At 53.3% G+C, this 56,695-nt stretch carries 56 protein-coding genes and 4 tRNA genes (2 of these 60 only partly in view); 24 read left to right on the forward strand and 36 right to left on the reverse strand.

Annotated elements, in window-relative coordinates:
• Both JTP09_RS07685 and JTP09_RS07690 read left to right on the forward strand, forming a co-directional pair.
• Positions 1 to 201: the 3' portion of a thymidylate synthase gene (locus JTP09_RS07685; RefSeq protein ID WP_204877877.1), read on the forward strand. It extends 621 nt beyond the left edge of the window; the window shows 201 of its 822 coding nt (coding positions 622–822); its start codon lies beyond the left edge, outside the window; the stop codon is at positions 199 to 201.
• Positions 201 to 776, forward strand: coding sequence for a dihydrofolate reductase (locus JTP09_RS07690; protein WP_204877878.1), 576 nt, complete (start codon positions 201 to 203; stop codon positions 774 to 776). Before JTP09_RS07685 ends, JTP09_RS07690 begins: the two co-directional genes overlap by 1 nt.
• 245 nt (positions 777 to 1,021) lie before the next feature.
• Here the strand turns inward: JTP09_RS07690 and JTP09_RS07695 are convergent, their stop codons facing one another.
• Positions 1,022 to 1,480 (reverse strand): HipA N-terminal domain-containing protein, encoded by a 459-nt coding sequence (locus tag JTP09_RS07695; protein WP_204877879.1) that lies wholly within the window; start codon positions 1,478 to 1,480, stop codon positions 1,022 to 1,024.
• The gene (locus tag JTP09_RS10090) at positions 1,477 to 1,731 is read right to left on the reverse strand and encodes a helix-turn-helix domain-containing protein (protein WP_204877880.1); all 255 of its coding nucleotides are present in this window, start codon (positions 1,729 to 1,731) and stop codon (positions 1,477 to 1,479) included. Before JTP09_RS10090 ends, JTP09_RS07695 begins: the two co-directional genes overlap by 4 nt.
• Before the next feature lie 154 nt (positions 1,732 to 1,885).
• Between JTP09_RS10090 and asd the strand changes: the two genes are divergently transcribed.
• The gene (asd, locus tag JTP09_RS07705; protein ID WP_204877881.1) at positions 1,886 to 3,025 is read left to right on the forward strand and encodes an aspartate-semialdehyde dehydrogenase; all 1,140 of its coding nucleotides are present in this window, start codon (positions 1,886 to 1,888) and stop codon (positions 3,023 to 3,025) included.
• Between the two features lie 70 nt (positions 3,026 to 3,095).
• On the opposite strand, the gene JTP09_RS07710 is transcribed toward asd, so the two are convergent.
• The 10 genes from JTP09_RS07710 to JTP09_RS07755 all read right to left on the reverse strand — a co-directional run bounded on the left by JTP09_RS07710 (position 3,096) and on the right by JTP09_RS07755 (position 11,693).
• Positions 3,096 to 3,503 carry a PGPGW domain-containing protein gene (locus tag JTP09_RS07710; RefSeq protein WP_204877882.1) on the reverse strand — a complete coding sequence of 136 codons (408 nt, stop codon included), beginning with the start codon at positions 3,501 to 3,503 and terminating at the stop codon, positions 3,096 to 3,098.
• A gap of 110 nt (positions 3,504 to 3,613) precedes the next feature.
• Complete coding sequence (locus tag JTP09_RS07715) at positions 3,614 to 4,705, reverse strand: UDP-N-acetylmuramate dehydrogenase (RefSeq protein WP_204877883.1); 1,092 nt, start codon at positions 4,703 to 4,705, stop codon at positions 3,614 to 3,616.
• A 40-nt stretch (positions 4,706 to 4,745) separates the two neighbouring features.
• On the reverse strand, positions 4,746 to 5,957 hold the full coding sequence (locus tag JTP09_RS07720; RefSeq protein ID WP_204877884.1) for an MFS transporter: 1,212 nt from the start codon (positions 5,955 to 5,957) through the stop codon (positions 4,746 to 4,748).
• Positions 5,958 to 6,266: 309 nt separating this feature from the next.
• Positions 6,267 to 6,725 (reverse strand): MaoC family dehydratase, encoded by a 459-nt coding sequence (locus tag JTP09_RS07725; RefSeq protein ID WP_204877885.1) that lies wholly within the window; start codon positions 6,723 to 6,725, stop codon positions 6,267 to 6,269.
• 5 nt (positions 6,726 to 6,730) lie between these two features.
• Positions 6,731 to 7,195, reverse strand: a complete 465-nt coding sequence (locus tag JTP09_RS07730) for a MaoC family dehydratase N-terminal domain-containing protein (RefSeq protein WP_204877886.1) — start codon at positions 7,193 to 7,195, stop codon at positions 6,731 to 6,733.
• A gap of 128 nt (positions 7,196 to 7,323) precedes the next feature.
• Positions 7,324 to 7,395, reverse strand: a tRNA-Thr gene (locus JTP09_RS07735).
• A gap of 1 nt (position 7,396) precedes the next feature.
• Positions 7,397 to 7,470 (reverse strand) — tRNA-Met (locus tag JTP09_RS07740).
• A 32-nt stretch (positions 7,471 to 7,502) separates the two neighbouring features.
• Positions 7,503 to 7,574, reverse strand: a tRNA-Thr gene (locus JTP09_RS07745).
• A gap of 256 nt (positions 7,575 to 7,830) precedes the next feature.
• Entirely contained in the window at positions 7,831 to 9,702 is a 1,872-nt protein-coding gene (locus JTP09_RS07750) for a DEAD/DEAH box helicase (RefSeq protein ID WP_204877887.1), read from the reverse strand.
• A 380-nt stretch (positions 9,703 to 10,082) separates the two neighbouring features.
• Positions 10,083 to 11,693: a DUF2079 domain-containing protein gene (locus tag JTP09_RS07755; RefSeq protein WP_204877888.1), complete on the reverse strand. Its 1,611-nt coding sequence runs from the start codon at positions 11,691 to 11,693 to the stop codon at positions 10,083 to 10,085.
• Between the two features lie 48 nt (positions 11,694 to 11,741).
• Here JTP09_RS07755 and JTP09_RS07760 point away from each other — a divergent pair, with 48 nt between their 5' ends.
• Entirely contained in the window at positions 11,742 to 12,737 is a 996-nt protein-coding gene (locus tag JTP09_RS07760; RefSeq protein ID WP_204877889.1) for a DNA-3-methyladenine glycosylase, read from the forward strand.
• 183 nt (positions 12,738 to 12,920) lie between these two features.
• On the opposite strand, the gene trxA is transcribed toward JTP09_RS07760, so the two are convergent.
• Together trxA and JTP09_RS07770 are read right to left on the reverse strand one after the other, a co-directional pair.
• Positions 12,921 to 13,316 (reverse strand): thioredoxin, encoded by a 396-nt coding sequence (trxA, locus tag JTP09_RS07765; RefSeq protein ID WP_204877890.1) that lies wholly within the window; start codon positions 13,314 to 13,316, stop codon positions 12,921 to 12,923.
• 275 nt (positions 13,317 to 13,591) lie between these two features.
• A tRNA-Tyr gene (locus JTP09_RS07770) sits at positions 13,592 to 13,673 on the reverse strand.
• Positions 13,674 to 13,920: 247 nt separating this feature from the next.
• On the opposite strand from JTP09_RS07770, the gene JTP09_RS07775 reads away from it, so the two are divergent.
• A complete protein-coding gene (locus JTP09_RS07775) occupies positions 13,921 to 14,412 on the forward strand; it encodes a YajQ family cyclic di-GMP-binding protein (protein WP_204877891.1) in 492 nt (163 codons plus the stop codon).
• Positions 14,413 to 14,518: 106 nt separating this feature from the next.
• On the opposite strand, the gene JTP09_RS07780 is transcribed toward JTP09_RS07775, so the two are convergent.
• Together JTP09_RS07780 and JTP09_RS07785 are read right to left on the reverse strand one after the other, a co-directional pair.
• On the reverse strand, positions 14,519 to 15,397 hold the full coding sequence (locus JTP09_RS07780) for a M48 family metalloprotease (protein ID WP_204877892.1): 879 nt from the start codon (positions 15,395 to 15,397) through the stop codon (positions 14,519 to 14,521).
• Positions 15,398 to 15,419: 22 nt separating this feature from the next.
• The gene (locus tag JTP09_RS07785) at positions 15,420 to 17,942 is read right to left on the reverse strand and encodes a sigma-70 family RNA polymerase sigma factor (protein WP_204877893.1); all 2,523 of its coding nucleotides are present in this window, start codon (positions 17,940 to 17,942) and stop codon (positions 15,420 to 15,422) included.
• 311 nt (positions 17,943 to 18,253) lie between these two features.
• On the opposite strand from JTP09_RS07785, the gene JTP09_RS07790 reads away from it, so the two are divergent.
• Positions 18,254 to 18,742 (forward strand): Fur family transcriptional regulator, encoded by a 489-nt coding sequence (locus JTP09_RS07790; RefSeq protein ID WP_204877894.1) that lies wholly within the window; start codon positions 18,254 to 18,256, stop codon positions 18,740 to 18,742.
• A 101-nt stretch (positions 18,743 to 18,843) separates the two neighbouring features.
• Complete coding sequence (locus JTP09_RS07795) at positions 18,844 to 20,322, forward strand: catalase (RefSeq protein WP_304621686.1); 1,479 nt, start codon at positions 18,844 to 18,846, stop codon at positions 20,320 to 20,322.
• Between the two features lie 224 nt (positions 20,323 to 20,546).
• On the opposite strand, the gene JTP09_RS07800 is transcribed toward JTP09_RS07795, so the two are convergent.
• Both JTP09_RS07800 and JTP09_RS07805 read right to left on the reverse strand, forming a co-directional pair.
• Positions 20,547 to 22,946: an MMPL family transporter gene (locus JTP09_RS07800; protein WP_204877895.1), complete on the reverse strand. Its 2,400-nt coding sequence runs from the start codon at positions 22,944 to 22,946 to the stop codon at positions 20,547 to 20,549.
• Between the two features lie 13 nt (positions 22,947 to 22,959).
• Positions 22,960 to 24,264 carry an SseB family protein gene (locus tag JTP09_RS07805; protein ID WP_204877896.1) on the reverse strand — a complete coding sequence of 435 codons (1,305 nt, stop codon included), beginning with the start codon at positions 24,262 to 24,264 and terminating at the stop codon, positions 22,960 to 22,962.
• A gap of 202 nt (positions 24,265 to 24,466) precedes the next feature.
• Between JTP09_RS07805 and JTP09_RS07810 the strand changes: the two genes are divergently transcribed.
• Together JTP09_RS07810 and rarD are read left to right on the forward strand one after the other, a co-directional pair.
• A complete protein-coding gene (locus tag JTP09_RS07810; RefSeq protein WP_204877897.1) occupies positions 24,467 to 25,819 on the forward strand; it encodes a DUF6882 domain-containing protein in 1,353 nt (450 codons plus the stop codon).
• Between the two features lie 174 nt (positions 25,820 to 25,993).
• Complete coding sequence (rarD, locus tag JTP09_RS07815) at positions 25,994 to 26,923, forward strand: EamA family transporter RarD (protein WP_204877898.1); 930 nt, start codon at positions 25,994 to 25,996, stop codon at positions 26,921 to 26,923.
• A 143-nt stretch (positions 26,924 to 27,066) separates the two neighbouring features.
• Here rarD and JTP09_RS07820 read toward each other — a convergent pair whose 3' ends face one another.
• The 4 genes from JTP09_RS07820 to JTP09_RS07835 form a co-directional block, all read right to left on the reverse strand.
• Positions 27,067 to 27,207 (reverse strand): methionine/alanine import family NSS transporter small subunit, encoded by a 141-nt coding sequence (locus tag JTP09_RS07820; RefSeq protein ID WP_204877899.1) that lies wholly within the window; start codon positions 27,205 to 27,207, stop codon positions 27,067 to 27,069.
• A 2-nt stretch (positions 27,208 to 27,209) separates the two neighbouring features.
• Positions 27,210 to 28,790: a sodium-dependent transporter gene (locus JTP09_RS07825; RefSeq protein ID WP_204877900.1), complete on the reverse strand. Its 1,581-nt coding sequence runs from the start codon at positions 28,788 to 28,790 to the stop codon at positions 27,210 to 27,212.
• Between the two features lie 328 nt (positions 28,791 to 29,118).
• On the reverse strand, positions 29,119 to 30,171 hold the full coding sequence (locus JTP09_RS07830; protein WP_240333991.1) for a polyprenyl synthetase family protein: 1,053 nt from the start codon (positions 30,169 to 30,171) through the stop codon (positions 29,119 to 29,121).
• A 42-nt stretch (positions 30,172 to 30,213) separates the two neighbouring features.
• Entirely contained in the window at positions 30,214 to 30,912 is a 699-nt protein-coding gene (locus JTP09_RS07835; protein ID WP_204877901.1) for a demethylmenaquinone methyltransferase, read from the reverse strand.
• 261 nt (positions 30,913 to 31,173) lie between these two features.
• Here JTP09_RS07835 and JTP09_RS07840 point away from each other — a divergent pair, with 261 nt between their 5' ends.
• The 3 genes from JTP09_RS07840 to JTP09_RS07850 all read left to right on the forward strand — a co-directional run bounded on the left by JTP09_RS07840 (position 31,174) and on the right by JTP09_RS07850 (position 33,647).
• Positions 31,174 to 31,953, forward strand: coding sequence for an ABC transporter substrate-binding protein (locus JTP09_RS07840; protein ID WP_204877902.1), 780 nt, complete (start codon positions 31,174 to 31,176; stop codon positions 31,951 to 31,953).
• A gap of 71 nt (positions 31,954 to 32,024) precedes the next feature.
• Positions 32,025 to 32,822 carry an amino acid ABC transporter permease gene (locus tag JTP09_RS07845; RefSeq protein ID WP_204877903.1) on the forward strand — a complete coding sequence of 266 codons (798 nt, stop codon included), beginning with the start codon at positions 32,025 to 32,027 and terminating at the stop codon, positions 32,820 to 32,822.
• Positions 32,823 to 32,873: 51 nt separating this feature from the next.
• On the forward strand, positions 32,874 to 33,647 hold the full coding sequence (locus JTP09_RS07850; RefSeq protein WP_204877904.1) for an amino acid ABC transporter ATP-binding protein: 774 nt from the start codon (positions 32,874 to 32,876) through the stop codon (positions 33,645 to 33,647).
• Between the two features lie 83 nt (positions 33,648 to 33,730).
• Here the strand turns inward: JTP09_RS07850 and JTP09_RS07855 are convergent, their stop codons facing one another.
• The 5 genes from JTP09_RS07855 to JTP09_RS07870 form a co-directional block, all read right to left on the reverse strand.
• Positions 33,731 to 34,111, reverse strand: coding sequence for a cupin domain-containing protein (locus tag JTP09_RS07855; RefSeq protein WP_204877905.1), 381 nt, complete (start codon positions 34,109 to 34,111; stop codon positions 33,731 to 33,733).
• Positions 34,112 to 34,221: 110 nt separating this feature from the next.
• Positions 34,222 to 35,898, reverse strand: coding sequence for a 2-succinyl-5-enolpyruvyl-6-hydroxy-3-cyclohexene-1-carboxylic-acid synthase (gene menD / locus JTP09_RS07860; RefSeq protein ID WP_204877906.1), 1,677 nt, complete (start codon positions 35,896 to 35,898; stop codon positions 34,222 to 34,224).
• A gap of 52 nt (positions 35,899 to 35,950) precedes the next feature.
• Positions 35,951 to 36,475, reverse strand: coding sequence for a DUF805 domain-containing protein (locus JTP09_RS07865; RefSeq protein ID WP_204877907.1), 525 nt, complete (start codon positions 36,473 to 36,475; stop codon positions 35,951 to 35,953).
• A gap of 239 nt (positions 36,476 to 36,714) precedes the next feature.
• On the reverse strand, positions 36,715 to 36,849 hold the full coding sequence (locus JTP09_RS10200; protein WP_255521058.1) for a hypothetical protein: 135 nt from the start codon (positions 36,847 to 36,849) through the stop codon (positions 36,715 to 36,717).
• A gap of 288 nt (positions 36,850 to 37,137) precedes the next feature.
• The gene (locus JTP09_RS07870; RefSeq protein ID WP_204877908.1) at positions 37,138 to 38,160 is read right to left on the reverse strand and encodes an o-succinylbenzoate synthase; all 1,023 of its coding nucleotides are present in this window, start codon (positions 38,158 to 38,160) and stop codon (positions 37,138 to 37,140) included.
• A gap of 188 nt (positions 38,161 to 38,348) precedes the next feature.
• Between JTP09_RS07870 and JTP09_RS07875 the strand changes: the two genes are divergently transcribed.
• Positions 38,349 to 39,431, forward strand: coding sequence for a phosphatase PAP2 family protein (locus JTP09_RS07875; protein ID WP_204877909.1), 1,083 nt, complete (start codon positions 38,349 to 38,351; stop codon positions 39,429 to 39,431).
• A 113-nt stretch (positions 39,432 to 39,544) separates the two neighbouring features.
• On the opposite strand, the gene JTP09_RS07880 is transcribed toward JTP09_RS07875, so the two are convergent.
• The gene (locus JTP09_RS07880) at positions 39,545 to 40,459 is read right to left on the reverse strand and encodes an MBL fold metallo-hydrolase (RefSeq protein WP_204877910.1); all 915 of its coding nucleotides are present in this window, start codon (positions 40,457 to 40,459) and stop codon (positions 39,545 to 39,547) included.
• Positions 40,460 to 40,695: 236 nt separating this feature from the next.
• On the opposite strand from JTP09_RS07880, the gene gluQRS reads away from it, so the two are divergent.
• The 7 genes from gluQRS (at position 40,696) to JTP09_RS10205 (ending at position 46,778) form a co-directional block, all read left to right on the forward strand.
• A complete protein-coding gene (gene gluQRS, locus JTP09_RS07885) occupies positions 40,696 to 41,646 on the forward strand; it encodes a tRNA glutamyl-Q(34) synthetase GluQRS (RefSeq protein ID WP_204878062.1) in 951 nt (316 codons plus the stop codon).
• Entirely contained in the window at positions 41,639 to 42,637 is a 999-nt protein-coding gene (locus JTP09_RS10365; protein ID WP_204877911.1) for an EamA family transporter, read from the forward strand. Before gluQRS ends, JTP09_RS10365 begins: the two co-directional genes overlap by 8 nt.
• Before the next feature lie 179 nt (positions 42,638 to 42,816).
• Complete coding sequence (putP, locus tag JTP09_RS07895; protein ID WP_204877912.1) at positions 42,817 to 44,313, forward strand: sodium/proline symporter PutP; 1,497 nt, start codon at positions 42,817 to 42,819, stop codon at positions 44,311 to 44,313.
• An 89-nt stretch (positions 44,314 to 44,402) separates the two neighbouring features.
• The gene (locus JTP09_RS07900) at positions 44,403 to 45,356 is read left to right on the forward strand and encodes a 1,4-dihydroxy-2-naphthoyl-CoA synthase (protein ID WP_204877913.1); all 954 of its coding nucleotides are present in this window, start codon (positions 44,403 to 44,405) and stop codon (positions 45,354 to 45,356) included.
• A 330-nt stretch (positions 45,357 to 45,686) separates the two neighbouring features.
• A complete protein-coding gene (locus tag JTP09_RS07905; RefSeq protein ID WP_204877914.1) occupies positions 45,687 to 46,385 on the forward strand; it encodes an exonuclease domain-containing protein in 699 nt (232 codons plus the stop codon).
• Entirely contained in the window at positions 46,289 to 46,633 is a 345-nt protein-coding gene (locus JTP09_RS10370; RefSeq protein WP_370592536.1) for a BRCT domain-containing protein, read from the forward strand. Before JTP09_RS07905 ends, JTP09_RS10370 begins: the two co-directional genes overlap by 97 nt.
• 16 nt (positions 46,634 to 46,649) lie before the next feature.
• A complete protein-coding gene (locus JTP09_RS10205; protein ID WP_255521059.1) occupies positions 46,650 to 46,778 on the forward strand; it encodes a hypothetical protein in 129 nt (42 codons plus the stop codon).
• A gap of 318 nt (positions 46,779 to 47,096) precedes the next feature.
• Here JTP09_RS10205 and JTP09_RS07915 read toward each other — a convergent pair whose 3' ends face one another.
• Genes JTP09_RS07915 through JTP09_RS07935 form a run of 5 tightly spaced genes read right to left on the reverse strand, consistent with a single transcriptional unit; the run spans position 47,097 to position 52,200 of the window.
• Positions 47,097 to 48,074 carry an AAA family ATPase gene (locus JTP09_RS07915; RefSeq protein ID WP_204878063.1) on the reverse strand — a complete coding sequence of 326 codons (978 nt, stop codon included), beginning with the start codon at positions 48,072 to 48,074 and terminating at the stop codon, positions 47,097 to 47,099.
• Positions 48,008 to 48,736, reverse strand: a complete 729-nt coding sequence (locus tag JTP09_RS10210; RefSeq protein ID WP_204878064.1) for an AAA family ATPase — start codon at positions 48,734 to 48,736, stop codon at positions 48,008 to 48,010. The genes JTP09_RS07915 and JTP09_RS10210 overlap by 67 nt, the downstream gene beginning before the upstream one ends.
• Before the next feature lie 4 nt (positions 48,737 to 48,740).
• Positions 48,741 to 49,322: an AAA family ATPase gene (locus tag JTP09_RS10215; protein WP_204877916.1), complete on the reverse strand. Its 582-nt coding sequence runs from the start codon at positions 49,320 to 49,322 to the stop codon at positions 48,741 to 48,743.
• Positions 49,316 to 50,425: a type IIL restriction-modification enzyme MmeI gene (locus JTP09_RS07930; RefSeq protein ID WP_370592537.1), complete on the reverse strand. Its 1,110-nt coding sequence runs from the start codon at positions 50,423 to 50,425 to the stop codon at positions 49,316 to 49,318. The genes JTP09_RS10215 and JTP09_RS07930 overlap by 7 nt, the downstream gene beginning before the upstream one ends.
• Positions 50,314 to 52,200, reverse strand: coding sequence for a class I SAM-dependent DNA methyltransferase (locus JTP09_RS07935; RefSeq protein WP_204877918.1), 1,887 nt, complete (start codon positions 52,198 to 52,200; stop codon positions 50,314 to 50,316). Before JTP09_RS07935 ends, JTP09_RS07930 begins: the two co-directional genes overlap by 112 nt.
• Before the next feature lie 214 nt (positions 52,201 to 52,414).
• On the opposite strand from JTP09_RS07935, the gene JTP09_RS07940 reads away from it, so the two are divergent.
• From JTP09_RS07940 to JTP09_RS07950, 3 genes are all read left to right on the forward strand, one after another.
• Positions 52,415 to 52,816 carry an iron chaperone gene (locus JTP09_RS07940; RefSeq protein ID WP_239479079.1) on the forward strand — a complete coding sequence of 134 codons (402 nt, stop codon included), beginning with the start codon at positions 52,415 to 52,417 and terminating at the stop codon, positions 52,814 to 52,816.
• Between the two features lie 81 nt (positions 52,817 to 52,897).
• Entirely contained in the window at positions 52,898 to 54,085 is a 1,188-nt protein-coding gene (locus JTP09_RS07945) for an AMP-binding protein (RefSeq protein ID WP_204877919.1), read from the forward strand.
• A 44-nt stretch (positions 54,086 to 54,129) separates the two neighbouring features.
• Positions 54,130 to 55,053, forward strand: a complete 924-nt coding sequence (locus JTP09_RS07950; RefSeq protein ID WP_204877920.1) for a 1,4-dihydroxy-2-naphthoate polyprenyltransferase — start codon at positions 54,130 to 54,132, stop codon at positions 55,051 to 55,053.
• A 110-nt stretch (positions 55,054 to 55,163) separates the two neighbouring features.
• On the opposite strand, the gene JTP09_RS07955 is transcribed toward JTP09_RS07950, so the two are convergent.
• On the reverse strand, positions 55,164 to 55,445 hold the full coding sequence (locus tag JTP09_RS07955; protein ID WP_204877921.1) for a DUF4229 domain-containing protein: 282 nt from the start codon (positions 55,443 to 55,445) through the stop codon (positions 55,164 to 55,166).
• 70 nt (positions 55,446 to 55,515) lie between these two features.
• On the opposite strand from JTP09_RS07955, the gene JTP09_RS07960 reads away from it, so the two are divergent.
• The gene (locus tag JTP09_RS07960; protein ID WP_204877922.1) at positions 55,516 to 55,917 is read left to right on the forward strand and encodes a PLD nuclease N-terminal domain-containing protein; all 402 of its coding nucleotides are present in this window, start codon (positions 55,516 to 55,518) and stop codon (positions 55,915 to 55,917) included.
• Between the two features lie 99 nt (positions 55,918 to 56,016).
• Here JTP09_RS07960 and JTP09_RS07965 read toward each other — a convergent pair whose 3' ends face one another.
• Together JTP09_RS07965 and JTP09_RS07970 are read right to left on the reverse strand one after the other, a co-directional pair.
• Entirely contained in the window at positions 56,017 to 56,349 is a 333-nt protein-coding gene (locus JTP09_RS07965) for a hypothetical protein (RefSeq protein ID WP_204877923.1), read from the reverse strand.
• Between the two features lie 225 nt (positions 56,350 to 56,574).
• A protein-coding gene (locus JTP09_RS07970) for a hypothetical protein (protein ID WP_204877924.1) crosses the window boundary here: on the reverse strand, positions 56,575 to 56,695 show its 3' portion. 941 nt of this gene lie beyond the right edge of the window; 121 of the gene's 1,062 nt are visible here — the last part of the coding sequence; the start codon falls outside the window, past its right edge; it ends in the stop codon at positions 56,575 to 56,577.

The raw sequence follows: 56,695 nt of genomic DNA on the forward strand, positions 1-56,695 counted from the left end.
TTCGTGTGGACGGGCGGGGACTGCCATATCTACTCCAACCACTTCGAGCAGGTACGTGAGCAGCTCTCGCGTGAGCCCTACCCCTACCCTCAGCTACGCGTAAAAAACAAGAAAGCGTCCATCTTCGACTACGAATTTGAAGATTTCGAGCTGGTTGATTACCGCCACCATCCGACTATCAAAGCCCCGATCGCCATCTAATGAATCTTCCTGAACTAGCGGCTATTTGGGCGCAGACAGAAAACGGTGTCATCGGACGCGACGGAGATATGCCCTGGTACGCGCCCGAAGACCTCGCGCACTTTAAGAAAATCACCGGGGCATCCCCTGTTCTCATGGGCAGGGTGACGTGGGAGTCTATCCCCCCGCGGTTTCGCCCCCTGCCCGGCAGGTTAAACATCCTTGTCTCGCGCTCTGTAGCTAGCGTCCAGCAGAAGGACGGGGCGCTGTGGGTGCCTAATCTGCCTACCGCCATTGCTGAGGGAGTCTCCCGTGGCGGGCACGCGAGCACCCTCTGGGTGATGGGTGGAGCCAGCATCTACGAACAGGCATTAGCCCTCACTGAAGTCCCCGGTATTCTTGGTGGCAGGCTCAGCCGCGTTGAACGCACCGTCTTTGAGGGAAAAGTCAGTGGGGACGCCTACGCCCCACTCTTGGGCAATGAATGGGAGCGCGCGTCAGCCACCGACAGCAGAACCTCAGAGAAGGGCTACCTACTGGGCAAAGACGGCGAACGCACCGAACTCACCTACCGGTTTGAGAGCTGGAGACGGTAGGGCAAGCATTCTGCACAGGTGAAAACTATCTGGCAGTTACCATCGCAGTTTTATAGGCATTGCCTTATTATTTCCAGTAGGTTGAAACAAATCGCGCGGCCGAAAGTGACTCTAAGCCATCCAAAATTTTTTGCGCAGAATCTTCGAACCCAAACTTTGTTCCAACTTTTTCAAAGACTGAGGGAAGCGATGACAGGACTTCTTCTACAATTCCTTCAGCTCTAGTAGCTTCAATGCCGAGTCTCTTACCCTCTACCAGCAGATCCTTCATCGGAGAGGACGCGTGTGTTCTGCCGGTAAAAGTTTCGACTTTCGTGCAGCAGATTTTCAAAGCTAGCCTCGTCCAGAAGATGCTGAGAACTTATTTTCTGACGGTTTGCGTCGCTACTGGGTGTACCAGGTGGGAGTAGTTGAAGAGCTCCCGCGACATCCTGCCCATAGTGGCCTAAGAGGCTAAAGACTGATCCTGCAGATATTCCAGCTTCTCGCGCCATATTAGAGATAGCTTGGGTATTATCGGGCAAGAGTCCTTTGAGGAAAGGAAGAGCCACTTTGTTTTTGTGAACCTTATTCCGTTCAAGCATTGAGAGGAAGAGATGGACCTGTCCCTCATACTCTTCGCTATAGGAAAAAGTAATTTGACCGTTTTTCTCGGTGAAAGTTCCGCACAGTTCACCATCAAGATAGGCGTTCAGTTCGCTCATTCTTTGCCCTTTGTCTCTTTAGCTCTTGCCTCAAGTTCAAGTTCTAGCGCCCAGAAAACATCGAGCACTTTATAAAGCTTAACAGTGGGTTTACCCTGTTCCATCTCAACATACCACTTACGTGATACGCCTATCTTTGCCGCCACTTCTTTTTGGGTCAGCCCCAGCCCTTCACGGCGTAGCCTAAAAAAATCTCCCACTTGGGAGGTTGTCTCAAGCGTTCGGACTTTATTACTTTTTCTTTGATACACCCTCTTAGCGTAACCGAACGGGAACTTCCCTAAAAGTAACCGAGCGGTGACTTTTTATAAAGTCACCGCTCGGTTACAGGTTTTCAAACGGAGTGTCATTTCACCTTCTGAACGCTTAGCGCGCGTAACTTGCACCCCCGGTTAGACTAAAACTATGACTTTTATATCCGGTGATTCAGTAGGTTTTGTAGGCTACCGCGGTATGGTGGGTTCTGTGCTCATGAAGCGCATGCTCGAAGAGGGCGACTTCGCGGGCATTACTCCCGTCTTCTTCTCCACTTCAAGTGCGGGCAAACCCGCCCCCACCTTTGACGGTGCACTCGAAGAAAGCACCTTGAAGGACGCATACGATATCGACGAGCTGGCAAAGCTACCTATTATCGTGACCACTCAGGGTGGCGACTACACCACCGCCGTCCGCAATAAGCTAAACGATCGCGACTGGGACGGCCTGTGGATTGACGCAGCCTCCACCCTGCGCATGAACGACGACTCAGTGATTGTTCTTGACCCCGTTAACCGCGACGTCATTGACCGCGGTCTCGAATCAGGCATCAAAGACTTCGTGGGTGGCAACTGCACCGTCTCCTGCTTGCTCATGGGCTTAGGCGGTTTGTGGAAGCAGGGTCTAGTGGAGTGGGGAACCTCCATGACCTACCAGGCAGCTTCCGGCGGCGGTGCCCGCCACATGCGTGAAGTTCTCACCCAGTTTGGTGAACTCAACGGCACCGTTGCAAGTGAACTTACCGACCCCGCGTCCGCTATTCTCGAGATTGACCGCAAGGTACTTGCCAAGCAGCGCTCCGGTGAACTCGACACTAGCCAGTTCGGCGTGCCGCTAGCAGGCTCACTAATTCCCTGGATCGACTCCGACCTCGGCAACGGTCAGTCCAAAGAAGAATGGAAAGCAGAAGCAGAATCCAACAAGATCCTTGGTCTTGAAGGCGATGACCGCGTAGTCCTTGACGGGTTGTGCGTCCGTATTGCCACCATGCGCTCACACTCCCAGGCACTGACCCTCAAACTCACCGAAGATCTCAGCGTTGAAGAAATCGAAAAAATTATCGATGAAGACAACCAGTGGTCAAAGGTAATCCCCAATGAGAAAGAAGCGACTGTGGAAGGTCTGACCCCCGTCGCTGCCTCGGGTACTCTGGATATTCCCGTCGGTCGTATTCGCAAATTGAATATGGGTCCCCAGTACATTTCAGCTTTCACCGTAGGTGACCAGCTGCTTTGGGGAGCGGCTGAGCCCATTCGCCGTATGCTCAAAATTGCCACCGGCACCCTCTAAAAACCCTAAGCAGTGTAGAGAGCAAAAAATCGGCTACCTGAACTTTTCAGGTAGCCGGTTTTTCTATGTTTTATTCGGGACGCACAGGCTGAGATATATGACAGCCGCTGGGGCAATAGTGCTGTTGGTTATCGCGGTCAGCCCAGATACGCGCCTGCTTGCGGCGATGCGCGTCATAACGCTTTTCCTGCGCTCGATGCCAGATGCCCAAGACCTTCGCTTTGCTCCACAGGTTCAAGCGGTGGGCCCAGTGGAACTCTGTGCCCCACAAGCCCAGCCCCATGAAAATGAAGAGCCAGCCGGGCCCCGGAGTAATGAGCATCACCAGACCCATCAAAATGAGCACAGCACCCACCACACTCACAATAATGCGATAACACCACAGCAACACCGGATGATGGTGCAAAAATCCACGCAGACGGTGCATCGCCCGATGCACGCGTCCTTCACTCTGAGCAATCTCTCGATCGAGCCCCATAGCCCCCCCTCTAACCTTGACCGATCACCGATACCTTACCGGGTAGGACGCTACGCGCGGGTTAATAGACCAGCGCACGTAACGCACCCAGTAATTTTCTGCGTAACAGATTAGATGTGTGTACCCACAATAACGGGCTCGGGCACCAGCTCAATGCCGAAGGAGCTGAAAACCCCGTCGCGCACAGCGCGAGCGATACTCATCAAATCCTCGGCAGTTGCCCCGCCACGGTTGGTAATTGCCAGAGTATGCTTGGTGGAAAGGGACGCGCGTGCTCCGGTGAGCTCGGCAGCTTCGCCCTCAAGCCCAAAGCCCTTTTCAAAGCCTGCGTGCTGAATAAGCCAAGCAGCTGACAGTTTAATTTTCCCGTCAAGCACCTGCCCACGAGCGTCAGTCGCGGGATAAGCGGGGGCGTCTTCGGGCAGATTTTTACGCGCTGATTCATCCACAATGGGGTTAGTGAAGAAAGAACCGGTGGAGTAGGTATCACGGTCACTGGCATCTAGAACCATGCCCTTACCCGCACGAAGTTTCAGCACTGTCTCACGCACGGTAGGCGCGTCCGCCCGTTCGCCCACTTCAACGCCCAGGGTGTAGGCAAGCTCAGCATAGCGAATAGGGGCAGAACGGCTACCGAAAGCCAACTGGAAATCAACAGTCAGCACCACATAGCGGGGACTGCCATTCACCGTAGTCTCTTTGAGCAGAGAATGACGGTAGGCGAATTTCAAATCAGCGGGTGCAAAGGTCTTGAGGTTGCCCGTTTTGCGGTCCCAGGTACGCACACGGAAAATAGTGTGTGCAACCTCTGAACCGTAAGCTCCGACGTTCTGCACCGGTGTTGCGCCCACAGTGCCGGGGATGCCTGAGAGGGCTTCTAGACCTGAGTACTCTTTATCGACGGTGTATGCCACCAGATCATCCCAGCTATGACCAGCTTGGACGCGCACAATAGCCCCACCGCAGCTGGGAGTATCATCGCGCTCGATGCCTTTGGAGGCAATGTGTACGACGGTGCCGTCAAAACCTTCATCACCGACGATGAGGTTAGATCCGCCACCGACAACCAGCAAGTTCTCCCCCGCTGCGTCAGCGGCTTTCACAGCCTCGATAATCTCAGCTTCAGATGTTGCTCGAACATACTTTTTGGCAGAACCACCAACGTTGACAGTGGTTAGCTCACTCAATAACATTTCACTCACTCCCCCAGTGTACCGTCTTGTTGGGTGCAGCAGGCAGTGACTACCGGTCAAGAATCTCAACATGGATTGGTTCTTGTTTCTTATAAATTTCAAGATAGCGGGTCATAGCGAAAGAGACCGCGACGAAGATGAGCACGCCCAACAAACCGTGGCGGATGCCGAAGATCTCGCCCAACAAACCCAGGATCGGAGGGCCGCCAAGGAAGGCCGCGTAGCCGATGGTTGATACCACCGATACACGTACCGCTGATTTGATGGGGTCATCAGAGGCTGCGCTCATGCCCGTGGGAAACCCTAAGGACGCGCCCAGACCCCAAATAACGAGTCCCACGAAACCGGTGGGTGCGTTGGGAGCGAAAATGAAAATAATCAAACCGATCATGGCGAGAGTACAGGTGACTCTCAAGACCGGAATGCGACCGTAGGTGTTGAGCAGACGGGTGCCCGCTAGGCGTCCGGTGGTCATTGCAGCGACGAAAGTGAAATAACCCAGCGAACCAATTGTGGCGGTAGTTCCGTACTCCTGAGTGAGAGCCAGGGCAATCCAGTCATTTGCCGAACCTTCAGCTAAGGCCATACCCAGCACGAAGAAACCAATGAAAATAGTGTGTTTGTCGCGCCAAGCGTCCTTAACTCGGTAGGCGCTGACCTGCGCCATCATGGCGGTGTTGTCTTGACCGTAGTTCTCAGAAAAGCACAGACGCAAAGCGTAAAGCACCAGGGTGAGAATCAAAGCTGCCATGTACCACATGTGGATGCTAAAGGGCACCCCTAGGTAGGTATCGAGGGCACCGATACCGGCACCAACCACCGTGCCAATCGAGAAGAAGCCGTGCATGATCGGAGTCACGAAGCGCCCCAAAGCACGCTCAACGGCAACCCCCTGCACGTTAGAAGCAACATTCGACACAGCAGTACCCAAGCCCATGCCGGTGAGCGAAAGAGCAACAATCCACACCTGAGACAAAGCCACCCCCAGCCCCAGCCCACACATCCCCACAACAGAAAGCAGGTAGGCAAAAAGGATGCAGCGCTGGGCACCAAAACGAGACACTAAAACGCCCGAAAGAGAAACCGCCGAAAATGAACCAACAGTCTGAGCAAGCAGTAGTACGCCCATGGGACCCGCCGTGAGGTTCAGCCCGTGCGCTACATCGTGCAAGCGCGCCAGCCAGGATGACGTCAAAAGCCCCGACGCAAAAAATAAAATCAAAACAGCCCGGTACCAGCCCTGAATCTGCTGATCAGTCACTACCGTTTTCACAAATTCTCTCTCAGCTTTTCTTATCAACAGGATTACCCATCACAGAAAACACGCAAGGGTGCCCCTCTCGTAACTCTCAAAGAGCACAAATTATTTCTGGGCACATGCACAGTCTCACCGCGGGGCGAGTTCCCCTCGCAAACTACTTCTACGACTTTAGTTCAGAGCTGAGGGAGCACGCGGGAACGGCAGGGGTGATACAGCGGACGCTGCCAGCAGCTGAATTTTAGATCCAGGGGGCAAAATACCCGGTCAGAGGAATGAATCTGACCGGGTATTTGAGGTTTTCACGAGTTCTTAGAATTTCACAACAGCCTGCGCTTTAACTAACACTTTCTGCAGGTTACCCTCAGTATCTGGGGCTGACACGGTGAGATCAACACGAGCGGTGCTCGCCTCATCGTCAAGCGAAGCGACCTTGCCGCTCACTGAAATCGTTGTGCCACCGTTTGCCGGGGAGTCAGCGTCCTGCGCATCGGGTACCGGCACCGGCTTGGTGAAACGTGTCTGGTAATCAACAATAGCGCCGGGGTCGCCTGCCCAATCAGTCACCAGCTGCACCGCTGCGCCCATGGTAAACATGCCGTGGGCAATAACTCCCGGCAAACCAACAGCCGTTGCAAATCGCTCGTTCCAGTGAATCGGGTTAAAATCTCCGGACGCACCAGCATAGCTCACCAGGTCAGCACGGGTCACGCTGATCTCACGTTCGCCAATAGACTGGTCCTTTTCAAGGTCTTCAGAACGTAGAGTCATGGTTCTTACTCTCCTGCCCTTACCAGCAGGGAAGAAACGCAGGTAGCGACTTTATCCCCCTCAATAGTGGTGATTTCCTCACGGGTGGTCAGCATAGCCCCTGCGCCCATCACGCGCACACTATCAACATGAACTGCTGTCAGCAACTCGTCCCCCGCCACGATAGAACGGTGGTGAGTAAAACGCTGATCAGCATGAACCACACGGGAAAAGTCGATGCCAGCACTCTCGTCCTGAATAAGCGCAGCGTCAGCCGCCTGCGCCAGAATGATTGCGAAAGTCGGCGGTGCAATCAGGTCAGTATAGCCAGCCTCTCGTGCAGCCTCCACATCAAAATGAAGCGGTGAAGTTGCCTTCACCGCACGCGCGAACTCACGAATTTTCTCTCGGCCCACAGTGTAGCTGGTTGCCGGTGGGTACGCCCTACCCACGATATCGGGATTAATTGTTTTAGCATTGTTGTCAGCCATACACACCAGTATGGCACGCACCGCGCCCTCTACGCCTCAAGAGTCACTGCCCCAACACACTCAGTCAAAAGAACAAGAAAAAATCCGCCCAGTCAAAGACTGAACGGATGATTTAATCTCTTGAAAAGAGCCCCGACCGGGAATCGATCCCGGGACCTCCATCTTACCAAGATGGCGCTCTACCACTGAGCTATCGGGGCGTAGCGGTGGCGGGACTCGATCCCGCGACCTCACGATTATGAGTCGTGCGCTCTAACCAGCTGAGCTACACCGCCAAGTATTTACCTCTATTACAAGGCTCATACAGAGCCCCGACCGGGAATCGATCCCGGGACCTCCATCTTACCAAGATGGCGCTCTACCACTGAGCTATCGGGGCAACAGATAATACCTTACGGCATTTTCGCAGTACTTGGCAAATTGAAAAGGACTCACCTACTGGTGTTCTACACCACGCTAAAGATGTATCTGCGCAGCAACTTACCCACCAGGTACTCACCCTGCGTTTAAAGATAAGGACGCGCGCCCCTCCCCTCTTTACAGAAGAGAAAGAACGCGCGTCCTGCACCAGCGGTATCTGACCAAGAAATCAGTTACCAGCTTTTAAGGTGTTCCCCCGAGGGGAAAGCATACTCTTAGTATTTTTTGCGACCTTTGAAGCCACCGCGTGAGCCACCACGACCACCGCGGTCATCACGGAAACCACCGCGATCCTTGCGGAAACCGCCGCGACGCTCACCACCACCGCGTGAGCCACCACCCTTGGGGCCGTTATCGCGCTGGATGTTAATGAACTGACCTGCAACCTTGGTGTCTTCCAAACGATCGAAGAAGTCACGAGGAAGATCCTCGGGCAAATCAACGATGGTGAAGTGCTGGCGAATGTCGATGGAACCAACCTGTGAACCGTCAATGCCGCCTTCATTCGCGAGAGCACCCACGATGCCACCGGGGTTAGCGCCCGATGAACGGCCAACATTGAGCTTGTAGCTCACCATGCCCTCATCGTTGTGGCGACGCCCACCACGGCCACCGCGCTCTTCACGATCACCGCGTTCACGGCGGTCACCGCGATCACGACCGCCACGGGGCTCAGGAATTTCTTCAACGAAGAAGGGGCGACCCTGCTGAGCAATAACAGCCAAAGCTGCTGCAATTTCTTCGGGTTCAACATCGTGCTCGTTCACGTATGCATCAACGATTTCGCGGAACAGTGACAGGTCTTCGGTTTCGATGGTGTCAGTAATCTGCTGCGCAAAACGGGTCTTGCGGTTTGAGTTCACGTCATCCACTGAAGGCATGTGCATCTGCTCAACCTGCTGACGGGTAGCCTTCTCAATCTGACGCAGCATGTACTTTTCACGCGGGGTCATAAAGAGAATCGCTGCGCCTTCGCGACCTGCACGGCCGGTACGACCAATGCGGTGAACGTATGACTCAGTGTCGTGAGGAATATCGAAGTTTACAACCAGTGAGATGCGCTCTACGTCAAGACCGCGAGCAGCAACATCGGTTGCAACCAGAATGTCGATGCGACCATCGCGCAGTGAATCAACGGTACGCTCACGCAGGTTCTGCGGAATATCACCATTAATAGCTGCTGCCTGGTAGCCGCGAGCCTTCAGCTTATCGGCAAGCTCTTCGGTTTCTTTCTTGGTACGAACGAACACGATAATGCCGTCGTAATCTTCAACCTCAAGCACGCGGGTCATTGCCTCAAGTTTGTGTGAGTGCATAACCTGCATGTAACGCTGCTTAATATTCGCGCTCGTGGTGGTCTTTGACTTCACGCGAACTTCAACAGGATCGTTCAGGTACTGTGATGCGATTTTGCGGATGCTGGTGGGCATGGTTGCTGAGAACAGTGCAACCTGCTTGGTGTCGGGGGTGTCAGCAAGGATCTGCTCAACATCCTCTGCGAAACCCATACGCAGCATCTCATCAGCCTCATCGAGAACGAGGTACTGCAGATTTGAAAGGTCCAGTGACCCCTTCTTCAGGTGGTCGATCACACGACCGGGGGTACCAACTACAACCTGAGCGCCGCGCTTGAGACCAGCGAGCTGGGGGCCGTAGGGTGAGCCACCGTAGACGGGAAGAACGGTGAAGTTCTCCATCTGGGTAGCGTAGGAGCTGAATGCTTCAGCGACCTGCAAAGCAAGTTCGCGGGTAGGTGCCAAAACCAGCACCTGGGTGTCTTTAGAAACACCGTTAACATCTGCAAGTTCTGCAAGACGTGAAAGAACGGGCAGCGCGAAAGCAGCGGTTTTACCGGTACCGGTCTGCGCCAAACCTACAACGTCGCGTCCTTCAAGAAGAAGGGGAATAGTTTCTGCTTGGATGGGTGAGGGCTTCTCATAGCCAGCGGCATCAACAGCAGTTTGAACACGCCTGTCCAAGCCGAGATCGGTAAAGCGAACGCCTTCTTCTTCAGCAGCTGCGGGAGCAACAGCGTCAAGGTTGGGTTCTACGAACTCAGCAGCGGTTGCGGTATTATTTTCAGTCAATTTTTCTCTTTTCGAGCTCAGGTGGCGCAACTGCTTTGAGTTGCGAAGGTTGACCCCTGAATTAAAAAGCTCGTCGAAACAACTTCGGTGGCAGTCTCTGATGTGACTACTGCGCCACCTTCACACACTTCTACCCGAACACTAAACGGTGGGTAGAGACGATTTACCTTAGAAACAGGTTTTTAGAAAGTTAGCGCTTACGAACTTATAAAGTACTTGGAGCGGTTCTTTGCCCTCACAGACAAACGGTGAGCAGAAGATACTCGGTATCTCTTACAAAGAACATTCTTGGACGGGGTTTACCATCAATTACAAGATTCAACACTACCTTATGTACCCGTAAATAGGTGTAAGACGTGATGGAGGGTACCTTGCGGTAGCTACATGCGCTTCATCACGTAGATACTGCCCTGCTGAGTGTGCAGAGTGTAAGGCGCTTGGTAGGTATCAGCAGCGAACTGCGGAGGATTCTCAATAGGGTTATTGCCCCATGCCGAGTTTTCTTGGTCAATTACCACGTAGTCCGGGGCGGGGTCGCTGGTGTTGCCAATCCAATATGCCTCGTGATTGACGGTGAGGTGGGTCAGCAGCGATAGGTCTGAGGCGACGCTGGTGCCCTGCGGAATGCTCGCCAGCGCCTGTTTTTTCTGGGCAAGATTCTCCTGCCAAGAGGCGCTGGAGTAATCATGAGTTAGCTGGGTTGCCAAGGGCAGCTGAGGCATATGGGCAAGCGCCACAATGAGAGCGAAGGTCGGTAAAGCTACCGACAGTAGAGCAATAGCTGTGCGGTAGGTTTTATCTGCTAGACCTCGTGCGGACGCGCGTGCCTGCAGAAGGTGGGCAGGCAACTTTTTGACGCTGGGGTCTTCGGCAGTTTCGGGCGCAAAGCGGGCAAGAACATCAATCAAAGCGCAGAAAACAATGGGCATAAGCACCATTGAGTAGTGCCAGTCGGTGCTGTAGTACCCCTCGTTGGTGGCTAAGAATCGCCAGATAAGTGTGGGAAGCGCGATCACAGCCAGAGGGCTGACTACCCAAAGAATAGCGCCGGTGAGCAGCAGGGTTGCAAGGGTCACAGCTTTTTGCCAGGGGTAGACCATCAGCAGCAGACCTTGCAGGGGATCTGAGATAGCCCCGGCAACATCAAGGCTGTCTGTGTAGTCGAAAACGCCCCCCACATTGAAGAAAGGCAAGATGACAGTGACCGATAAGAAGGTTGCAACGAGTCCCCATAACAGCACAGCAGCACAGGTTCGTACCCCTCTCTTTTGAGTCAGCAGACTCAGCGCGTCCGAAACTCGAAAGAAGAAACTGCGTCGGGCAACAGTCGAGCTCTGTGCGGGGAAAAGCAGGTCAAAAGCCCTGTGACACCAACCGCTTCTGCCCAGCCCCACCACAGCAATTGCCGCGACGGTGAGCCCCATATCCTCTTTCACCAGAGCGAGAGGAACAGCCCACAGGGCAGCACGCGCCAAAAGCGCATCGTTCCTTTCAGCTCTGGCACGCACCAGATACCCCAAAGACACAACCAACAGGGGCAGGGCAAAAGCAACCTCGTGAAACTGCACCGCAACAGCCTCTTGAATACCAAAGCTAAAGGCATAGGCAACCCCCAACAGTAGCGCGAAGACAACGTGCATAAAACGAGCCGCTAATACCACGAGAAGATACACTGAAAGGGCAACCAAAAGATTCTGCACAACCAGCAGGGTAAAAGGCGAAGGAAACACCTTATAGACGGGGCCAAGCACTAGAAGTATGGGGTGAAAATGATCGCCCCACAGGTTGAACTCGTGCCCCTTAATGCTCACAATCGGTTGCTCAAAAGCAGCGTAGGCTTTCGCGAGCTGGGTGAAAATACCTAAGTCCCAGGACGGAGTCACCCAGTTAGACCACTGAACCCACGAAAAATGGGTGTAAACCACGGCGACAATAATACTCAATACCGCTCCCACACTACGGGCAAGCGTCATTGTTTTCAGCTTCGTCATGGTGAACAAGATCTTTCGTACGGGGCAAGTAGATGGAAAAATAGAGGAATGCTTCGTGCCACCGTCATTTTACAACCTCCGCACCCCATTCACCTGGGGCAGACACTCGGCACTCTTGCACGCGGGCACGAAGATCCGCTCTTTCGCTCCGTTCACACGCGCAATCAGGAGCAGTACTGGGTAAGCTCTACCTACAGGAACGAGGGAGTTCTGCTCTGCTTTTCACGAGAACACAGCACCGTGAAAGATCTCGCACAGCGGCTCATGCATCCTATTACTGTGAGGCTTTGGTGCCACAGTGACGCATCCTCCCTCGAACAAGCAGCTGCGAATCTCCCCTACTGGCTCGGCTTTCACGATGTCTGGGATGCCTTTCTGACCCTCAGCACCTACCGAGACTTACCGCTAGTTCTTCGTGAAACCCAGCGCAATAACCCCGGCATCAGGCTCAGCGCCACCGGTCAGCTGACCCGTCACATGGTCACCGCCATTGCCGAACAAAAAGTCACCGGCATTGAAGCCATGGGCGGGATGCGCGCGATCATTCGCGAGTTGGGTTCACCGGTGCCGGCAACCGGTAACCCCCACCAACCTACAGGCATGCTCTTCTTTCCGGACGCGCGAGCCATTCGCCGTCTGCCATCGTGGAAGTGGCACAGATTCGGTTTCGACAGCGCCCGCTCCAAAGCCATTCTTGCCTACACTGACAGGGCTACCAGCCTTGAACATCTAGCGCACACCGCACCGGTGGAACAGCTCGCGTCCGCACTCAACACCCTGCCTGGAATCGGACCGTGGACTATCTCAGAAGCCCTTCAACGTAGCCACGGGCACCCCGATGCCATTAGTGTGGGAGATTTTCACCTCGCGCATCTGGTGGGTTATGCCCTCACAGGCAGGCGAACCGATGACGCGGGTATGCTGCACCTGCTCAAACCCTGGGCTGGGCACCGAGCACGGGTGGTCGCTCTCATCAAAGCCAGCGGAGTTTTAGAGCCCCGCCGCGCACCGCGTCTAGCCCCAGAAGACCACCGCTTTATCTAATAGCTCCGCCTGAAAGTGCCATACCAGGGGTCAAATATGCCCCCTTACGGCACTTTGGAGCGGAATAAGAGTTGCGGATATAGGGGAGGACGCAGCGGTTAGAGATCACCGGGTATGTAAAGACCCCGCCCCGTGCAAAAAAGTTTCTACACGAGACGGGGTATAAAGAGGTTTATCTAAAGATTATGCCTGCTCGGCTTCAGCTTTTTCTGCCTCAGCTTTCTCTGCTTCGGCTACCTGCTTGTGTACATCTTCCATATCCAGGCCTTTGACTGCTTCAAGAACCTGATCGAGCTGTGAGGCGTTCAGTGCACCGGGTTGTGAGAATACCAGGACGCCCTCGCGGAATGCCATCAGGGTGGGAATCGAGTTGATTCCAGCGGCTGCCGCCAACTGCTGCTGGTCTTCAGTATCGACCTTACCGAAAGCAATGTCAGTGTGCTTTTCAGCTGCTGCCTCAAAAACGGGAGCGAACTGCTTACAGGGACCACACCAGTCAGCCCAGAAATCCAACAACAGGATGTCATTGTTCTGGACGAGGTCGGTCAGATTCTCTTGAGTTACTTCAATCGTTGTCATGCTCTTCACGCTACAGGTTCCAGCAGAAAAAAGAAAGAAAATTCACTCTAGATGAAGTCTGATTTTACTCTAACGCATCTGGGAAACCAATTCTAACGACAGCGCTATGCATACGTTCCACCTTGGTAGTTTCATCCTTCTGATTCAGGAAAATGCCGGATGCGTTTTCTTACCGCTTAACCTAACGGAAAGAACTGCCCACCTCTTATTACACGAGAGCAGAATAACTGAGACATGAAAAAACCCGATCCACTTTCGTGAACCGGGTTATTCGGTGGCAGATGAGGGATTTGAACCCCCGTAGGCAATGCCAGCTGATTTACAGTCAGCCCCCTTTGGCCGCTCGGGTAATCTGCCAAGCCACTCAACAAACATTACTGCTCGTTGCGCGAACAAGAAATACTCTACCCGAACTTTCCATAAATCAAAAACTCAAATCCGCCTTTGTGACTAAGCACGCACAAAGGCTGTTTCTCAGAGGCACGCAACCCGCGCCCAATTTCTTGCCCGCAAGCGTCCGCACCAACTGTTACCCACCCGCTAAAACCTGTACCTTTAAGTAGTAGCAAGAGAACCACACCCGCCCGTCAACAGAAGGTAGATTATGGCAAGCGAATCATCATTCGACATCGTCTCAAAAGTCGACAAACAAGAAATCTCCAACGCCCTCAACCAGGCACAGAAAGAAGTAGCGCAGCGTTACGACTTTCGCGGCGTAGGCGCAGAAATCGACTTCTCAGGTGAGAAGATCCTCGTCAAAGCAAACTCAGAAGAACGTGCCCTGGCTGTACTCGATGTATTCCAGTCCAAATTGGTCAAGCGCGGTATCTCACTGAAATCCCTTGACTCCGGTGAACCCTACGCCTCAGGCAAGGAATACCGCATCGAAGCCTCCATCAAGGAGGGCATCGCCCAGGATCAGGCAAAGAAAATCTCAAAAATTATTCGCGATGAGGCAGCCAAGGGTGTCAAAGCAACTATTCAGGGTGATGAACTGCGCGTATCCTCAAAGTCACGCGATGACCTACAAGACGTCATTGCACTACTCAAGGGCAAAGACCTCGAAGTAGACCTGCAGTTCACCAACTACCGCTAAGCCCTCCCCGCTGCCGGCAAAATCCAGCAGCGCCGAGGCTTTAAAAACTTAAGGACGCGCCGCACCAAGAAATTTTGGTGCGACGCGTCCTTTGTGTTTTTAGTCTTTAGAGCTGACCCATCTGACGGGCTTGGTTCTCAAGTCGCTCAATGCGCTGTTGCATTGGCGGGTGTGTGCTCATAGCGTTCTTCAAACCACCAAAAGGATTAGCAATCATCATGGAAGCCACGCCCTCCGCCTTGCGGTTTCGGGGGTTCATCGGTTCACGGGCGATGCCGTGATGCAACTTATTGAGCGCTGACGCCAACGCTAGGGGGTCGCCGGTGAGCTCTGCGCCATCCTCATCCGCGTCGTACTCGCGGGTGCGACTCAGCGCCATTTGAATAATGCCAGCAGCAAGAGGTGCAAGGAAAGCAATCAGCAAAGACCCCAAAGCCCCCGTGCGGTTATCGCGGTTATTGCCCATCAGCATACCGAAGGACAGGTACTGACCAATAGAAGAAATCAAACCGACCATCGCCGCAGCAATAGAACCGGTGAGGATGTCGCGGTTGTATACATGCATCAGCTCGTGCCCGAGAACACCTCGCATCTCACGCTCGTCCAGCAACTGCAAAATACCTTCTGTGCAGCACACCGCAGCATTTTCGGGGTTGCGCCCCGTTGCAAAAGCGTTCGGAGTCATGGACGGTGCAACGAACAAACGCGGCATCGGTTTTTGTGCTTTCGCCGAAAGTTCTTCAACAATTGCGTACAGACCGGGCACCTGCTCACGAGTCACCGGGTAAGCGTTCATCTGGCGAATCGCGATTTTATCGGAGTTCCAGTAGCTGTAGGCGATAGTTCCTAGACCGATGAGACCGAACAGGAGAATAAATATTCCGTTATTCGTGTAATACGCCAGGAAGACTCCGATGAGCACCAAAAAGCCCATCAGCGTGCCAAGAAGCAAAGCGGTTTTTAGACCGTTATAGTGTCCGCGCATCTCTTGCTACCTTTCATTACTTTTACGTATCACTAGACGATACAGGAGTCTTCGGCGGCTCATCATATACATGCACAAAATTATTACTGTCAGCACCGTAGAGGTAGACAAGAGCAGGCACCAAGTAGCAGCTCTCAACCACTGCATGGGGAATCCAGTCACCGTGAATAGACTTTGTACCATCTACCTCAAACTGAAACATGACGTACTTGCTGACGGTGGGGTCAGCGACCGTCCAGTCCTGCCAGGGTACTGAGAAGAACCAGTACCCGAAGTACTCGGGGTCATCCACAATGTCAGGTATCGGACGGTTAACGATAGTCCAGTAGTCAAAGTGGGGTGGGTACAGCCCCATCGGGTCTCCGTCACAGGGAGAGGGTAGGTTCGGCAACTCAGGTGCCTCCCGCGGAGGGTAAAGCGGAGGGTAAATAGGTGCATCGCGGTTATCCGGAGAAGGATCAGCCTCAGCGTTATCGGGGTCCGGTCTTGCGGGGTCAGCCGGTTCGAGTTCAATGAGCTCAAAGTCCCCATCAAGTAAGGGCGGGAGATTATCAGGGTTATTTGACTCCACCGGCGACTCTGGATCAAGAGGATCCGCAGGACCACTAGGAGCTACTGGCTCCGTCGGATCTTCAGGATCGACCGGCTGAATAGAATCAACCGGGTCAGTCGGAACCTTAGGAGTCTCAGGATCAACCGGAACATCTGGCTGAGCAGGGTCAACTGGGTCAGTTGGCGCTACCGGGTTAACCGGAGCATCAGGGTTCTCGGGGTCGGTAGGCACAACCGGATCAGTCGGAATATCAGGAGCAACTGGTTTCTCAGGGGCGTCAGGCACAACAGGGTCAGCAGATTCTACAGAATTAGTCAGAACCTCAGGCTGAATGAGGCTAGTCGGGGTGCCCGCGTCTGGGGCGGAGGGGGCAAGGGGCGGTTGGACGTGAGGGGGAACCTGCTCACCGGGCGCTGCGGGAACGCCGGGGGTAGGAGCACCACCATCAGGTATTGAAGGCACTGTGCCAGGTTGGTTTAGGGGAGGGAGCGCTGTAAAAGGTGCAGACTGTGCCGGATCCGGCGATGCTACAAGGGGCTGAGCATGCAGAGCTGGCGCAACAGCTGCGGGTACTACCGCACCAGAGGCTGGTGTCTCCAATGCCGATGCAAGAGCGCTACTAGCGAGCGCGCCACCTGCTGTTTCGTTGAGCTGACTTGCGTCCTTGTTATCGTTGCCCTGAGTGTTAGTGTTGCTCGGGGCATTAGCCGCTCCTGAGGGATTCTCAGCGCCATCCCCCTGCACAGCGTTGTTCGCGCTCTTTTCAGCAGGCTCTGAAAGTTCTTGGCTTTCTTGCGGGGCACCGCTTGCAGCTGAGCTAGAGTCACCGCGCGCTTCGTGTGCTTCCTCAGAGAATCGTACAGGCTCAGGGTCGTCCTCTAAAAGACCACCGCCGATGACAATACCTGCCACAACAGCTGCAACTGCCAGCAAACCACCACCAGCAAGGGCAAGTGGTGAGGTTCCGTGGTGTGCCGCATTGCGCAAGAACGTCTGAGCGGGGCTGGGGGTAGCCGTTCCAGTAGTGTGCGCTGCTACAGACCCGACCGCTTCACCGGCAGGTGTGAGCAGGTCTGATGCGGGGATGGAGGGTGCGGCTTGCCCCGTTGAGGCTGCACTGGCAAGGGGGTTGCTGGCAGCAACAGTAGCAGTCTTGCCCAGAAAACCGATAATGGTGGTGCCGTCATTGACCCAGGGGACCAGCCCAGCAAGCACGGGAAATACCCAGACGCGCATTGATTTGTTAATGCCCATCAGTGACAGGTATTCAGAGGTGCAATAAGTACACTCTTCAAGGTGCAAACGCAGGTTTTCAGCACGTTTATCGCTGAGTGAGCCTCTTACCAGGGCGGGCAAACGGTCATAGTGCTTTTGGCAGGCAACGGTCACCGGTGCATTTTGGTGGGCGCGCAAAAAGCCCTCGCGCAGGCTCTCTCGGGCACGCAGGGCAAGGGCTGACACTGCGTTCGGCGAGATGTCAAGGGCGTTGGCGATATCGCGCGGTTTGCGTTTTTCGACCTCGGTAAGCCACAAGACAGACTGCCAGCGTTCGGGCATGGCGGTGAAAGCAGCGATGAGTTCATCTGATTCATTGAGGTGCAGAACGGCCTCGTCCAAGGTCTCCAGATGCTCTAACGCGGCACTGTCGGCGGGCACCTCGCGTCCGCGAATTAAACCGAACTCACCGGCGAGGTGGGCAATGGTGGTTGACAGGTAACCGCCCATGAATGAGGTGGGGCCGTTGCCGTTACGTAGCGCCTGTAGGACGCGCGCGAAAGCCTCAGCGACGATGTCATCTACTTGCCCGGGATCGCTGGTGTGTTTGTACGCAATAGCCGTCGCCATTGAACGGTAGCGTTCGTACAGTAATCCGTAGGAGTTCTGATCCCCTGCGCGCACTGCTTTGAGCAGAGTCTCATCGGAGAGTTCTGCTGAGGGGTCTAGGGGTGGCAGCGATTCAGTGATGACGTAGCCTCGTTCGCGGTAATCCATGTATGCGTTCGTCGTAGCATCAATGGTGGTTCTGGGTTATTGATTGCACCGGCATTGCAAGAGTATGGATTTTTGTGCAGGGGTATGGGTGGTTCTTAAATTTATCAGTATTGACAGGGTATTCCTAGAAATTTACGTTTTATTCTCTACCGCATATGTGGGGGGCGGGGGGCTCCTTCGTTTTTCTAGTGCAGTGATACCGCGGTTATCGGGGGTGAGCACGTTGAAGTGTGCGGAGAAAATAGTGCGAAAGGTTGTAACTTTCCGTGTCGCATTTATTGTGAACTACTCAGAATAAGTATGCTGGGGGTATGCCTTCATTAACAGCGACACTCAGTACTACCCACAACTCCCCCATCACGGACGAGGTTCGTTCAGGGTGGACTGCCGGGTTGCGTACCCAGGGCAGGCGCGTTACTAAACAGCGCCTTGCCGTACTTGATGCTGTACACCGTTCACCGCATTCAACGGCAGAAGCTATTGTCGATGCCGTGCGCCAAGAATTGCCCAGCATCACCGTGCAATCTGTTTATGTAGTGCTGGCTGATCTTGTCGACATCGAGATGCTGCGAAAGTTCCAGCCTCCCGGTACCCCCGCCCTCTACGAGACACGCACGGGCGATAACCACCACCATGCTCTGTGCATTAAATGCCTCACGGTAGAAGACATTGAATGCACAGTAGGTCATGCTCCCTGCCTCACCCCTGAACAGAGCCACGGCATGCAGCTGCTCAGCGCGGACGTCATTTACCGCGGAATTTGTGCCAACTGCCAGAACCAACTCGCTACCTCACAGTAGCGTCACAGATTTATCTGCGTCACCGGTACTTATTGCAAGCACCGGATGCGGTAAAACGCATTGAGAACTCAATGCATCATCACACTAATAAGGAGATGACGATGACCGAGAATCCCATCAAGCCCGGTTCATTCACTACCACCAACTCAGGTGCCCCCGTTGCCTCAGACAACGACTCGCTGACCGTTGGTAACGACGGCCCCGTTGTACTGCACGACGTATACACCGTTGAGAAGCTCGCACAGTTCAACCGCGAGCGTGTGCCCGAGCGTGTAGTTCACGCTAAGGGTACTGGCGCATTCGGTGTTTTTGAGACCACCGAAGACGTTTCAAAGTACACCAAGGCTGCACTGTTCCAGCCCGGTGTTTCAACTGAGATGCTGATTCGCTTCTCAACTGTTGCTGGTGAGCAGGGTTCACCCGATACTTGGCGTGACCCTCGCGGTTTTGCAATCAAGTTCTACACCACCGAGGGCAACTATGACCTCGTGGGTAACAACACCCCGATCTTCTTCATCCGTGATGCTATCAAGTTCCCCGACTTCATTCGTTCGCAGAAGCGCCTGCCCGGTAACGGTCTGCGTAACAACGATATGCAGTGGGATTTTTGGAGCCTGCGCCCCGAATCAGCTCACCAGGTAACCTGGTTGATGGGTGACCGCGGTATTCCCGCAACCCTGCGTCACATGGACGGTTTTGGTTCACACACTTACCAGTGGATCAATGCTGAGGGCGAGCGTTTCTGGGTTAAGTACCACTTCAAGACTGACCAGGGCAACGACTTCCTCACCGGTAATGAAGCTGAGCGTCTGGCAGGTGCGAATGCTGACTACCACCGTCAGGATTTGTACGAGGCGATTGAGCGCGGCGAGTTCCCCTCATGGACCCTCTACGTTCAGGTAATGCCTTTCGAGGATGCGAAGACCTACCGCTTCAACCCCTTCGACTTGACTAAGGTATGGCCTCACGGTGATTACCCGCTGATCAAGGTCGGTAAGATGACCCTGAACCAGAACCCGCAGAACTTCTTCGCTCAGATTGAGCAAGCTGCTTTCTCACCGAGCAACTTTGTTCCCGGCATTGCGGCGTCCCCCGATAAGATGCTGCTCGGTCGTATCTTCTCCTACCCCGATGCGCACCGTTACCGTGTAGGCACCAACTTCGCTGACCTGCCCGTGAACTTCCCCAAGAACGCGCAGCTGAATACTTACTCGAAGGAAGGCGCTATGCGCTACACCTTCAATGATCCTTCAATTCCGGTGTACGCACCCAACTCATTCGATGGCCCGCACGCTGATCCTGTGAAGGCTCATGAAGAGAACGTTGGCTGGGACTTCGACGGTGAACTGGTACGCTCAGCTGCTAGCTTGCATGCTGAGGACGATGACTTCGGTCAGGCACGTGCCCTCTACGCTGAGGTTCTGGACAATGCTGCTCAGGCACGTCTGGTTGATAATATCGCCGGTCACGTAGGTGCTGTTGTTTCAGACGAGATCCGTGAACGCGCTTTCAAGTACTGGGATTCAGTACACGAAGAGCTGGGTGCTCGCGTACGTGAAGCGTGGAAGAACAACAACTAGAAAGCAGATGAATCTGCTCCCCAGACCCCCTAAGAAGCGATCTGCGGGTTACCTGAGATGATGATAGCCTAGCTATTCCTCAGCAATAAACCGCCCGGTGCGTCCTTGATACAAATTCAAGGAGGCACCGGGCGGTTTTTGTTGTGCGGGTGTTTCAGGTTCAGGCGGCAGCTACTAGCTCACTGCACAGGCAGGACGCGTGCGGTGGACCGGTCAGCTTTTTGCTACTTCTTACGCCCCGGCAGCCACCACGCCTTTTCGCCCAGCAGATGCATGGTTGCCGGTATGAAGGTGGTGCGTACCAAGAAGGCATCCATGGCTACGCCCAAGGCGAGAGCGAAACCGATGGGACGCACAACGGTGAGGTGCGAGAATACGAAGCCCGCGAAGACCGAGATCATGATGACGCCACAGGCGGTGACCACAGCGCCACCTGTTCGATAGCCCACGCGCACCGCTTCACGAGCCGTAAAGCCTGCGCGGCGGGCGTCCTGCATACCTGAAACGATGAAGATTTGGTAGTCCACCGACAGACCGAAGAGAATACCGACCAGCAGAATAGGCAGGAAGGCAAGGATCGGACCGGGCTGTGCAACACCGAAGATGTCGGCTCCCCACCCCCACTGGTAGACAGCCACCACGGCGCCGAAGCTAGCCAGGGTAGACATGAGAAAGCCGACGGTTGCCATGAGCGGAATCAGAACAGAACGGAACACGAAGCCCATAAGCAAGAGCGACAGCGCCACAACCACCGATAAGTACACCGGAATTGCTGCCATGATGCGCTCAGAAATTTCAATATTCGCAACCGTTTGACCGGTCAGACCAACCTGTAGGTCACGCTCGGTTTCGAGTTTCTCAGCGTGTTCGCTCAGTTTGTGTACGGTGTTCACCGTTGATTCTGAGTTGGGACCTTCGGTGGGGATCAGGGTGACAAGCGCAGTATGGGAATCTTCGCTAATAGCGCTCACAGAGGCGGAGGTAATTCCTTCGATTTTCAGGTTCTCTGCCACGTCAGTAGCAACAGCCCGCATCGCTTCGCTATCGGTTGCTGAATCATCGTGTACTACCGCCGCGATGCTACCGTTGCGACCTTCACCGAAGTGTTCTTTTACCGCGTCATAGGTTTTGAAAGCGGTAGAATCAGCTTGCTGATATGATCCATCGGGCAGACCCAGGCGCAAAGAACCTGCGGGAATAATCGCCAGCGCTAGAACACTCAGAGAAGCAAAAGTCATCAGCCAAGGATGGCGGGTGACGAAGGCACCCCAACCGCGGTTGGCTCGTTCAAGTTTGAGAGAGCGGGATTCTTCAGCGGTGCGCCCCGAAGCAAGCATCTGCCTCTGTTGAGCAGAAAGCAGTTTGGTATCAAGCAAAGAGAGCAATGCGGGGGTGAGCGTCAACGCCACTGCAATCACCACCGCAACGGCAAAGGAGCCAGCAAAGCCCATGACCGCTAAGAAGGGAACACCGGTTACGCTCAAAGCGCCCAGAGCAATAATATTGGTCATGCCCGCGAAAAGCACTGCGTGCCCGGCAGTAGCGTTGGCTTCAGCAATCGCCTCAACCTTCGCGCGTCCTTCAACGCGAGCTTCGCGGAATCGGTGCAGAATCAAAAGCGCGTAGTCAATACCAACGCCCAGACCCAACATCAGCGCCAGCACAGGGTCGGTGGCGGTCATCGACACAAACGAGGTGCTAGCGTACACCAGACCCACGCCAATGCCGCAACCAATCAAAGCAACCACCAGCGGCAGACCCGCTGCCACCACTGATGCCAGGGTCACCAACAAAACAACCATCGCTACCATAAGGCCGATAGCCTCAGAAGCGCCGAACACTTCTGAAACATCCTGCACCAGTTCGTTCGAGAAGTTAACCTCAAGCTGCGATGTTTCTAAGGCTTCAAATGCCTCAAGAATCTGCTCTCGATCATCAGCATTCATCGAGTAGATATCTTCGCTCAGTGTTACATTGACCAACGCAACAGTGTTATCTTCACTGACGGTGCGAGTGTCTCCGGCAAGTTCCAGAGCACGCTGAGCAGGCTCCAAGGACGCACGCTGCCCATCGACCTGCGACTGGGCAGTGTCGAGTTCAGCAGACCTATCATTGATCTCATCAAGAGCGCCGGGAGCTATGGTATCTAGTACCGCATCGGGCACATCGGGCAAATCTTCACGCGCCTGATCCACAGCGATACGCCCCTCGTCGATTTGACGCTGGGCATCAGAGATTTGGGCAGGGGCACCCTCAACTTGGGCTCGTTGCTCATCAAGCTGTGCTTGGGTGACAAAGGGGTCAGAAACCGAGGCGACAGTTTCTAATGCTTCAATCTCTGACCGGACCGCAGCGAAATCCTGCTTCTGCTGCTCGGTGAAGACTGCTCCCTCTGTACGGAGGGCAACTAAACCAGAGCTCTCCCCCGTTTCTGGCAGAGCAGCGTGCAGCTGGTCGGTGACCCGCTGAAAATCAGCTCCTGGAATGGTGTAGTTGCTGGTGGCACCGCGGGCAATTGTCAGGGCAAGAACACCTGCCACCGCCAACACCACAAGCCAGACAGCCAGCACTGTTTTAGCCCGGCGCGCCGAAGCACTACCTATTCTCGCTAGAAGATGTTCCACGAGGTTTTCTCTCTTACTTTTGGGAATCAGTAATACGTGCTGCTTGAATCAGGTCAATAAGATCGCGCACCTGAGCAATGGGCAGGGTTGCGGTGGGGTTGAGCGCATTGACTTTGACGTAATCAGCCCCGCTCGCTACGGCGAACTCTAAGATATCCGTTGCTTGAGCCGAGCGCACCTCAAGGGTGGGGTCAAGAGCTGACGCCTCGGCCGCCGAAGTAAAGGTCAGCAGAGCGCGTCCGTCTTCTTCTTCCACCATCAGCGGGGTACCTTCAAGGTTGTCTGGTGCCACAGCGGTGAGCAAGAAAGCGCTGGGCGCGGCGAGGGCAGACAGGAGCGCCTGCATGTTCTGCTTCATCAGCGCGTTTTTAGCTGCGGCGTTAGAGGGCACCTGCAAGAGCCATTGAATCTGCGGTTCTTCGATAATGCACATGTGGGCGGTTCCCGGATCAATCACCAGCATGTTGAGATCCTCACGGCTGAGCACGTCCAAGAACACTTTCATGCTGGCTTCGCGAGTCAGTACGGGGGTGCCCTCCCTACCCTTTTCACGGTGAGAAGCAAGTGCCGTATCTGCTGAGGAGAAGACGCACAGCGCCCGGTAATTAGCCAAGCGAATGACAGAGTACACCCCCCTGGTCTCGGGACCCCACGGGTTATCTCCCTCAGGCACGAACTCAGAGTCAGTCGCATCCAAAAAGACATCACCGCTAAGCATCTGACGCGCCACATTTACCAGGGCACGCTCAGTACGCTCAGCACCGAACTCTCTCAAAGCCTCTACCAGATAAGAGTTGGGTACCTTCTGCTCATCAAGATCAGCAATGGGAACGCTGCGACTCTTCTTCAAACGAAGATCGACCCAGGCGGGGTGAGGAGAGGTACGGGGGAACTTCTCAAGATGAACACGAATGTCGCGGTTGCTGATACCGCCCTCGCCCTCCCAGTTACTGGGTTCGCCCGCGCGGTTGTAGGCTGCCCCTACTTGAAAGCTGGGGCTGGGCCAGCCCTTTGCCGCAACAATAATAGTTGCTGAGAACCAGCTCCCCTCGTGCTCATCGTAAGCAGCATGCTGCAGTCGATGAAGCTCCTCAGTAATAAAATCTTCTTCATCCAGTAGCTGCGACTGACCGGGAATATCACGGTCTTCAAAACTGCGGGTCAAGCGCGTAAAAAAGCTCTCCCCTGCAGGTTTGACCTCAAGAACCAGTTTGTTCCACTCGGTCTCTGCGCAGTTCGCCAGCATCCAGCTACCCACAGCATTCAGCGAGTCTTGCAAATGGCGCTCTCTTTCAGAAACAGCAAAACGAGGATTCATCAGTACTCAATAGCTTTCAGTAGGCGGGCATTTAAGTATCTTTAATTCTATATGTATACCCCCCTTCAAACGGGTTGCGGCAATGACACCCTTCAAACGACATTCCAGAGCACCTACACCAAAGAATGAAATCTGTTCATTCTTAGCCCTAAGCCCTGTACTTATTTCTAAACTGCCTTAAAAGATTGGTAGCCTTAAGCACATGATGAAAACTTTGCAGGATTTGATTGACGAATCAATCTTTATCTCCACCGAATACCAGGCACGCCTGGCTGAGCTGACCGGCGACTCAGACTGGTCAGTGGACTTCTCAGCTCCGTCTTTCACCCTGGAAGCTGATAATTCCGTAACCCTTAACCCCTACCTTTTAGGCACCGAGTCTGAATCACGCGGTACCTGGATCTGGTCATGGAAAGAACTGGGTTACTTCCCCGACGCTGTTGTAGCACCGGCAATCCAGACCCGTGAGGGCGGTGCTCAGCACTCTATTGATGAGCTCACCACCGACGAACTCACCCTCAAAGATGGTCTTGCCCGCCGTCTAGCACTAGCAGCTAAAACTCTCACCGGCGTTTACGCCCACTACCCCGTTCAGGTAGGCCCCGGCGTCCGCGCATGGATTCTGCTTGATGGCGATCTGCTAGAGCTTGAGGCACCCACCGTTAACCGCATGGGACGGGTCATGGCTCAGGCACTGCAGACCGGCACCGCGGTCAACCACCTTAAGGCAGTAGACTCCTACGCACGCCTGCGTGGCGCTCACATCGCGTGGGACACCGAAGCAACCGCAGTGATCACCGCCTCTGACGGTGCCCTCCGCCTGTGGTTCGACGAGGGTAAGATTTCTGGCATTGAAGCAGCAGAACCCACCGTCGATGCCTCAGAACTTAACCGTTGCGCCGCCCACGCCGCGTCCTTACGTGAGCAGTTGCGTAGCGAGCGTTCAGAAGTTGAGAACATTGCAGCCGCCGAAGCCTCAGCACAAACCTCAGCGCGCGCCGAGCAGGAGGCACGCGAGAAGGCAGAACGTGAGCAGGCTGAAGCTCAGGCAACTGCCGAACGTGAAGCAGCACAGCGTCAGAAAGAAGCTGAAGCACGCGAAGAAGCCGCCCGCGCTGAACGCGAAAAGGCAGAACGAGAAGCTGAACTTGCCGCTGCACGCGAAGCTGAAAACGTTGAGGGCACTACCACCACCGACCGTGTCTACACCGAAGTGGAAGAACCCTACAACCAGGCACCCAGCGAAGATATTCAGCCCGGACGCGTCACCACCAACTCGCTACCGGCAGAACAGGTTGAAGAACCCGCAGCTAACGATCGTAGCGATGAGCAGATCGACGATACCGAGGTTCTTGAAACTGAGACCGTCGAATCAAACGACTACGAAGTCGTTGACTCCGAGGAGAAGCGCCGCGGTTACAAGCCCGCAGCCTTCCGCGTTGCAGGAGATGCACCCGATTTGGCTGCTGAGCGCAAAGAACGCGAAGATATTGAGCCCGAAGCAGAGCAGAAGAAAGAGAAGAAGGGCTTCTTCTCACGCTTCTTCGGACTGTAAAAAACACCTCCCACAGGGTTATTACCCCCGGTATCTGCACTACCTCAGTGCGGGTGCCGGGGTTTTTATCATGAGAAGAACACACCGTGGGGTGAAAGAATCCGTGAGAGACTAAAACGTATATCTGTAGCTGTTCTAAAAGAAAAATAGGTCTTTGATGAAAGAGTCAAAAGCATGAGCAGGTCCGTTGAGCATCAACGTGATACCCGTAAAGGGCTGATAGCTATTGCCGGTGCCTACGGTTTATGGGGACTCTTCCCCCTCTACTTTGTACTGACTCAACCAGCAAGTGCCCTCGAAGTTGTAGCCTGGCGCATCATTTTCTCCCTGGTGTTCTGCGCTCTCATTCTGACGGTGGCTGGCAGTTACCGTAGCCTCTTTGCTTTAGTGCGCCGCGGGTCGATGATGGTTCGTATGCTAATAGCCGGTTTGCTCATTGGCTCCAACTGGCTTTTCTACGTTATCGCCGTCACCAGCGGTAACACCCTCGAAGCGTCACTCGGTTACTTCATTAACCCGCTGGTTGCAGTGCTTTTGGGAGTGATGGTTCTGGGCGAACGGTTGCGTCCGTTGCAATGGATTGCGGTGGTGGTTGCCGCAGTCGCTGTTACCACGATGGCGCTACTCTACGGTCAGGTACCCTGGATTGCATTGGGTCTTGCCTTTAGCTTTGGTCTCTACGGGCTGGTTAAATCTCAACTGGGGCACGGAGTGAGCGCCATCAACTCGCTGACCGCAGAGACGCTAGTGCTCAGTCCCCTCGCCCTAACCGTCTTAGGATTTATCGGCGTCCAAAGTTCGCTCTCTTTCACCAGTAACGGCACCACCCACGCTTTTATTCTGGCTCTCTCTGGCATCGTGACCGCTATTCCCCTTCTCTGCTTCGCGGTGGCTGCAGCCAATCTCCCGCTCTCGCTGATCGGCATTATTCAGTACGCCACCCCTACCATTCAGTTCTTCATTGCACTGTTTATTTTTGGTGAAGAAATGAGCCCAGCACGCTGGATTGGCTTCAGCCTGGTCTGGGTGGCAGTCGCCCTCTTCCTCGCAGACGCGGTGATGCGTACGCGCGTCCGCAGTGGCAACATCAAAAGGGCAAGCTAGGTAACCCAGCACACGGTTAAAGACAAGCCCCAAGGCACGCACATTGCAGTATCCTACGAAAAAACCTCGGTAGCTCCCCCTCAGGGGAAGGCTACCGAGGTTTTTAACCAACTGGCAGAGAAGAAAGCGCGTTGTCCTTCTCGTTAGAGGTGATCAGGTTCGTCTGCGCTGGAGTAAACCACAGGATCTTCGGGGTGGCGAACCAGGTTCACGATGGCAAGAGCCAAACCGCCCCAGATCATTACGATGGAAACTATCAGCATCATCAGTGCAATAGAGCTCATGGTTAGCCCTCCTGTGAGTAGGTATCGTGCTGAACTTTACCGCCGACAACGGGAGGTGCCGGTGCTTGCTGAGCAGCCTGCGAGCGGTTAGACCAGGGCAGCATTGAAATGATGACGGCTACAATCAGTAGCAGTACAACCATGCCCCAACCAAAGATATTAATCAGCTGAGCGGGATAACCCTCGTAGGGCTCATTGAGCAGACCGATAAAAGTATTAATCAGTGAGTAACCCAAGATGATGGGGGTAACGCCGGCAAGCAGCACCATCCAGAGGGGACCAACCTTGAGCGAACCAGTAGTGTTCAAGTGATCGCGTAGGGCGGGCAGCGCACGCACCACATAAGCAACCAAGAAGATAGAAACCAAGCCAGCAGCTAGAATACCGAATTGGTTGACGAAGTTATCCATGATGTCCAGAACGTACAGGCCGGAGGTGGTGGGCATCAACAGGGTGGAGATCAAGGTCAGGGGAACAATGACAGCGGCAGTTGATTTCACACGTGAAGCGCCGAACTTATCCTGAATACCAGCAACAATAACCTCAACAATAGAGATCAACGAAGTAATACCGGCAAAAAGCAGAGAACCAAAGAACAGAACGCCGATCAAAACGCCGCCGGGCGCTTCAGAAATAATGGTGGGGAAAGCGATGAAGGCAAGACCAATGCCTGAGGTTGCTACCTCAGAAACTTCAGTACCGGCGGCAGTTGCCATGAAGCCAAGAGCAGCGAAAACGCCGATACCTGCCAGCAGTTCAAAGCTGGAGTTCGCAAAGCCAACCACAGCGCCGGTACCGGTAAGGTCGGTCTTCCTCTTCAGGTACGAAGAGTACGTAATCATGATGCCGAAGCCGATAGAAAGGGAGAAGAAAATCTGACCGTAGGCAGCAACCCACACCTTAGCATCCAGCAGAGCAGCCCAGTTGGGGGTAAAGAGAGCATCCAAACCAGCCATAGCGCCTTCGAGGGTCAGTGAGTAACCGACCAGCACCAAGAACATCACGATCAGTACGGGGATGAAGATGATGTTGGCAGCACCCACACCCTTCTGCACACCCAATGACATAATCGCCAGCAGGGCAACCCACACGAGTACTACGGGAATCAAAATGCCCGGCACAAAATCAAAGGTAATACCGGCAGCCGGGTCAGAAGCCTGCAAGAAGTCACCCGCGAAGAAATCACCGGGAGCATCGCCCCACGCGTGGTTGAAGGAGAACAGCATATAGCGCAGCGCCCAGGCAATAATTGCCGCATAGTAGATAGCGATAATGGCGTTGATGCCCATGTGCCACCAGCCGATGAACTCGGTGTTGCGGTTCAGGCGGCGGAAAGCTAGGGGTGAGGACGCGCGTCCGCGGTGACCTACGGCGTAGTCGAAGAAGAGGAAGGGCAGACCTGCGGTGAGCAGTGCAACGAGGTAGGGCACCATGAAAGCACCGCCACCGTTGTCATAGGCGATATACGGAAAACGCCAGATGTTGCCCAAGCCGACGGCTGAGCCAATGGCGGCAAAGATAAAGACGCGGCGACTCGAGAAGCTCTCACGCTTCTGAGGTGCTGCAACCGATGAATTTCCCATCGAAGAAAATCCTTACGAATGAATAAAGACAACCGGTATATAAGAGTATTCCTGGTTGTCTACTGCGAAAATGTTGGGGTTCGAAGACCGGTGTCAGTGTGAGGGATTATCAGGTGAAACCGTATCTGCGGGTGCGCAGTGAACGGCTAAGGTGGTACCGCTCAGGTGCGCGAGTTTATTGAGTTAGAGTTTAGCGAGGTTCATCTACCCCTGCCGGTTTGTCTCATATAATAGACACCCTTAAGGGCACAGCATACAGAAACTCCCCGTACCCTCAGCGAGAGTACGGGGAGCTTGTGAGAAAAATAGTGGGCCCAACCGAAATGCTTTAAGCCTCGCGATGTACCACAGCGTGGGCGAAAGACTTCAGCGCTTCTTTAGCGGTGGAGTCGGGTAGCGGCTCAATAGCTGCAATCGCATCGTCTGCCCACTGATAGGCAACATCCCAAGCGCGGGCGGTGGCGGGGTGGACAGCCAAAGCTGAGACCGCCTCATGCAAAACCTCGTCAGAACTGAGATCGCCCTGAATCATCGTGAGAATACGCGCTGCCTCTTCATCGCCCTTCTCAGCATCCTGCGCCAGCAAAATTGTGGGAAGGGTGGGCACACCCTCACGCAAATCAGTACCGGGAGTCTTACCCGATACGGTACCGGCGGCGGCAATATCAATAACATCATCAGCCAGCTGAAAAGCGACACCCACCAGTTCACCATAACGAATAAGCATCTGCACCGCAGACTCGGGAGCACCAGCCAAAGAAGTACCGAACTCACCGGCAGCAGCAATCAGAGAACCGGTCTTACCCTCAATGACCTTGATGTAATGGTTGTAGAGGTCGTCACCGTTCTGCGGGCCGACCGTCTCAAAGAGCTGGCCCAACACCAGACGCTCAAAAGTGCGCGCCTGAACAGCCAAAGAACGGGCGCCCAGTTCAGAAACAATCAGGGAGGCACGAGCAAAAATGAGATCCCCCGTCAAAATAGCAACCGAGTTACCCCAGATGGTCTGGGCTGTATCTACCCCGCGACGCTTGGGTGCATCGTCCATGACGTCATCGTGGTAGAGGGTAGCTAGGTGAGTAAGTTCCACAGCAACCGCAGCGTCAAGCACCTTATCGTTGATTTCCCCACCGGCAGCTGCTGCAAGCAGGGTCAGCAAAGGGCGCACTCGCTTACCACCGGCTAAGAGCAAGTGGCGGGAGGCAACGTCAGCGAGCTGATTGGTCTGCTCGATTGCTTTACCCAAGCGCAGCTCAATTTCTGCCAACGACTCGATAATCTGTGGTCCCAGTTTCGGGTCGTTAGCAATCAGCTCAAAGCCCTTGGGCAGGTTAATATCAGCGATAGAGAAGGAATCGAACGATGAGGGTGTATGTGTCACGGGTTTACTGTTTTCTCTTGGAGTTATCAGTGAAGCAGATGGTTAGGACGCTGGTTTGAAGCCTCGGTGGAGGGCAACGATACCGCCGGTGAGATTGCGGTACTTGACGTTTTGCCAGCCTGCATCAGTAAAAGCGGCGGCAAGAGCGTCCTGGGCAGGCCAGTCAATGATGGATTCAGCCAGGTACTCGTAGGATTCGGGATTCGATGAGAGGAATCGGGCGACCGGAGGAATCGCTTTCATGATGTAACGCTTATAGATAGCGGCGAAGGGGGCGACGGTGGGGGTGGAGAATTCCAAGACCACAATGCGCCCGCCGGGCTTAGTCACGCGGTAGAGCTCGCGCAGTGCTTTGGGGTAGTCAGCGACGTTACGCAGACCGTATGACATGGTGACCGCGTCGAACTCGTTGTCACCAAAGGGCAGCTGAGTGACGTCAGCTTGCACAAAAGTCATGTCGGGGCGACGCTTGCGACCCACCGCCAGCATGCCTTCAGAAAGATCAGCGGCAATGACATCAACACCGGCATCAGCAAATGGCTCTGCTGAGGTACCGGTGCCAGCTGCTACGTCTAGAACTTTTTGCCCGGGGTGAGCATCAACCGCTGCAACGGTTTGACGGCGCCAGTAAAGGTGCATACCGCCAGAGGCAATGCCGTTCATGAGGTCGTAGCGGGGCGCCACCGCATCAAACATGGAGGCGATGTCGATTGTTTTTTTGTTGAGGTCTGCTCGATTCACTTTGATATTGTCCCACGTTCTCGCGCGCTGGCGCTAACCGGTGGACGTGTAGACGCAAGTTTTTGAAAGATAGGCGCTTTTTGTGGGCAGGCTGGGTGCTATAAAGAGGACCTCACAGGAGCAGACAAGTGAGCATGACGCTCACCAAAAAGAGGTGCATACCACATCGGCACACATGAATATTTATACCCAATAGCACATATCTATGCTATTCTCTTATATATATTCACATATATAAGTATTTATGCATAGGAGATAGCCATGAAAAAACTCGCACTCTCAACCCTGGCACTGGGCGCTTTCACCCTGACCGCTTGCACCGCTACCGGCGGCACCGCAGCCGATGGCAGCTTCGCTCCCATTACCGAAGGTAAGCTTACCGTCTGCACCAACCCTCCCTACGCTCCCTTCGAATTTGAAGAAAACGGCAAGATCGTTGGTTACGACATGGACATCGCCGCTGAGGTTGCAAAAGATCTCGGTCTCGAATTTGAGCCCCTCGCCAGCGGTTTTGAAGGCATCGAATCAGGCGCGTCCCTCTCCTCCAAGCAGTGCGATATTGCTTTCTCAGGCATCACCGTCACCGAAGAGCGCAAATCCGTCATGGCGTTCACCGAACCCTACCTCGACGACAACATGGGCATCATGACCACCGGCGGTTCCCCCATCGCTTCTGAAACTGATATCAAGGGCATCAAAGTTGCCGTGCAGCAGGCAACCTCCGGTCAAAAATTTGCCGAAGAAGCCGGCGCTGAAATCATTCAGTTTGAGGACGCAGGTCTGATGGTTCAGGCGCTCCAGACCGGTCAGGTAGATGCAGTGGTTGCTAACGTTTCCATCATCTCTGAAGCATTGAGCAACGATAGTTCACTCAAGCTCGCTGCTGAAATCACAGCCGACGAGAAGATCGCTGCGGCAGTAGCCACCGAAAACACCGCCCTGCTGGACTCGGCAAACAAAACCCTGCAGCGCCTCGAAGATGAAGGTAAGCTCGCTGAACTGCAGCAGCAATGGCTGGGCTTTGAAAACAACGCTCAGTAATTTATAGGTGCTTCCCGCGCGCTGAGCGTCTGCTCTTATCGCATCACCTGCTATCTTCTAAGGATCTTTTCATGGCTATGACCCTTCGCCAGAAGCAAGCTGCCGGGCGCTACGCCCAGTACGCGCTCTTGGCAGTACTTGCGCTGGTTTTGATACTGGTTGCTGACTGGCAGACGCTCTCGCGGGCTGTGTTCAACCCCGAGATTATCGCGCAGCAGTTTCCGCAGGTTATTACTGTCGCGCTGAAAAACACCCTGATTTACACCCTGCTGGGCTTTATCGTGGGTCTTACCGGTGGCATCATTCTGGCACTGATGAAACTCTCACCTATTGCCCCCTACCGCTGGCTGGCAACCCTCTACATTGAGCTGTTCCGCGGTCTGCCCGCCCTGGTTGTCTTTCTCGCCTTTGGCTACGGCATCCCCCTTGCCTTCGGGGTACGTTTCAACAGCTACGTCACCGTTATGCTCGCCCTCGGACTGGTCGCAGCAGCCTACATCAGTGAAGTGCTACGCGCCGGTATTCAGGCTGTTCCCAAAGGTCAGCTAGAAGCAGCCCGATCCTTAGGTATGTCACATTCACGAGCCATGGTCACCATTGTGGTTCCCCAGGCTTTCCGCATCGTTCTGCCCCCGCTCACCAACGAAGTTATCCTGCTCACCAAAGACTCCTCCCTGGTCTACCTACTGGGCATGTCCGTCACCCAGTACGAACTCGCTAAGTTCGGTCGCGAGGGCATTTCAACCTCCGGCGCAGGTCTCACCCCCCTGGTCGTAGCTGGCTTCTGCTATCTCATCATCACCGTACCCCTGGGTCAGCTAGCACGCACCTTCGAAAAGCGCACCAACAGCCGCTCACGCGCGTCCTAACCCCACGGCACTTCACCTCCACAGACTCCATAGGTACGAAAGAATATAGCTATGAGCACCCACGCACCCCAGGCTTCAGTCACCATCAACAATCTCCACAAATCCTACGGCCCGGTAGAAGTTCTCAGAGGCATCAATCTCGATGTAGACCCCGGCGAGGTCGTCTGCCTCATTGGTCCTTCAGGCTCCGGTAAATCAACCCTGTTGCGCTGTGTCAATCTGTTAGAAACTCCCCAGCAGGGCACCATCACCGTTGCCGGGCACGAAGTAACCAACCCCAACGTTGATGTGAACACCATGCGCCAGAGCGTAGGCATGGTTTTTCAGCAGTTCAATCTTTTCGCACACCTGACAGTACTTGAAAACTGCACCGTCGCGCAGATTAAGGTACTCAAGCGTGATAAAGCTACCGCACGCGATATTGCCCTGAAAAACCTCGAAAAAGTGGGGTTGGCTGATAAGGCAGAGCGTTACCCCGACCGGCTCTCGGGCGGTCAGCAACAGCGTGTTGCCATCGCCCGTGCTCTCGCCATGAATCCACAGCTCATGCTCTTCGATGAGCCCACCAGCGCCCTCGACCCCGAAACCGTGGGCGACGTACTGGGTATTATGCGCGAGCTGGCACAGGAGGGTATGACCATGATTGTGGTAACCCACGAAATGGCTTTTGCCCGCGATGTCGCTGACCGCGTCGTCTTCATGGACGGCGGCGTAGTAGTTGAAGAAGGCACAGCCCAGCAGGTCATCGAAAACCCGCAGCACCAGCGTACCCAGCTCTTCCTCTCACGCGTGCTCAACCCCACCAGCGCGCAAATCAACGGCTAAGGTTTCTGACCACACCGCAGACGAAAACCCGGCGGCTCCCCTTTTTCAGGTAGAGCAGCCGGGTTTTGTTTTGCCGCGCGGTCTTAGAAAGTACGCGACTCAGGGCAGTTAATAATTGCTGGCTCGTGCGTTTCACCGGTCAGCATGGTCACCATAACGGTAGAGTCTTCAACCGCCTCAACCTCGTGGAGTAACGTAGCGCTCAGATGCAGGGGCTTGCCCGGCACCAGTTCGAGTTCTTCACCGCGCACCCTAAACAGCACTTTGCCAGCAAGTACCTGCACAATAATGGGGTGAACGCTGTGGTGCTCGCGCCAGAGCTGACCGGCAGCGAACTGCAAAACCACTAGGTTGCCACCATCGGCATCGAGAACTTTCTGGGCGTGCGGTTTAGTCTCAAACGCCTCAAACGCAGTAGTGAGCTGCGGAAAACTAATCACTGTTCCTTCGTGGGTGCCTGCCATAGTATCAACCTTTCAGGTAGGTAAAAATTTCGGTGAAACACCGGTCTTACTTTTACGCTACACCCGCGAGCCTCACACCGTACAGGGTTTTATCGCACAAAATACTCGCGCTAGGCGGCGTCCACTACCGTCACCTCAATACCTGAGCTTCTATACGCCCGCGCTAACTGTTTAAGATCAACATCAACAGGGGTGGTGAAATAGCGCTCAACCGCACGAGTGAACTGCGGTTTCTGGGCAAGAGCGCCGTGTTCGAGGGTACTAAAAATGCCGCCACCGTGATCATTGAACACGGTAATACGCAGCTTGGGTTTGTGCTCTAGCGTGCCGATGTTCAGTGAGGACGCATCGTGCAAAAAGGTAATGTCGCCGAGTATCAGGTGAACAGGCTGGGCGGGTTTGCCCTCTGCAAGCGGTGCCAGAGAAATACCGGTAGCGGTAGCGATGGTGCCATCAATGCCCGCTAACCCGCGGTTCGCGTAAACGGTGGGGCTCACCGCGAGGGCAGGAGCAATAAAATCAAGGTCGCGAATCAGATTCGAAGAACCCACTACCAGAACCTCGCCCTGTTCTACCGCGTTGTTCCAGGCATCCAATACCACGGCGTGTGCTTGGGCGCGTCCGCTCGGCTCACCGGTCGCACGGTAGATCTCAACTTCACCTAGTGCTACCCGTGCAGCGTCAGAACCTGCGCTCACCCAAGCATTAAGCCAGGGTTCACCGCTTGATGTTGCTGCCTGATGACCGTTACCCGCAAACTCTGCCAGCGATGCGAAATCTGCCACGACACGTTCGCGACGGTTGCCCTCGTGCCAGCTAGCTGGCTGAGCCTCGTAGCGGGCAACTTCAACCGCAGAGTTAGCCAGCAGAGCGGTAATGGGGCGGGTGAGTGTGGGGTGCCCAAAGAGCACTACTTTTTCTATCTGCGTTCCCAGGTGCCCGGCGACCACCTGCGGGTAGGCGCGTACAGCGTTGGGCGAAAAACGTGCGCCCGACGACGGTTCTGCCAGCAGCGGCAGACCCAGTTTTTGGGCAAATTTCTGGGCGATATCACCGGCGTTAGCACCGGCTATCACCACAGTTTTATAGCTCTGCGGGGGTAGCTTCTCCCCTACCACCCAGCCACCGGCAGTCTCTCGCACCGGCAGCGGGCTGGGCGTAAGGTCCACTAGGGTTTCAGCCCACCTCGGTAGCACCTGAGCAATCTCGTCATCGGGAACAAGCGGCACATCAAAGGCGCAGTTAATATGTACCGGTCCGATGGGATGGTCTGAGGGTTCGTTCCAGTGGGTGCGGCTTCTACCCGTAACCGCTGATAAGCACTCATTGAACGCAGCGGCCTGTTTCCCCGCAGGTTCTTCGGGATAGCCAATGAGATCCACGGACGCGCGACAGTGGCTCGCGAGAATACCCGCCTGGTGGGTGGTTTGGTTGGCACCAGAACCGCGCAGGTGTAGCGGACGGTCAGCGCTGAGTACCACGAGCGGAGCCCCGCTGTGGTATGCCTCCATCACAGCGGGTAGCAGATTGCCTACCGCCGTTCCACTAGTCACGATGATTCCCACCGGGCTGCCATGCGCCAGTGCCAGCCCCAAGGCTGTAAACCCCGCACTGCGTTCATCAACACGCACGTGTGAAGTCACAACCTCCGCTTCCGCTAGGGCAGCTAAGGCGTAGGCAAGGGGTGCCGAGCGCGAACCGGGTGAAACCACCACGTGTTTCATGCCAGCGCGCACTAAAGAGTCAAGAACAGAAACCGCGGTTATCAGAGCAGAAGGTGTAGACATCACCTTCCCATTCTACGCTTCGGGCATCAGTTTCCTTGTAAAATTTTTGATCCTAGTCGAAGCGCTTACCGGCTGTCACAGGTTTTTGTGAAGACTGTACAAGGCTCACGATGCTTCCTGCCACCGGCACCAGGTTGATCCACATCCAATGGCCGCTGCGGTTGGTATCGTGCAATCTGCGTACCGACAGGCTCAGTGTGGGCACCACAGTGATGACGTATGAAATAGTCAGAGCCCGACTCAAGGGGGTCGCCAGCTCCCTATCAAGTTTGAGGTCGTGGCGAATAACCCGCTGTATTTCACCGGGCGCAGGTATGCCCTCGGCGGTGAGTTCGGGCTGGGCATATTCTTTACCGAGCTCTTTCGCACGGCGCCTACGTTGCTTGGCGGCGCATACTTCAAGGGGTGCCGATACGGCTAACAAAACTGCGCTCGTCCACCAGTATTCACTGCGGGAGGCGCGTCCTGAAAACTTAAAAGAATGGGCGAGGCTGCGCACCAACGCTTGGGCGGGGTTCGCACCGGTGAGTGGTTTCGATGAGCCAATAGCGCAGGATGTTAGAAAACGTGAAAACATGGAATCCTCCCTCGGATAGTTCCCACCAGTTTATAGCATAGACCGCTACCAGCACCATACCCATCGCGGCTACCATAGCCACCTTGTGCGCAAAAAATCCCACGCCTTGGGGTAGGACGCGGGATTTTTCAGGTTCAACGGAAAAATAGGGGAAATCCCGTTGAAGGTGAGGGGTTCTTGCACTAGGGGAAATATTGCAAGAAGCCCTCTTCGCTCACAGATGAGCGTAAATCTTAGGCTTATGCCTTGGGGTATTCGTAGTAGAGGCTCCAGCGCTCTTCTTCGGTAAGTCGAGGTGACAGGGCAAGTGCCTGACGAACGTTCTTAGCGAGTTTCTGAGCTTTCTGCGATGTGGGGGACATCAGTAAAAACATGGGGAATCCTTTTACTCTTACAAAGTCTTACTACACAACACTGCCGGGCGGGGATCGATGCTCTGCGTTGCAGTTAAAACCCTAACATAGTTGTGGGCTGTTTGGGGGAAAGATTTAAAAATATATTTGCACCTTCATGTAATTTACCTCTATATTTCAAGGATTCTAGGCAAAATATGGCGCTTTCTCATTTGTCCCCCATCTCCATCTATATAGAGGACAACCCCCGTTAACCTCGCGTTGGTGCAGCCGTCACATCACGAGCATTCAGAGCGCAAGAACAATGAATTAAGACGTTGGGTGCGCTTCTTCTAAATACTCGTAACACCTGCGAAGACGCTCAATCCACCAGTGGCGGCGCTCAGGGGAAACCGCGTGCCGCCGCAATAAATCGGTTTCAGGCTCTACGGCGCGCACTGGCAGCTCACCGTTTTTTGCCACCAAGGGTTCTGAGGTAACGTCAGCGCCCATCAATGACACCGTTCCAAGACCGCACCCAAAGGGCAACTCGGGCAACGCCGCAGCCAAAGCAGCACCGGTTGCAATGCCCACGGAACTTTCTAAAGCTGATGAGACTACACAGGGCAGACCAGAAGCCTCAACAATACTCAGCGCTCTGCGCACCCCACCCAAGGGTGCTGCCTTGATAATAAGCACATCAGCTGCCCCCGCCTGAGCAACCAGCAAGGGGTCTTGCGCTTTACGCACTGACTCATCGGCTGCAATCAGCACCTTATGCCCCTTATCGTTCAGTTCTTGACGTACCCTCGCAAGACCCTCGATACTGGCTACCGGCTGCTCAGCATAGAGCAGGTCAAAAGGCTCTAACCGGGTAAGTGCTTCTATAGCTTGAGAGTGGCTCCAGCCCATATTCGCGTCAATCTTAATACCCGCCTGTGGTAGCAACTCGCGCACGGCAGCAACCCGCGCAAGGTCATCAGCTAGAGTTTGCAAGGGTTCAGCAACCTTAATTTTGACCTCGCGCACCTCACCCTCATAACGCGCAAGGACGCTCTCTACCTGGTCAGCAGATACAGCGGGCACAGTCGCGTTGAGAGCAATGCTGGAACGCAACGGCTTAGGGTATCCCTGCCACGCACTTTCTAAAGCACTGGCAAGCCATGCCGACGCTTCAGCGTCCTCATATTCAAGAAAGGGCGCGAACTCTCCCCAGCCAGCTGCGCCTTTGAGCAGTAGAGTTTCGCGTTCTAACACTCCGCGAAACTTCACCCGCAGAGGCAAACTCACTACATGAACCTGCTCCAGCACGTCCGTAAGAGCTGGCAGCGGTGCGACCAAAGAATGTTCCATACCTTTACCGTACCTGCCCACACCCCGCAGTGACTAGCAGGCACCGTCTCTCTCACTACTCCTAGTGGAATCACACCGGGCAGCATTCACAGCTAAGACAAAGGTTAAGAGTGCATAGTAGAAAAGGCATCTTTTGACGAAAAGATCTTCACCTGCCCTTACCGTCGATGAACGAAAGCAACTAGTGCATGGGTCACCGCAACTTCACACACTCAGAGCCTTCACAACCGCGCACCCAAAAACTTTCTGTAGATACTGAACCCACCGAGGTCATTCTCACCCATCAGCCGCGCGCAGCTCACCCCAGCAGTCAACTTGGTCAGCCTGCCACGACCCAGCACACCCCGGTGGATGCTCCAGCGCCCTCAGGACGCATGGCAGCCATCCGACCCTCAAACCTGCGGCAAACCCGCCCCAGCGCCTGGACCGTCTTACAGCATCTTTTAGCTCTTGCGCTCACCCTGGGTGCGTTGGCAACGACCATCTGGTTCTTCGTCATGACTCCCCTGGGACAAACACTCGATGAACTGGCTTTCAATGAGTACGCCTATCAGTTCCTCACCGTTCAACCGCAGTCTTTGCAGGTTCTCGATCAGATTCCCACAGCAGCAGGGGTATTCGCTGTCGTCGGTCTAATTTTTGTACTGCTCTGGAAACACCGTTTTGTACCGGCCCTCGTAGGTTTAGCTGTAGCGCTTGCCGCCAACGCAACCACACAAATTCTCAAGAACGTCATTATTCAAAAACCTGACTACGATATTCACATGGCGCCACTCAACTCCGCGCCCTCGGGTCACACTACCTTCGCTGCCGCCGCCGTATCGATGCTCTTTCTCGCCTCACCCAAGCGACTGCGTCCAGCAATCGCCGTGATTGGAATGCTCTTTACGCTGGCAGCTGGCTACTCCACCATCATCAATGGCTGGCACCGCCCCGCAGACGTCGTCGCAGCAATTCTAGTAACCACTAGCTGGACTGTTCTAGGCCTCGGCACCCTACGCTTTCTGCGCTCAGAAGAACTAGATCTCGGCAACACCCAACGCTCGGGGCTCATTATGATTCCCTTACTCGTTATCGCCGGTTGCTTCTTAGGCTTCTGCACCGTAGCCCTCTACATTCTTGCCTACGCCCAAACAATGTCAGGTTCAGCGCTCATGGGGGCAACCTGTCTTATAGCCTGCATCGCTTCTTTCAGCACCGCAGCCCTCATTGGTTTGCTTCGCTCACAAAACAAACAGCGCAAGGCATACACCAAGGTCTGGACCTACTAAGCATTTTTCAACAACCGGGGCAGACACTCTAAAACCCCGAAGCATCGCAAAGGGCGTTACCTCACCACTAGTGCAGTGAGATAACGCCCTTGGGCGTTTTAAAATATGTGACTTTACTGACCCTCGCCCAACGTAATAGGCCCGGCCAGATCAGTACGAATATCAGCACCAAACTCAACATCGTTCAGGTTAACCCCGGCTTCTTCTTTCTGCTCCAACCAGGTCAAACGATCCAACAAAATACGGGTAGCACCGGGAGTATAGGGCAACTTATACATAGCTGCGGTGGTGCTAGCCCCCTTAGCTACCTTCGACTCGCGAATGCGGTGAATCGCGTCCTCCATCGTCTCAGCCATACGCTCAACAAAGCTCGATTCCACAGGAATACCGTGACCGGGCACAAAAATACGGTAGCGGTCAAGAGCCGCCACCTGCTTTAGGGTACTCACCCACTGATCAGGGTACGCATCATCAAAAGCAGGATCAGAGCCCTGCTCAACAATGTCACCTGCAAAGAGCACATCATCAACACCCACCAAAACATCATTGTCAGTGTGAGCCAAGCCCAGATAGAAGAGGGTCACAGCGCGCTCACCCAAATCCACACGGGTGAAGGACGCGCGGGTACCGTCGCCCGGCAACAGGCGGGTTGGAACAACCAGCTGTGTATTAGGACCTTTAGCATGCGCCATTTCGGGTTCAAGAACCTCAACGTAGCTACGCTGGCGGTCACCGTAGGTCTCAATAGCTTTAGCCGCACGAGAATGTGCCCAGAAGTCGGTGACGCCATCCGCCTCAAAAACCGCATTTCCCATGAAACGGTCAAAGTGGGTGTGGGTGTTCACGACCACCAGAGGGAGGTCGGTGATGCGGCGGATTGCTCGCAAAACCTCGGCGCCCTGACGGGGGCCTGCGCCGGTATCAACCACCATTGCCTCATCGGTGCCAACAATAAGACCCGTATTCAAACGGTAGTTGTCAGTGGCAATAAGGTAGATGCCGTCAGCTATTTCTGTAGTACGTGCCATGAGGTAAAAGATAGTCTATGAATCGCCCCAACAAGCTCTCTTGGCATCGAGTTCACCCTCTGTTGCGGTATTACTCACATGTATGACGTCTTGTCTGTCTGAATTTTAGGTATTTTAGGGCAAATATGACGCGGCGTGCCGAGCACAAGGTTACGAGGCAGAGTGGCAGGGCGGGGCTCACTACCGTAACGAAAAGTTTGCTGGGATGGCAGAAGCACTAGGATGAACAGGTGACTATTTCTTCAGCTTCAACCACAGGCGCAGGCAGGTACGCTCCCTCCCCCTCAGGTGATCTTCACCTGGGCAACCTTCGTACTGCACTTTTCGCCTGGCTTTTTGCTCGATCAACCGGGCGTTCTTTTGTGATGCGGGTTGAGGATCTTGACCGGGTGCAGGAAGGAGCGGCACAGCGCCAGCTCGATGATTTAGCCTCGTTGGGCATAGACTGGGACGGCGAGGTCATCTGGCAGTCCGAGCGTCTTGAAGCCCACCGGGATGCTGTAGAGAACCTCCGCGAGCGCGGTGTGGTCTATGAGTGTTTTTGTACGCGCAAAGAGATTCAGCAGGCTGCTAGCGCACCACATGCTGCTCCCGGTGCTTACCCCGGTACCTGCCGTCATCTTACTGATTCCGAACGCGAAGAACGTCGGGCGGTGCGTCCGCCTGCGCTGCGTCTGGCGGCTGATATTCGGGAGTTCACGGTGCAGGATTATTATGCTGGCGAGTATACGGGTGCGGTGGATGATTTTGTGCTGGTGCGTAACGATGGCAAGCCCGCCTACAATCTCGCGGCAGTGGTGGATGATGCTTTTAGCACAGTGGATCAGGTGGTGCGCGGGGACGATTTGCTCTCTTCTGCTCCCCGGCAGGCGTATCTTGCTTCTTTGCTGGGTTTGACGGTACCCGCTTATGCCCATGTTCCTCTGGCGCTCAATGTGGAGGGCAAGCGTCTTGCCAAGCGCGATGGTGCTGTAACTCTGGTGCAGTTGCGTGCTGCCGGTATTTCTACCGATCAGGTCATGCATATGATTTCAAGCTCGATTCCGCTGCGATCCTGGTGCGGGCAGGGCGGGTTCCATTTGCCCAGAACAGCCAGCCAGATGCTGGAGGTTTTTGACCCGGACGCGATTTCCTTACAGCCTTGGGTGGTTATTGACCCTGCCTTTGAGAGCGTGTGCTGTGCCTAAGAACCCTGCTGAATTGAAGGCGTCCGCCCCCACCATTGTTGAGAGGATCCCCCGTGAACATCGCGGCACGGCAGCGTTTGTGTTGGTGCTGATGGGGTCTTTAGGTATTCAGGTTTCAACCGCTGTTGCCGCCCCGCTGTTTGATGTTTTCTCACCGGTAACGGTGGCAGGTTTTCGTGCGCTGATTGCTGCTGTTTTTTTGGCGGTGCTGGTGCGTCCCAATGTTTTTGCTCTGCGTCGCGGTGACTGGCCACAGGTTCTCATTTATGCCCTGGTTACCACGCTCATGGCTGCCTTTTTCTACCTGGCGGTGGCGCGCATTCCGCTGGGTATTGCGGTGACCATCGAGTTCATGGGTGCTTTCGTGGTCTCGTTGCTGGGCGTCAAACGCTTTCGAGATTCAACCTTTGCCGTTGCAGCGCTTGTGGGGGTGGCGATGATTGCCGGGCCCACATTCACCTCAACGAACTGGAGCGGTTATCTTTTCGCGGCGCTCGGTGCGATCTGCATGGGGTCTTACACTTTACTGTCGGCGCGTATGGGATCAGGTTCTGCCGCCACCGCCGGGCTCAAAGGCGTCACCATCTCTATGTGCATCTCTGCTCTCTTGCTGGCACCTTTTTCGGTGCCGTATGTAGGGCAGTTGGACGCCAGCGGCTGGGCACGTGTTGCTGTGGCAGGAATCTTCGGCATCGCGCTGGCTTTCAGCGCCGATAACTTGGCGGGCAGGCTAACTTCATCAGCAGTGATTGGTGTGCTCTTTAGTCTTGACCCCGTGGTGGGCGCTATCGTGGGTATTCTCATGATGCAGCAGGTACTCTCGCTGTGGGCTTACGCTGGAATTGTTCTTATTGCGGTTTCTGGTGCATTGTTGGTTTGGAAAACCAATCGCTCTGCCATCAGTATCAGCACTTTCACCCAGTCGCTGCCGGTGGTACCTTCCACCGCAGATAACGCAGCTGTCTCACGCGGTAATAGTCCCACTGCCTAACAATCAGTTGCCATCTTTAGAAAACCTCAACGCTGCTGTTGCAAAAGAGTAAAACTCAAACTTAGGGTTTATCGCACTCTATTTGCATTTTCGCACCCCCTTGGGCTTATTATGAGACCTAACACACGAAAGTTCCCTCTCGCGTAGCGAACTCACCACACATTTTCTAAAGGATTCTTATGAGCGATTTAACCTTCCAGCTCATTGCGCTCGGCATCTACTTCGCCGCAATGATTGGTATTGGTCTGTGGGCGAAGTCCAAGAACAATAACCTCGATGACTACGTTCTGGGCGGACGCAGCCTCTCGCCCACGACTGCTGCTCTTTCAGCAGGTGCCTCCGATATGTCGGGCTGGCTGCTGATGGGTCTACCCGGTGCCCTCTACCTGACCGGCCTTGCCGAAGCCTGGATTGCCATTGGTTTGACCATCGGCGCTTGGCTCAACTGGAAGTTCGTGGCGCCTCGCCTGCGTAGCTACACCGAAGTAGCTAACAACTCGGTGACCGTACCCGCCTTCTTCCACAACCGCCTGCGCGATAACACCCGTCTGCTGCGTATCTTTTCAGCGCTGGTCATCCTCATCTTCTTTACCTTCTACGTTTCATCCGGCATGGTAGCTGGCGGCGTCTTCTTCCAGTCATCCTTCAACCAGGACTACCACACCGGCATGATTCTGGTTGCCGGTGTCACCGTCTTCTACACCCTCTTTGGCGGCTTCTTGGGTGCGTCCTACACCGACCTCGTTCAGGGTCTGCTCATGGCAGCAGCCCTCGTTGTTCTGCCCATCATGGCGTTCATCTACGTGGGCGGTTTCAGCGGTCTTGAAGAGACCATTACCGAAGTCAACCCCACCGCTTTCTCACTCTTTGCGGGCACCACTTTCTTGGGCATTCTCTCGGCAGCTGCCTGGGGTCTGGGCTACTTCGGTCAGCCCCACATCATCGTGCGCTTTATGGCGCTGCGCTCCCCCGCAGACGCGAAAGCCGGTCGCCGCATCGGCATCGGCTGGATGCTCGTCACCGTAGTGGGCGCAATGAGCGCGGGTCTAATCGGTATTGCCTACTTCGCTAAGCACCCCGAAGCGACCCTCACCGACACCACCAACGCTGAATCAGTATTCCTGGATCTCTCCCAGATTCTGCTGCACCCCTTCCTGGCAGGTTTCGTGCTGGCAGCAGTCTTGGCGGCTATCATGTCGACCCTTTCCTCACAGTTGGTTGTCTGCACCTCGTCTCTCATGGAAGACCTCTACTCAGCAGCTCGCCCCAATAACAAGCTCTCAGACTCAGCCTCCCTGTGGATGGGACGCGCGGGCGTTATCGTGGTCTCACTGATTGCAGGATTCCTAGCATGGAACCCCAATTCTTCCATTCTTTCCCTAGTTTCCTTCGCCTGGGCAGGTTTCGGTGCGGCATTCGGTCCCATCGTGATTCTCTCGCTCTACTGGCGCAAGCTCACCAACTGGGGCGCTATCGCAGGTATGATCGTTGGTACCCTAACCGTCTTCATCTGGGGTTATAACCCCGAGCTCAAGGCGCTTATGTACGAAATCGTGCCCGGCTTCATTCTCAACATAGTTGTTGCCGTCATCGTTTCGCTGGTGACCTACAAGCACGACCCCGAGGTTGAGGCTGAGTTCGACGCCGCAGTCACAGCGGCGAACGCCAAACGCTAGAAAGATTTTCTTTCTTCGCAACCCCACGGACGCGCCACCTTCGCTCAATGAGCCAGGCAGGCGCGTCCGTGGCGTTTAAGATGTAAAACATGACTATTGAACTTCCCGAAAAAGTATCTGACATCTTCGACCCCAACTCTTGGCGAGTGGTTGAGGGCTTCGAAGATTTCGTTGATGTAACCTACCACCGTCAGGTGGAACGCGATGAAACCGGTGCCATCGTGCGCGATCTGCCCACCGTGCGTATCGCTTTTGACCGCCCCGAGGTACGCAATGCTTTCCGCCCTGGCACGGTTGATGAGCTCTACCGGGCGCTCGATCATGCCCGCATGACCTCAAATGTTGGCACTGTTCTGCTCACCGGCAACGGGCCCTCCCCCAAAGACGGCGGCTGGGCGTTCTGCTCCGGTGGGGATCAGCGCATTCGTGGGCGCGATGGCTACCACTACGCCGACGGCGAGACAGCTGAAACCATCGACCCTGCGCGCGCCGGACGCCTGCATATTCTTGAGGTGCAGCGTCTGATTCGCACCATGCCCAAGGTTGTTATCGCTCTGGTCTCAGGGTGGGCGGCAGGTGGCGGTCACTCCTTACACGTGGTGGCTGATTTGACCATCGCGTCCCAGGAGTACGGCAAGTTCAAGCAGACAGACGCCACCGTGGGTTCTTTCGACGCGGGGTACGGCTCGGCTCTGCTGGCTCGCCAGGTGGGTCAGAAGTTCGCCCGCGAAATCTTCTTCCTCGCCAAGGAATATGATGCCCAACGCATGTATGAGATGGGCGCTGTGAACGATGTGGTGCCGCACGAAGAGCTAGAAATTAAGGGTTTGGAGTACGCCGCGCACATCGCCCGTCAGTCACCTCAGGCTATCCGCATGCTTAAATTCGCTTTCAACCTGCCCGACGACGGCATGGTGGGTCAGCAGGTCTTTGCAGGGGAAGCAACCCGCATGGCGTACATGACCGATGAGGCAGTAGAAGGACGCGACGCCTTCTTGCAAAAGCGCGACCCCAACTGGGAAGAGTACCCGTACTACTTCTAGGTTTAGGTTTAGCGCCGAGGTTCTCCCCGGGGTTATTGACGTTTCCCCCTGTTTTACCCCCGTGGAAACGTAAACAGCCACGGGGAGAACTTTTGGTTGAGTAACGAGAACGCGCGTCCTCATGCTGGGCGTTGGCGCTACGCCCGTGCGTTGGGAAAAGACACAACGCACGGGCGGCAAGCCAACGGTCGCGTCTCCTGTTACCTTCCGGACGCATAGATACCTAACCGACAGACATATTTGAAAGCAAGGAGAGTTTCATTTGTGCTACAGATTCAGTTTAGTGTAGATAAAATTGCCCTATCAGCCATCTCGTAGTTAGGCAATTTTATGAGTAATCCAGCGCTAAGTTTCGTTGCTATTGATTTTGAGACAGCTAACGCCAGCCGAGCTTCTGCATGCTCGGTGGGTCTCACGAAGGTCATTGAGGGTGAGGTTGTTGAGACGGTTTCTTGGCTAATTCAGCCGCACGAATCTGTGAGTGAGTTCCACCCCATAAATATCAGCATTCATGGAATCACCTCTGAGATGGTAGCTCAGGACGGCATAAACTGGGTAGAGACTGTTCAACGCATGAACCAGATTGTTGGGGATTTGCCAATTGTTGCTCACAATTCTGGCTTTGACCGTTCTGTTTGGAACCATGCAAATCTTGTTGAGGGTTTTGACGATTTAGCACCAGATTTCTTTTGTACGCTGAGTTTGTCCCGAAAACTAACGCAGGTTGGCGTGCTACAGGGATTAGACAGTAACCGTCTCGATGCTTTGGCCAATTTCTTTGGGATTGAGCAAAAGAAACACCACGATGCTGGTGAGGACTCTTTGGTAGCAGCTTTGGTCACTCTCAAACTTTTGGAGGTAATACAGCGCGATTCTATCGCGGACGCTTGGGGGGGGCACCTACAAGTAGCGGCCCTATTCGTTCACATAGGGTGCCTTCAGTTCCCAAAGTACGCAGAAATAATTTACTATCAGTCGTTCCAACTGCTGCTCCGCCGGAGGGAATCGCTGGTGAAGTTTTCACGCTAACGGGCGCTTTGGCTTCTATAGCTCGTGAGGATTGCTGGACTGCTATTGAAGCAGCGGGTGGTACTGTAACGAAGTCGGTCACGAAGAAAACTACGGTGCTGGTTATCGGAGCTGGAGCAGATGAAAGCATGCCTCCTCTCCTTGGAGATAGCTCCAAGGAGAAGAAGGCAATAGCTCTCATTGAATCAGGACAAAGTATTGCGGTTATTGGCGAGCCAGATTTGTTAGTGCTCCTAAACGAAAACTAATATCCCGGATGGTGGCATGGTAGACCAGCAGGTCTACGCCAGTAAAGTAACACGTGTGGTCTACATGACCAATGAGGCAGTAGAAGGAAGTGACGCCTTGTTGCAGAATCGGGACCCCAACTGGGAAAAGTACCCCTACTACTAAATTTAGGGTTTAATACCAAGATTCTCCCCGAGGTTGTTTACGTTTCCCCGGGTATAAAATACGGGGAAACGTAAACAAACCGTTACCTTTATAAGAGCAAGCACAAAGACACCCACAAACCGCTATTAAGCAGATAACGACCCTCTTGTCTAGCCGCCATGCCAGCTGGCACTTGCTACGCGTCCGTCTCCGTCTACTTACCCCTAGCACTTATGGATAAATCTTATCTCAATTTGAAACTACAAAATTAAAATAATTTACGCACGCACCTAGAAAACCTCACCAAATTTTATCAAAATACACTTTACCTTAATAAAATTAAATAATGTTAGCAATAAATTGATTTGCATTGCGCATCATAACCTCATAATGCGAAATATTTCCAGTTTTTTCAAAAATAATTCTAAAAGCTCTCAACCATTTTTCATTATTATGACTTTGAAGGTTTATCGAATCATTATCCATAATAGTATGAGACCCACTATGAGACCACGCAATTAATGAATTATGAACTATTTTCTCTTCATAACTCATATTTGAATCTATTTCATACAGATTACGTTCACCTCCTAAAGTAGAGAAAAAAGATTCTATTATTCTTCTCATAGTATTTGCCAGCCAAGGATGATTTGCAAATTCCTCCCGGGATGCAATAGCAACCTGATCCCACAACTCTTGATAACTAGTACGGATCGAGTTTACTTGTCCATAAAATTCAACACTATTAGGTTCTGGCGATTTTTTAATAATCCTATAAAAATGATATTCCTGAGGATAACGACCATTATATCGATAACAAACTTCATTATGAAATCTTGTATTATGAGTCATAATAAGAATTTGGGCAACATTTTCATGTGTGCCTTTATAAACTTTTTCGATCAAGTCTCTGATTAGCATAGAAACAGTGAACATCACATCGGAATCAAGACTTGATATAGGATCATCAATTACCACAAAACTCTTAGTATCCTTCGTCCCTTCGTCGTCTAAACTCTGCAAAAAATAAAGAAATGTAATAAAATTCCTCTCCCCTTCACTGAGCGTTTCAATATCAGCCTTATCTCCGTTATTTCTAATAATAAAATACCCACCAGAATCAGTTTCTGATACCTTTATTTTAAATGAGTGAAAGTTACACATTAATAACAAATTGTTAATTTTTGCAGCAACAGCTTCTGAACTCAAAAGGGATCTTTTTCTAGATTCAAGACTCGAGGAACATTCAGTTAATTCTTCTTCATCTCTACGTACCGATGATTGAATTTTATCAATAACCGATTTTGAACATTGAATTTTTTCAGATGTTCACCATACCTAATTTCAACGCTATTTTTCGCGAATGACTCCCAAACGTCAGATGAAAATTCTCTACGCAGATCACTGGAGGATTCTATTAGTCTATTATGATTAGAAATCAGTTCATTTAATTGAATTATTAATTCTTGAGCCTTATCGATTTCATTTGGCCAAATTATTTCTATAGTACTTGAAGGTTGATTGATTTTATTTTCTAAATTTGCACCTATCAACTTAAATTTTGAAACAACCGCACTCAAGCAAACCTTCAATTCTTCTTGTTGAAATTTTTCAATTATTTCCAATTTCTTATCGATGAAAATCTCTACATCTCTAATGAATGACTCAATCTCCAACTTGGACACTTCAAGAAAATTGATACTATCCTGATACTTTTGATCAATTAAATCAATGATTTCTTTTTTTAAATATTCAGGGAGATCTTGAAAGCAAAATGGGCAGCTTAAATCATCGTTGATATAACGAATACCGTCGACAACCCAATCAAAGTTATTTTTCTCTTTTACTTTATGAGAGTATTCAGACCCAGAAGAAGACATCAGAGGGGTCTTCAGCATTTCTGTAATTTTATCGAAATTAATTTGTAGCGTCGGGGCATCTTCAATTATTTTCAGCGCTTCCCCCTCTTCAGAATATATAACTTCAGCTTTTTTTTGCTAATTCATCAATGCTTTCAACCGTTCTAGAAATCACATCATCCGGTTGAGATGCCCGCTTAAGCCTCCCTAAAGCTTCAACAGTCTTATCGTGACAAAGTTCTTTTCTTCCAAACCCTGTAACATTATCTTTAATAATTTTTGGGACGTCTTTACTAGCCTCCCAAATATAATTTTTAAAGTTAGTTTTTTCTTGATTCTCTTCTGCTTCTTTATCGGAGATGGCTTTATTTTTTCCATCAATTAATTTTCTCAATCCATAAATATTTTTTTCTAATAATTTAATTTCTTCACCAATAGATTCAACATCCTCCCCTAAGCGAAATATGCCAGGCTCACCTTCAGGAGACGTAAATGCCTTCCTTAGGTAGTCCCGATTAAATATTTGTGTGGACAATATTTCATCATTTTCCCACTCAATATTGTTATTATTGGATTTCAAGAGGTTGCTAATAGAAGTTTTTCCTGACCCATTTGGGGCATATAAAAAGTTAACTTTAGAAAGATCTTCGATTCTCTCTCCATCTGAAAATGGAGATAATGACCCCAACTTGATGTTTTTTAACATGGGCTATTTATTCTTTCTGCTATACGAAAAAGTAATTCCAAACGCTGGGTCTCCGACGTACATAGCTTCGGGGCACCAAACGCCTTATCTACTAGACGGTCCAACTTCTTATGGGCATCTAGTAAACCTTTATCCATCGCCAACGGGTTGTACATATCCGCTAACGAACGTGTACCACCCGTGCGTTCAGCAATAGTCTCACGTGCTGCCAGAACACCCTTACCCGCAGCGATGATCTGCTCACGCAGCCTCTGCTCAACAGGCGGCAGAGGTAAGTTGTTCCAGACGATGGTGTTCGAAAAACTCAGATCAGACTTCAATCGTCCGCCAATAGCGCGTTGCCAAGCCATAAACATCGAAGAACTAATAATTGCGAAAAGGAAGCCGTCAGGATCCTCAGCTGTATAAACTTTATCGCCTGCGATTACATCCGCTTTTAATAAATCAACAGTGTAGAATTTTCGGTTCTCAGACACCACACGAGGAATACCAACATATTCGACCAATGGTCGATTTTTATTTGGTCGCATCAAATGCGGTAAATCACGCAATTTATATGCATCGCCGCTAGGAGTTTGTTGGCTCCTCCAAACTCGATTAGATTCAACCCGTCTCTTCAATAGAGGACTGTTTTCTAAATCCGCAGGCTCTACGTTCTCTAACCATAAACACCATCGATCCAATCCGCGGACTAGCTCTCGTCCCATGCGATATTCACGGAGATACTTAATTGAGATGGGGTCTTGTCTTACTTCTTCAATATCGCTGACCTCTACGATGAGATTCCCATTATCTGCTGGTTTTGTGCCAAACCTAGCTTCTGGAAGTTCAACACTCATTGGCTTCGTTCTCTTTGTAACCAGTACATTCGGGGCATCCAACAGGTAGGCATTGATACCAGTCTTGACCTTATGCTCGCCAAACTCATGCGTCGTCCAGTCATACTCAAACAATCGCTGACGCGCATCCTGCTCACGGGTATAGCCCGTAATTACACAGTGCACGGCTGCTTTACCTGGTGCATCCGAGCTCCAAGGGAAGGTCCGGTACGCAAACTTGACGCGCCACCCGTCCCGAAAGAGCGGTCCGAAAAGTGCAGGCACCGCCTGCCCCTGACTGATGGAGTTCGTCGAAACGAAAGCAAATTCCCCTTCTCTTGGAGAGAGAGAGAGAGAGAAGAATTTTGACCCGTAAAGAAATCTGAGGACTTCTTAAACCACGCAGTCACAAAATCCAGGTAGCCATCATAATCCTTACCCCAGACAGCCTTCATCGAGGCGGTCTGCTCCTTAGATTTAGAGTACTGACCGATAAAGGGCGGGTTACCAAAAATATAGGTCTTGCCGGTGGTCTCAGGAATCTCAGCACGCCAATCAAGAGCGAGCGCATCCGCGTGCACAATTTTCGCCGTAGTTTTGATGGGTAAACGAGCAGGAGCCTCACCCAAACGGGTTTCAAGGTAACGATCAGCCTGAAACTCCGTGAGGAACATAGCAACCTCAGCAATACGAGAGGGCCACCAGTTAATCTCAAACCCGTAGAACTGCTCTATAGAAAGACGCGTACCCAAAGTTCCCAGTAGCTGGTTTTCCCCACCCTCACGGCGGTTCATTTCAACCAGCACGTCCGTCTCGATCTCACGCAATTTTGCATACGCTACCTGCAAAAAATTGCCCGAACCACATGCCGGGTCGACGAAACGCATAGAAGTGAGTGAGTCTAAAAAGTCAGCAAAAACCCTGCGTGAAGTAACTTTAGAACCGATGAGGCGATCAGCCTCAGCACGCAAATCGTCCAAGAACAGCGGTCCAAGAGTCCGCAAAATATCAGCTTCGGTGGTGTAATGCTCACCGGCAGCTCGGCGCGCCTCACGAGACTTCACCAGCTGGAACATCGACCCAAAAATTGCCGCTGAAATACGCGTCCACCTGAAACGGCATGCATCAAGCAAAGCGGCACGCATCTCAGTATCAAAATACTCAATACCAGTGCGCTCAGCAAAAAGACCGCCGTTGATGTAGGGGAACATCTGCACGATTTCAGGAACATTTTTGCTAATACGCTCGCGGGCAGCATCCGGCGTATTGAGGTAATCAAACAATGCTGAAATCTGCACGCCCAAATCAGAACCATCAGGCTGTGTGCGTTCCTCAATAAAGCGGTAGAACAAATCGTTCTCCCACAGCCCAGCGTCATCGCCAAAGAGCAAGAAAAGAATACGAGTCAAGAAGATGGACGCGCGCTCAACAGATTCTTCCTCAGCACCAGAATTATGCGCTGCATCATCCCCTACCGGGTTATCTGCATCATCACCCACCAAAGACTGGTACAAACGTGCCATAATCTTCGATGCCTGAATCGTAGCCTCAACTTCTTCGCGCTTCTCAACAGTTTCTTGACCAGCAATGAATTTCAGCTGATCAACGTAATCAGGAAGCTCTTCAAGGGTAAATTCCCAAGTCTCATTGGTTGCCGAATTGGTTAGAACAAACGACCAAAAATTGCAGGTAATAATAAACTTCGGCCACTCGTGATCGGCAATAGTGCCACCGGCAAGATAGTCATCGGCTTGGGCAGCAGCCTTCGACAAATCCTTATTAACCGACTTCTGCTCGACCAACAACATGCCAGGCCAAAATGCATCTACCCAGCCCCGGTTATTAGTAGATGCACGCTTTGCTTCACGCTCAAAAAGAAGAGTGCGCTCGTCAGAAATGCCAAAGCACTTGAGCAGACCAATCCAAAACTGCTGCGTAAACTGCTTCTCGGTAGCACCGCCCCCACTAGCAGCAACCTCATCAAGACGCGCCACCCACGCATTCGCAAACTTCTGTAGCTCACTCTTAGCGTAGGAACGGTTAAATAAATGAGTAATCACAGCAAATAGCCTTTCGGTCATTCAACGTCCCCAGTACAGACCAGTCTATACCGGCACCATTCACCTCTAGAAGTATGTTTCACCTACACGCACGAGGTTGAACTATACTTGTAGAGGCGAATCATTACCATATGATAACTGAGCAACTTAATTAGCAGAGTAAAGACCATGGCGACGTTTTTATAGTGCGGTCTCCTATGAAAAACTGAGAAGCATGACTCTAAAGATGGCACCCGATGAGAAGCTCCTTGATTTCTTCGCGCCCATTCTTGGGCGCATTTCTGATGATGAATACCGCGCCCGCGCGGCTGAGGTTCTGTTGTGGGTTCATGAGACTTTCCCAGAGCTTGGCGTGCAGATTGCCTGGAATCAGCCCATGTTCACCCACCACGGTACTTACATCATTGGATTCTCGTATGCGAGCAAGCACCTCTCGGTTGCACCCGAGCAGGCTGGCATCAACCATATTTCTCAGGAACTCGACAAGCAGGGTATCTCTTACACGCCCAACCTCTTTCGCCTTCCGTGGACGCAGGAACCACCCTATGAACTCATACGCCGCGTTATCGCTTTCAACATTGAAGATAAGGCAGAGATCACCAGCTTCTGGCGCTAAAAAGGGTAGACACGTGCATCCGCAGACTGGGCATTAGTTCTGCACCCAACGGTGAAGCCTCTGTAAGGCGCACGCACGCGGTTGCCTAGAATAGAAGGCATGGATTTCTCAGCGCTCACTCCCCTGCCCGCTCCCACCCACATTCCTGAGGGAACAGTGGTGGTGGGCGAGCGCGTCCGCTCGTCAGCTGATCAGATGTTCGCGGACTTTGCGCGTCTCTTGGAGTCTGAGGACGCGCGTCCGGCGCTGGTGGTGACAACAAGTGGTTCAACGGGTAAGCCCAAACAAACGGTACTTAGCACCGGGGCGCTGAGGGGCTCGGCTCACGCTACCGCGCAGGCAACCGGCTCTTTCGGTGCCCAGTGGTTGCTGGCGCTGCCGCTGCATTATGTTGCCGGTGCGCAGGTGGTTGCCCGCTCAGCCCTTGCGGGGAGGGCACCGGTGATGACCCGTTCTATCTCTCGCGGTGAGAGTTTCACCGCGCAGGATTTTCTAGCTACTGCCCAGTCGCTGACAGCACCTACCACCATGGCTTCGCTGGTTCCGGCGCAGTTGCATACGCTGCTAGAAGCCCCCGGTGCTCTGGGGGATGAGGTGCTCGCGGCGTTAGCGAGTTTCACTGCGATCTTGGTGGGTGGTGCCGCTGCCAGTCAGAGGCTTCTCACCCGGTGTGCAGATGACGGCATTGCTACAGTCACCACCTACGGCAGCGCCGAAACCGCAGGCGGTTGCGTATATAATGGCACGCCGATTCACGGTGTCCGAGTGGCAACTGACAGTGACGGTCGCATCTGGCTAGGCGGTCATACTCTCGCCAGTGGCTACCTCAACGAACCTGCTAAAACAGCCAGCAGTTTTTTCACCGATGAAGCGGGCACCACCTGGTATAAAACCGATGACCTCGGCAGCTTCAAGAACAATACCCTAGAGGTACAGGGCCGCAGTGACGATGTGATAATCACCGGCGGTATTAAAGTTTCGGCGCAGCAGGTCGCCCGTACCATCGAGAGTCACCCCGCGGTGCGTGAGGCTTTTGTTGCCGGAGTTCCCCACCCCAAATGGGGTAGAGCGGTGGGCGCGGTTATTACGGTTACCCCCAACACTCAGACACCGGAATTGAACGAGCTCAAAATATTGGTCGCTGACAGGCTGGGGGTGGCAGCATCCCCCAAGCACCTACTCATCATGCAGCAATTCCCCGTACTTTCCACTGGCAAACCTAACCGTCGGGCACTGGCTGATGCGCTCCAACGATTAGGTGTAAGCTAAAAGTTTGGTATGAGCGTAAGATTTCGGCGAAAGGACGCGCCACCGTGGCAACAGTTTCTCAGTGGGTTGAAGGTGCCCGCCTTCGCACCCTACCCCTGGCTGTAGCACCCATTATTGCTGGCTCAGCGGCAGCCTACGAGGTTGATTCGCTCCATGCTGGCAGGGCTTTGCTCGCTTTTCTTGTTGCCTTTTTTCTACAGGTCGGCGTTAACTACGCTAACGACTATTCTGATGGCATCAAGGGCACCGACGAGGTACGGGTTGGTCCGTTACGCCTTGTGGGTAGCGGTGTTGCGAGTCCTCGATCGGTAAAGTTCGCCGCTTTTGCCTGCTTTGCTTTAGCGATGCTGTGCGGTTTGTGGCTGGTTGCTTTGGCACACCAGTGGTGGTTCTTAGCTATTGGCGCGTCGAGTGTTTTTGCTGCTTGGGGATACACCGGAGGCAAGCGTCCGTACGGTTACATGGGCTTAGGCGATATTTTTGTCTTTATCTACTTCGGCTTAGTAGCAACCCTGGGTACTCTCTACACGCAGGCTGCCCAGCTAACTCTCACCGGTTGGGTGCTCGCTATTGGTTTAGGATTGATCTCGTGCGCCATGCTCATGGCTAATAATGTGCGCGATATTCCCACCGATATTGACGCCGGCAAGTTCACTCTGGCAGTGCGCTTGGGTGATAAAAATGCCCGTCGCGCGTACGCCCTCGAGATGGTCATCGCTCTATTGCTCGTGGCACTCTTACTGCCGCACAACCCCTGGTACCTGTTGCTTTTTATTCTGGTGGCTCCCGTCATGCACTCCTGCGTGGTGGTGCTTTCTGGGTCTAACGGTCCGGCGCTCATTCCGGTGCTCAAACAAGCTGGCATCATTGCCCTCGTCTTTGCAATTCTTGCTTTTGTCGCGGTATACCTAGATGTCTTCGAGATGTTTGCTGATGCTGACATCGCCCCCTACTCGATCGGCGACTAACCCGGTTTCTCTCCTCTGCGTATCAACAAAAACCACATAAAAACTAACAGCGCGTTGCGCTCATTAGTGAATGAGCACAACGCACTGTATTTATCGCACGCTAGATGCTGCTAGGGCAGTCGCTGATTTTCTTGCAGGCTATCAACGTAGGAATCCTCAATATCGCGGTTGAGGTCTTCTTCGGTGGGACGCTTTTTCTTGCGGGAGAAGAATCGGGCGAGATCTTCACCGGCTTTGCGGTGCAGGGTCGGAAAAAGCAGGTAGCACAGGGCGAGCGCAATCAGTATCGCAAAAATAGCTGAGAACACCAGCGCAATGTTGAGCCAGATACAGCCCATAAAGACGGCGACCATAATGCCAAAACGTAGCAGGGTATATTTCAGAAGATTCACCTCTCTAGTGTAGCCCCCTGAGCTGTGCGTTTGTCGTGAGTGTGTCAGACTGGTGTGTATGGGTAGAGCTATGTTGATTATTGGTGCCGGCGCCTTATTGGTGGGCATTATTATTTATGCGTTGATTGATTGTGTGAGAACAGAAAGCTGGCAGGCGCGTGCCCTGCCGAAACCTGTGTGGTTGGCTGTGATTGTTCTCTTCCCGCTGGTGGGTTCTCTCTTATGGTTGTTTGTGGGACGTCCTCAGGACGCGAGCTTGCTGAACCCTTTACGCAATGATCGTCCTTCTCCGCCCCCGCAGAAAGCGCCGGATGATGATGATGAGTTCCTGCGTTTTCTTGATGCTAAGGCTAAGCGTGAGCGTGAATCGCGCGAACGTGAGCAGGGTAAGAGTAGCTCTGACCCCGATGTGACCAAGGACTCTTTCGACGGTGAAGATCCTTCAGATGAGGGGCAAAAGCCTTCCCGCTAAGGATTTCTCACACGATGGATTTTCTTCAAAAGACCGAGCACCCGCTAGATGCAGGTGCTCGGTCTTTGCATGCCAGAATCTGGTCAAAGTACACGGGGTTTAGAAGAAGTATCCCATGCCTTCGAGGTCGGTGACGTCCGTTTTTCTTTGCGTGCCCTGAACCAGTTGAGTGCGTGGTAAATGGGTCAAGCTGAGCAGGACGGCAAAAAAGAAGATGCCCACCAGAAACGGTGTCCAGGCTTTGTGGCTGGTGAGGTCGCTGACCTGCCAGTACATCAACACGGAGTAAGCACCAAGGTAGAGAGCAAGAACACCCAGCATAATAGCCTGGCGTTTGAGCGGTAGGGAAGATTCCCTGTTGAGGCTGATGGCACCGCCGATATTGAAGTTTTTGACGCTGCGGCTCACCAAGCGAATGTAAGCGTCATGCAACCACTGCGGTGATTCGCGGTCGGTACCTACCTCGTGCAGGGCTGCCTGCAGGGTATCTGAAAGTAGACGGGCATCGCCGGTTACCGCTCCTTCCTCAAAGAGCTGTGCGCCCCGCCTGTTCGCTGCGCAAGTACAAAGATTCTAATATGTTCTCCTTACTTTATCGCTTGCACCGGCAGCCTACTGCTGTGATTGCCACTCTACCACCGAAAAAGGGACACGCTTTTAGGTCAGTGGGGTAGAACGTACTTTCCGGTATGCCCTATAGGAAATGCCTGTGCAGATCACTAAGAATCCCAAGAGGATGATGGTCAGTACCCGAGGCTCACCGTTGCTGATGGCATAG

This window comes from Rothia sp. ZJ1223, assembly GCF_016900985.1.
Classification (GTDB): domain Bacteria; phylum Actinomycetota; class Actinomycetes; order Actinomycetales; family Micrococcaceae; genus Rothia.

What these genes read in the sequence shown, in the direction of transcription:
- JTP09_RS07690 (WP_204877878.1), top strand. Translation starts at nt 201, where the DNA reads ATGAATCTTCCTGAACTAGCGGCTATTTGGGCGCAGACAGAAAACGGT.
- JTP09_RS07695 (WP_204877879.1), bottom strand. Translation starts at nt 1,480, where the DNA reads ATGAGCGAACTGAACGCCTATCTTGATGGTGAACTGTGCGGAACTTTC.
- asd (WP_204877881.1), top strand. Translation starts at nt 1,886, where the DNA reads ATGACTTTTATATCCGGTGATTCAGTAGGTTTTGTAGGCTACCGCGGT.
- JTP09_RS07710 (WP_204877882.1), bottom strand. Translation starts at nt 3,503, where the DNA reads ATGGGGCTCGATCGAGAGATTGCTCAGAGTGAAGGACGCGTGCATCGG.
- JTP09_RS07725 (WP_204877885.1), bottom strand. Translation starts at nt 6,725, where the DNA reads ATGACTCTACGTTCTGAAGACCTTGAAAAGGACCAGTCTATTGGCGAA.
- JTP09_RS07730 (WP_204877886.1), bottom strand. Translation starts at nt 7,195, where the DNA reads ATGGCTGACAACAATGCTAAAACAATTAATCCCGATATCGTGGGTAGG.
- JTP09_RS07755 (WP_204877888.1), bottom strand. Translation starts at nt 11,693, where the DNA reads ATGACGAAGCTGAAAACAATGACGCTTGCCCGTAGTGTGGGAGCGGTA.
- JTP09_RS07760 (WP_204877889.1), top strand. Translation starts at nt 11,742, where the DNA reads ATGCTTCGTGCCACCGTCATTTTACAACCTCCGCACCCCATTCACCTG.
- trxA (WP_204877890.1), bottom strand. Translation starts at nt 13,316, where the DNA reads ATGACAACGATTGAAGTAACTCAAGAGAATCTGACCGACCTCGTCCAG.
- JTP09_RS07775 (WP_204877891.1), top strand. Translation starts at nt 13,921, where the DNA reads ATGGCAAGCGAATCATCATTCGACATCGTCTCAAAAGTCGACAAACAA.
- JTP09_RS07780 (WP_204877892.1), bottom strand. Translation starts at nt 15,397, where the DNA reads ATGCGCGGACACTATAACGGTCTAAAAACCGCTTTGCTTCTTGGCACG.
- JTP09_RS07785 (WP_204877893.1), bottom strand. Translation starts at nt 17,942, where the DNA reads ATGGATTACCGCGAACGAGGCTACGTCATCACTGAATCGCTGCCACCC.
- JTP09_RS07790 (WP_204877894.1), top strand. Translation starts at nt 18,254, where the DNA reads ATGCCTTCATTAACAGCGACACTCAGTACTACCCACAACTCCCCCATC.
- JTP09_RS07795 (WP_304621686.1), top strand. Translation starts at nt 18,844, where the DNA reads ATGACCGAGAATCCCATCAAGCCCGGTTCATTCACTACCACCAACTCA.
- JTP09_RS07805 (WP_204877896.1), bottom strand. Translation starts at nt 24,264, where the DNA reads ATGAATCCTCGTTTTGCTGTTTCTGAAAGAGAGCGCCATTTGCAAGAC.
- JTP09_RS07810 (WP_204877897.1), top strand. Translation starts at nt 24,467, where the DNA reads ATGATGAAAACTTTGCAGGATTTGATTGACGAATCAATCTTTATCTCC.
- rarD (WP_204877898.1), top strand. Translation starts at nt 25,994, where the DNA reads ATGAGCAGGTCCGTTGAGCATCAACGTGATACCCGTAAAGGGCTGATA.
- JTP09_RS07820 (WP_204877899.1), bottom strand. Translation starts at nt 27,207, where the DNA reads ATGAGCTCTATTGCACTGATGATGCTGATAGTTTCCATCGTAATGATC.
- JTP09_RS07825 (WP_204877900.1), bottom strand. Translation starts at nt 28,790, where the DNA reads ATGGGAAATTCATCGGTTGCAGCACCTCAGAAGCGTGAGAGCTTCTCG.
- JTP09_RS07840 (WP_204877902.1), top strand. Translation starts at nt 31,174, where the DNA reads ATGAAAAAACTCGCACTCTCAACCCTGGCACTGGGCGCTTTCACCCTG.
- JTP09_RS07845 (WP_204877903.1), top strand. Translation starts at nt 32,025, where the DNA reads ATGGCTATGACCCTTCGCCAGAAGCAAGCTGCCGGGCGCTACGCCCAG.
- JTP09_RS07850 (WP_204877904.1), top strand. Translation starts at nt 32,874, where the DNA reads ATGAGCACCCACGCACCCCAGGCTTCAGTCACCATCAACAATCTCCAC.
- JTP09_RS07855 (WP_204877905.1), bottom strand. Translation starts at nt 34,111, where the DNA reads ATGGCAGGCACCCACGAAGGAACAGTGATTAGTTTTCCGCAGCTCACT.
- menD (WP_204877906.1), bottom strand. Translation starts at nt 35,898, where the DNA reads ATGTCTACACCTTCTGCTCTGATAACCGCGGTTTCTGTTCTTGACTCT.
- JTP09_RS07865 (WP_204877907.1), bottom strand. Translation starts at nt 36,475, where the DNA reads ATGTTTTCACGTTTTCTAACATCCTGCGCTATTGGCTCATCGAAACCA.
- JTP09_RS10200 (WP_255521058.1), bottom strand. Translation starts at nt 36,849, where the DNA reads ATGTTTTTACTGATGTCCCCCACATCGCAGAAAGCTCAGAAACTCGCT.
- JTP09_RS07870 (WP_204877908.1), bottom strand. Translation starts at nt 38,160, where the DNA reads ATGGAACATTCTTTGGTCGCACCGCTGCCAGCTCTTACGGACGTGCTG.
- JTP09_RS07875 (WP_204877909.1), top strand. Translation starts at nt 38,349, where the DNA reads ATGGGTCACCGCAACTTCACACACTCAGAGCCTTCACAACCGCGCACC.
- JTP09_RS07880 (WP_204877910.1), bottom strand. Translation starts at nt 40,459, where the DNA reads ATGGCACGTACTACAGAAATAGCTGACGGCATCTACCTTATTGCCACT.
- putP (WP_204877912.1), top strand. Translation starts at nt 42,817, where the DNA reads ATGAGCGATTTAACCTTCCAGCTCATTGCGCTCGGCATCTACTTCGCC.
- JTP09_RS07900 (WP_204877913.1), top strand. Translation starts at nt 44,403, where the DNA reads ATGACTATTGAACTTCCCGAAAAAGTATCTGACATCTTCGACCCCAAC.
- JTP09_RS07905 (WP_204877914.1), top strand. Translation starts at nt 45,687, where the DNA reads ATGAGTAATCCAGCGCTAAGTTTCGTTGCTATTGATTTTGAGACAGCT.
- JTP09_RS10205 (WP_255521059.1), top strand. Translation starts at nt 46,650, where the DNA reads ATGGTAGACCAGCAGGTCTACGCCAGTAAAGTAACACGTGTGGTCTAC.
- JTP09_RS10215 (WP_204877916.1), bottom strand. Translation starts at nt 49,322, where the DNA reads ATGTTAAAAAACATCAAGTTGGGGTCATTATCTCCATTTTCAGATGGA.
- JTP09_RS07940 (WP_239479079.1), top strand. Translation starts at nt 52,415, where the DNA reads ATGACTCTAAAGATGGCACCCGATGAGAAGCTCCTTGATTTCTTCGCG.
- JTP09_RS07960 (WP_204877922.1), top strand. Translation starts at nt 55,516, where the DNA reads ATGTTGATTATTGGTGCCGGCGCCTTATTGGTGGGCATTATTATTTAT.